This is a genomic window from Saccharopolyspora halophila, from assembly GCF_039531955.1.
Taxonomy (GTDB): Bacteria; Actinomycetota; Actinomycetes; order Mycobacteriales; family Pseudonocardiaceae; genus Saccharopolyspora; species Saccharopolyspora halophila.
The window spans coordinates 1-57,671 of sequence record NZ_BAAARA010000013.1; the positions used below are offsets into that span (position 1 = coordinate 1).

The 57,671-nt window shown below is 69.9% G+C and carries 50 protein-coding genes, 2 tRNA genes and 1 pseudogene (1 of these 53 running past the window's edge); 21 read left to right on the forward strand and 32 right to left on the reverse strand.

What is annotated here, in order from left to right:
- The 5 genes from nadD to ABD289_RS17875 all read right to left on the reverse strand — a co-directional run.
- On the reverse strand, nucleotides 1-483 hold a 483-nt coding region (gene nadD / locus ABD289_RS17855), incomplete at its 3' end, for a nicotinate-nucleotide adenylyltransferase (protein WP_344133742.1).
- Between the two features lie 296 nt (nucleotides 484-779).
- On the reverse strand, nucleotides 780-1,001 hold the full coding sequence (locus tag ABD289_RS17860) for a ferredoxin (protein ID WP_344133745.1): 222 nt from the start codon (nucleotides 999-1,001) through the stop codon (nucleotides 780-782).
- A 59-nt stretch (nucleotides 1,002-1,060) separates the two neighbouring features.
- Complete coding sequence (locus ABD289_RS17865) at nucleotides 1,061-2,266, reverse strand: cytochrome P450 (protein ID WP_344133748.1); 1,206 nt, start codon at nucleotides 2,264-2,266, stop codon at nucleotides 1,061-1,063.
- 83 nt (nucleotides 2,267-2,349) lie between these two features.
- A complete protein-coding gene (locus ABD289_RS17870) occupies nucleotides 2,350-2,931 on the reverse strand; it encodes a TetR/AcrR family transcriptional regulator (RefSeq protein ID WP_344133751.1) in 582 nt (193 codons plus the stop codon).
- A gap of 1 nt (nucleotide 2,932) precedes the next feature.
- Nucleotides 2,933-4,243 (reverse strand): glutamate-5-semialdehyde dehydrogenase, encoded by a 1,311-nt coding sequence (locus tag ABD289_RS17875; RefSeq protein ID WP_344133754.1) that lies wholly within the window; start codon nucleotides 4,241-4,243, stop codon nucleotides 2,933-2,935.
- A 106-nt stretch (nucleotides 4,244-4,349) separates the two neighbouring features.
- Between ABD289_RS17875 and ABD289_RS17880 the strand changes: the two genes are divergently transcribed.
- Nucleotides 4,350-6,470: a RecQ family ATP-dependent DNA helicase gene (locus ABD289_RS17880; RefSeq protein WP_344133757.1), complete on the forward strand. Its 2,121-nt coding sequence runs from the start codon at nucleotides 4,350-4,352 to the stop codon at nucleotides 6,468-6,470.
- A 191-nt stretch (nucleotides 6,471-6,661) separates the two neighbouring features.
- Entirely contained in the window at nucleotides 6,662-7,939 is a 1,278-nt protein-coding gene (locus ABD289_RS17885; protein ID WP_344133760.1) for an MFS transporter, read from the forward strand.
- A 138-nt stretch (nucleotides 7,940-8,077) separates the two neighbouring features.
- Here ABD289_RS17885 and proB read toward each other — a convergent pair whose 3' ends face one another.
- The 4 genes from proB to rplU all read right to left on the reverse strand — a co-directional run bounded on the left by proB (nucleotide 8,078) and on the right by rplU (nucleotide 11,489).
- Nucleotides 8,078-9,193, reverse strand: coding sequence for a glutamate 5-kinase (gene proB, locus ABD289_RS17890; RefSeq protein ID WP_344133763.1), 1,116 nt, complete (start codon nucleotides 9,191-9,193; stop codon nucleotides 8,078-8,080).
- Nucleotides 9,190-10,701, reverse strand: coding sequence for a GTPase ObgE (gene obgE / locus ABD289_RS17895; protein ID WP_344134042.1), 1,512 nt, complete (start codon nucleotides 10,699-10,701; stop codon nucleotides 9,190-9,192). Before obgE ends, proB begins: the two co-directional genes overlap by 4 nt.
- Before the next feature lie 207 nt (nucleotides 10,702-10,908).
- A complete protein-coding gene (gene rpmA, locus ABD289_RS17900) occupies nucleotides 10,909-11,166 on the reverse strand; it encodes a 50S ribosomal protein L27 (RefSeq protein WP_344133766.1) in 258 nt (85 codons plus the stop codon).
- 14 nt (nucleotides 11,167-11,180) lie between these two features.
- Complete coding sequence (gene rplU / locus ABD289_RS17905; protein WP_344133769.1) at nucleotides 11,181-11,489, reverse strand: 50S ribosomal protein L21; 309 nt, start codon at nucleotides 11,487-11,489, stop codon at nucleotides 11,181-11,183.
- Between the two features lie 689 nt (nucleotides 11,490-12,178).
- Between rplU and ABD289_RS17910 the strand changes: the two genes are divergently transcribed.
- Together ABD289_RS17910 and ABD289_RS17915 are read left to right on the forward strand one after the other, a co-directional pair.
- Nucleotides 12,179-15,400: an arabinosyltransferase domain-containing protein gene (locus tag ABD289_RS17910; protein WP_344133772.1), complete on the forward strand. Its 3,222-nt coding sequence runs from the start codon at nucleotides 12,179-12,181 to the stop codon at nucleotides 15,398-15,400.
- A gap of 108 nt (nucleotides 15,401-15,508) precedes the next feature.
- Nucleotides 15,509-16,219, forward strand: a complete 711-nt coding sequence (locus ABD289_RS17915; RefSeq protein ID WP_344133775.1) for a helix-turn-helix domain-containing protein — start codon at nucleotides 15,509-15,511, stop codon at nucleotides 16,217-16,219.
- Here the strand turns inward: ABD289_RS17915 and ABD289_RS17920 are convergent.
- The 6 genes from ABD289_RS17920 to ABD289_RS17945 form a co-directional block, all read right to left on the reverse strand.
- Nucleotides 16,210-17,112 (reverse strand): hypothetical protein, encoded by a 903-nt coding sequence (locus ABD289_RS17920; protein ID WP_344133778.1) that lies wholly within the window; start codon nucleotides 17,110-17,112, stop codon nucleotides 16,210-16,212. The two genes, ABD289_RS17915 and ABD289_RS17920, sit on opposite strands and share 10 nt — an antisense overlap.
- Before the next feature lie 71 nt (nucleotides 17,113-17,183).
- Nucleotides 17,184-20,282 carry a translation initiation factor IF-2 N-terminal domain-containing protein gene (locus ABD289_RS17925; protein WP_344133781.1) on the reverse strand — a complete coding sequence of 1,033 codons (3,099 nt, stop codon included), beginning with the start codon at nucleotides 20,280-20,282 and terminating at the stop codon, nucleotides 17,184-17,186.
- Nucleotides 20,283-20,448: 166 nt separating this feature from the next.
- Nucleotides 20,449-21,243 carry a TIGR03936 family radical SAM-associated protein gene (locus ABD289_RS17930; RefSeq protein WP_344133784.1) on the reverse strand — a complete coding sequence of 265 codons (795 nt, stop codon included), beginning with the start codon at nucleotides 21,241-21,243 and terminating at the stop codon, nucleotides 20,449-20,451.
- Nucleotides 21,244-21,460: 217 nt separating this feature from the next.
- Nucleotides 21,461-23,425, reverse strand: coding sequence for a TIGR03960 family B12-binding radical SAM protein (locus ABD289_RS17935; RefSeq protein ID WP_344133787.1), 1,965 nt, complete (start codon nucleotides 23,423-23,425; stop codon nucleotides 21,461-21,463).
- A gap of 308 nt (nucleotides 23,426-23,733) precedes the next feature.
- A complete protein-coding gene (gene ndk / locus ABD289_RS17940) occupies nucleotides 23,734-24,144 on the reverse strand; it encodes a nucleoside-diphosphate kinase (protein ID WP_344133790.1) in 411 nt (136 codons plus the stop codon).
- Nucleotides 24,145-24,276: 132 nt separating this feature from the next.
- The gene (locus ABD289_RS17945; protein WP_344133793.1) at nucleotides 24,277-25,812 is read right to left on the reverse strand and encodes an alkaline phosphatase D family protein; all 1,536 of its coding nucleotides are present in this window, start codon (nucleotides 25,810-25,812) and stop codon (nucleotides 24,277-24,279) included.
- A 144-nt stretch (nucleotides 25,813-25,956) separates the two neighbouring features.
- On the opposite strand from ABD289_RS17945, the gene ABD289_RS17950 reads away from it, so the two are divergent.
- Entirely contained in the window at nucleotides 25,957-27,057 is a 1,101-nt protein-coding gene (locus tag ABD289_RS17950; protein ID WP_344133796.1) for a zinc-binding dehydrogenase, read from the forward strand.
- 109 nt (nucleotides 27,058-27,166) lie between these two features.
- On the opposite strand, the gene ABD289_RS17955 is transcribed toward ABD289_RS17950, so the two are convergent.
- The 3 genes from ABD289_RS17955 to ABD289_RS17965 all read right to left on the reverse strand — a co-directional run bounded on the left by ABD289_RS17955 (nucleotide 27,167) and on the right by ABD289_RS17965 (nucleotide 31,868).
- Nucleotides 27,167-27,631, reverse strand: coding sequence for a DUF4233 domain-containing protein (locus tag ABD289_RS17955; protein ID WP_344133799.1), 465 nt, complete (start codon nucleotides 27,629-27,631; stop codon nucleotides 27,167-27,169).
- Nucleotides 27,628-28,986 carry a bifunctional tetrahydrofolate synthase/dihydrofolate synthase gene (folC, locus tag ABD289_RS17960; RefSeq protein ID WP_344134045.1) on the reverse strand — a complete coding sequence of 453 codons (1,359 nt, stop codon included), beginning with the start codon at nucleotides 28,984-28,986 and terminating at the stop codon, nucleotides 27,628-27,630. The genes ABD289_RS17955 and folC overlap by 4 nt, the downstream gene beginning before the upstream one ends.
- Before the next feature lie 230 nt (nucleotides 28,987-29,216).
- Nucleotides 29,217-31,868, reverse strand: coding sequence for a valine--tRNA ligase (locus ABD289_RS17965; protein ID WP_344133802.1), 2,652 nt, complete (start codon nucleotides 31,866-31,868; stop codon nucleotides 29,217-29,219).
- 125 nt (nucleotides 31,869-31,993) lie between these two features.
- Between ABD289_RS17965 and ABD289_RS17970 the strand changes: the two genes are divergently transcribed.
- A complete protein-coding gene (locus tag ABD289_RS17970) occupies nucleotides 31,994-34,285 on the forward strand; it encodes an FdhF/YdeP family oxidoreductase (protein WP_344133805.1) in 2,292 nt (763 codons plus the stop codon).
- A 47-nt stretch (nucleotides 34,286-34,332) separates the two neighbouring features.
- Here the strand turns inward: ABD289_RS17970 and ABD289_RS25375 are convergent, their stop codons facing one another.
- Together ABD289_RS25375 and ABD289_RS17975 are read right to left on the reverse strand one after the other, a co-directional pair.
- Entirely contained in the window at nucleotides 34,333-34,449 is a 117-nt protein-coding gene (locus ABD289_RS25375; protein ID WP_425564719.1) for an MFS transporter small subunit, read from the reverse strand.
- Nucleotides 34,446-35,786 carry an L-lactate MFS transporter gene (locus ABD289_RS17975; RefSeq protein ID WP_344133808.1) on the reverse strand — a complete coding sequence of 447 codons (1,341 nt, stop codon included), beginning with the start codon at nucleotides 35,784-35,786 and terminating at the stop codon, nucleotides 34,446-34,448. Before ABD289_RS17975 ends, ABD289_RS25375 begins: the two co-directional genes overlap by 4 nt.
- Nucleotides 35,787-35,893: 107 nt before the next feature.
- On the opposite strand from ABD289_RS17975, the gene fdhD reads away from it, so the two are divergent.
- Together fdhD and ABD289_RS17985 are read left to right on the forward strand one after the other, a co-directional pair.
- Nucleotides 35,894-36,730: a formate dehydrogenase accessory sulfurtransferase FdhD gene (gene fdhD / locus ABD289_RS17980; protein ID WP_344133811.1), complete on the forward strand. Its 837-nt coding sequence runs from the start codon at nucleotides 35,894-35,896 to the stop codon at nucleotides 36,728-36,730.
- 60 nt (nucleotides 36,731-36,790) lie between these two features.
- Nucleotides 36,791-37,645, forward strand: a complete 855-nt coding sequence (locus ABD289_RS17985) for an alpha/beta hydrolase (RefSeq protein ID WP_344133814.1) — start codon at nucleotides 36,791-36,793, stop codon at nucleotides 37,643-37,645.
- 6 nt (nucleotides 37,646-37,651) lie between these two features.
- Here ABD289_RS17985 and ABD289_RS17990 read toward each other — a convergent pair whose 3' ends face one another.
- The 5 genes from ABD289_RS17990 to tig form a co-directional block, all read right to left on the reverse strand.
- On the reverse strand, nucleotides 37,652-38,290 hold the full coding sequence (locus ABD289_RS17990) for an RBBP9/YdeN family alpha/beta hydrolase (RefSeq protein ID WP_344133817.1): 639 nt from the start codon (nucleotides 38,288-38,290) through the stop codon (nucleotides 37,652-37,654).
- A 373-nt stretch (nucleotides 38,291-38,663) separates the two neighbouring features.
- Nucleotides 38,664-39,944 (reverse strand): ATP-dependent Clp protease ATP-binding subunit ClpX, encoded by a 1,281-nt coding sequence (clpX, locus tag ABD289_RS17995; protein WP_344133820.1) that lies wholly within the window; start codon nucleotides 39,942-39,944, stop codon nucleotides 38,664-38,666.
- Between the two features lie 247 nt (nucleotides 39,945-40,191).
- On the reverse strand, nucleotides 40,192-40,824 hold the full coding sequence (locus tag ABD289_RS18000; protein ID WP_344133823.1) for an ATP-dependent Clp protease proteolytic subunit: 633 nt from the start codon (nucleotides 40,822-40,824) through the stop codon (nucleotides 40,192-40,194).
- Between the two features lie 40 nt (nucleotides 40,825-40,864).
- Nucleotides 40,865-41,443, reverse strand: a complete 579-nt coding sequence (locus tag ABD289_RS18005) for an ATP-dependent Clp protease proteolytic subunit (protein ID WP_344134048.1) — start codon at nucleotides 41,441-41,443, stop codon at nucleotides 40,865-40,867.
- A 303-nt stretch (nucleotides 41,444-41,746) separates the two neighbouring features.
- Nucleotides 41,747-43,126: a trigger factor gene (gene tig, locus ABD289_RS18010; protein WP_344133826.1), complete on the reverse strand. Its 1,380-nt coding sequence runs from the start codon at nucleotides 43,124-43,126 to the stop codon at nucleotides 41,747-41,749.
- Nucleotides 43,127-43,300: 174 nt separating this feature from the next.
- Here tig and ABD289_RS18015 point away from each other — a divergent pair, with 174 nt between their 5' ends.
- Nucleotides 43,301-44,203, forward strand: coding sequence for a ferredoxin family protein (locus ABD289_RS18015; protein WP_344133829.1), 903 nt, complete (start codon nucleotides 43,301-43,303; stop codon nucleotides 44,201-44,203).
- Here the strand turns inward: ABD289_RS18015 and ABD289_RS18020 are convergent.
- Together ABD289_RS18020 and ABD289_RS18025 are read right to left on the reverse strand one after the other, a co-directional pair.
- Nucleotides 44,190-44,381 (reverse strand): hypothetical protein, encoded by a 192-nt coding sequence (locus ABD289_RS18020; RefSeq protein WP_344133832.1) that lies wholly within the window; start codon nucleotides 44,379-44,381, stop codon nucleotides 44,190-44,192. The genes ABD289_RS18015 and ABD289_RS18020 overlap by 14 nt on opposite strands.
- 139 nt (nucleotides 44,382-44,520) lie before the next feature.
- Nucleotides 44,521-44,594 (reverse strand) — tRNA-Pro (locus ABD289_RS18025).
- Between the two features lie 126 nt (nucleotides 44,595-44,720).
- Here ABD289_RS18025 and ABD289_RS18030 point away from each other — a divergent pair.
- The 6 genes and pseudogenes from ABD289_RS18030 to ABD289_RS18055 all read left to right on the forward strand — a co-directional run bounded on the left by ABD289_RS18030 (nucleotide 44,721) and on the right by ABD289_RS18055 (nucleotide 49,946).
- A tRNA-Gly gene (locus ABD289_RS18030) sits at nucleotides 44,721-44,794 on the forward strand.
- A gap of 933 nt (nucleotides 44,795-45,727) precedes the next feature.
- On the forward strand, nucleotides 45,728-47,191 hold the full coding sequence (locus ABD289_RS18035; protein WP_344133835.1) for an MDR family MFS transporter: 1,464 nt from the start codon (nucleotides 45,728-45,730) through the stop codon (nucleotides 47,189-47,191).
- Between the two features lie 60 nt (nucleotides 47,192-47,251).
- Nucleotides 47,252-47,878, forward strand: a complete 627-nt coding sequence (locus tag ABD289_RS18040; protein ID WP_344133838.1) for a 2'-5' RNA ligase family protein — start codon at nucleotides 47,252-47,254, stop codon at nucleotides 47,876-47,878.
- A gap of 97 nt (nucleotides 47,879-47,975) precedes the next feature.
- Nucleotides 47,976-48,236 (forward strand): annotated as a pseudogene (locus ABD289_RS18045) (GNAT family N-acetyltransferase); the annotation flags it as partial.
- A gap of 310 nt (nucleotides 48,237-48,546) precedes the next feature.
- Nucleotides 48,547-49,107 (forward strand): sterol carrier protein domain-containing protein, encoded by a 561-nt coding sequence (locus ABD289_RS18050; RefSeq protein WP_344134051.1) that lies wholly within the window; start codon nucleotides 48,547-48,549, stop codon nucleotides 49,105-49,107.
- 101 nt (nucleotides 49,108-49,208) lie between these two features.
- On the forward strand, nucleotides 49,209-49,946 hold the full coding sequence (locus tag ABD289_RS18055) for a hypothetical protein (protein WP_344133841.1): 738 nt from the start codon (nucleotides 49,209-49,211) through the stop codon (nucleotides 49,944-49,946).
- A 1-nt stretch (nucleotide 49,947) separates the two neighbouring features.
- Here the strand turns inward: ABD289_RS18055 and ABD289_RS18060 are convergent, their stop codons facing one another.
- The 3 genes from ABD289_RS18060 to ABD289_RS18070 all read right to left on the reverse strand — a co-directional run bounded on the left by ABD289_RS18060 (nucleotide 49,948) and on the right by ABD289_RS18070 (nucleotide 52,597).
- Nucleotides 49,948-51,318 (reverse strand): serine hydrolase domain-containing protein, encoded by a 1,371-nt coding sequence (locus ABD289_RS18060; protein WP_344133844.1) that lies wholly within the window; start codon nucleotides 51,316-51,318, stop codon nucleotides 49,948-49,950.
- An 85-nt stretch (nucleotides 51,319-51,403) separates the two neighbouring features.
- The gene (locus ABD289_RS18065; RefSeq protein WP_344133847.1) at nucleotides 51,404-52,213 is read right to left on the reverse strand and encodes an Fpg/Nei family DNA glycosylase; all 810 of its coding nucleotides are present in this window, start codon (nucleotides 52,211-52,213) and stop codon (nucleotides 51,404-51,406) included.
- A gap of 69 nt (nucleotides 52,214-52,282) precedes the next feature.
- On the reverse strand, nucleotides 52,283-52,597 hold the full coding sequence (locus ABD289_RS18070; protein ID WP_344133850.1) for a hypothetical protein: 315 nt from the start codon (nucleotides 52,595-52,597) through the stop codon (nucleotides 52,283-52,285).
- A gap of 306 nt (nucleotides 52,598-52,903) precedes the next feature.
- Here ABD289_RS18070 and ABD289_RS18075 point away from each other — a divergent pair, with 306 nt between their 5' ends.
- The 5 genes from ABD289_RS18075 (at nucleotide 52,904) to ABD289_RS18095 (ending at nucleotide 55,032) form a co-directional block, all read left to right on the forward strand.
- The gene (locus ABD289_RS18075; RefSeq protein ID WP_344133853.1) at nucleotides 52,904-53,689 is read left to right on the forward strand and encodes an MBL fold metallo-hydrolase; all 786 of its coding nucleotides are present in this window, start codon (nucleotides 52,904-52,906) and stop codon (nucleotides 53,687-53,689) included.
- Nucleotides 53,690-53,813: 124 nt separating this feature from the next.
- Nucleotides 53,814-53,975: a hypothetical protein gene (locus ABD289_RS18080; RefSeq protein ID WP_344133856.1), complete on the forward strand. Its 162-nt coding sequence runs from the start codon at nucleotides 53,814-53,816 to the stop codon at nucleotides 53,973-53,975.
- Nucleotides 53,972-54,280: a hypothetical protein gene (locus ABD289_RS18085; RefSeq protein WP_344133859.1), complete on the forward strand. Its 309-nt coding sequence runs from the start codon at nucleotides 53,972-53,974 to the stop codon at nucleotides 54,278-54,280. Before ABD289_RS18080 ends, ABD289_RS18085 begins: the two co-directional genes overlap by 4 nt.
- 113 nt (nucleotides 54,281-54,393) lie before the next feature.
- Nucleotides 54,394-54,675, forward strand: coding sequence for a hypothetical protein (locus ABD289_RS18090; RefSeq protein ID WP_344133862.1), 282 nt, complete (start codon nucleotides 54,394-54,396; stop codon nucleotides 54,673-54,675).
- An 18-nt stretch (nucleotides 54,676-54,693) separates the two neighbouring features.
- On the forward strand, nucleotides 54,694-55,032 hold the full coding sequence (locus tag ABD289_RS18095) for a toxin-antitoxin system YwqK family antitoxin (protein ID WP_344133865.1): 339 nt from the start codon (nucleotides 54,694-54,696) through the stop codon (nucleotides 55,030-55,032).
- A gap of 223 nt (nucleotides 55,033-55,255) precedes the next feature.
- Here ABD289_RS18095 and ABD289_RS18100 read toward each other — a convergent pair whose 3' ends face one another.
- A complete protein-coding gene (locus tag ABD289_RS18100; RefSeq protein WP_344134054.1) occupies nucleotides 55,256-55,915 on the reverse strand; it encodes an endonuclease V in 660 nt (219 codons plus the stop codon).
- A 99-nt stretch (nucleotides 55,916-56,014) separates the two neighbouring features.
- Nucleotides 56,015-56,632 carry a mycothiol-dependent nitroreductase Rv2466c family protein gene (locus ABD289_RS18105; RefSeq protein ID WP_344133868.1) on the reverse strand — a complete coding sequence of 206 codons (618 nt, stop codon included), beginning with the start codon at nucleotides 56,630-56,632 and terminating at the stop codon, nucleotides 56,015-56,017.
- A 226-nt stretch (nucleotides 56,633-56,858) separates the two neighbouring features.
- Here ABD289_RS18105 and pepN point away from each other — a divergent pair, with 226 nt between their 5' ends.
- A protein-coding gene (gene pepN, locus ABD289_RS18110) for an aminopeptidase N (protein WP_344133872.1) crosses the window boundary here: on the forward strand, nucleotides 56,859-57,671 show its 5' end (the start). 1,764 nt of this gene lie beyond the right edge of the window; 813 of the gene's 2,577 nt are visible here — the first part of the coding sequence; the start codon lies at nucleotides 56,859-56,861; its stop codon lies off the right edge, out of view.

The window sequence follows — 57,671 nt, forward strand, 5'->3', positions numbered from 1 at the left end:
GGAGATCGCCATCGCCGGGATCTCCACCAGCGAGACCGAACCGTCCGGCAGGTGGTCGCTCTCCAGCGAATATCCCGGGCGGGTGACGCCGATGAAGTGCGCCTGCTCGAACATCTCGTCGATCCGGTGCCAGGAGAGGATCTGTTCCAGCGCGTCGGCGCCGGTGATGAAGTACAGCTCCGCGTCCGGGAACTCGGCGTGCAGGTCGCGGAGCGTGTCGGCGGTGTAGGTGGGGCCCTTGCGGTCCACGTCGACCCGGCTGGTCAGGAACCGCGGGTTGGATGCGGTGGCGATCACCGTCATCAGGTAGCGGTCCTCGGCGGGACTGACCACCTCGTGGCTCTTCTGCCAGGGCTGCCCGGTGGGCACGAACACGACCTGCTCCAGGCCGAATTGCGCCTGCACCTCGCTGGCTGCGACCAGGTGCCCGTGGTGAATGGGATCGAAGGTGCCACCCATGACCCCGATCCGACGGCGAGACATAGCTAGCAACCCTAGTCAAACCGGGAGATCGAGCGGGTCGGCGGGGCACCCGGAGGTGCCCGGGAACACGAGAGGTAGCGGGCCTCGACGTGAGCACCCCGCCACCTCACGTCGAGGCCCCGCGCGCCGATCTCGGGGCCGGCTCCAGCTCCCCCTCGAACCGGCCCCGAGACCCTGCGCAACCCTCCGGCGGCTGGGGGCCCACCTTCGGGTCGCGGGCGCTGCCCTGTTTCAGGCGCGCACCGGGGAGACCCGAAGGAGTGAGGCCAATGACGCGAGAAGGAGCGTGACGCCGGTCACTCTTCCGGTGCGACGACCTTCCCGGAGTCGACGTCCTTGACCAGGATCGCCTCGACCGGGCAGGACTCGGCAGCGTCGACGACGTCATCGGAAGGCTCGATGCGGCCCTTCTTCGCCACGGAGTAACCGTCGACCAGCTCGAAGTGCTCCGGCGCCACGCCCGCGCACATGCCCGATCCGATGCAGGTTTGGTCGTCGATCGCGATCGACCAGCTCATGGTGAACCTCTTTCCTTCGCTCTTGGCCGTCATCATTCTTGTATGAGCGAGATCACTTGTCACCCTTGCCACGAGAGCGACATCCGCTGCGGCCCGCGGACGAGCATCCCGGTCTTCCAGTCGACGTCGCGCTCCGGCGCGCTCGCGAAGTCCAGGCCGGGCAACCGGGTCAGCAGGGTGCGCAGCGCGACCTGCAGTTCCATCCGCGCCAGCTGGGCACCCAGGCAGTGGTGCGGGCCGTGGCCGAACCCGATCTGCGAGGCCTCCTCGCGGGCGAAGTCGAGCTGGTCCGGGTTCTCGAAGACCGACTCGTCGCGGTTCGCCGAGGCGACGCTGACCAGCACCGGCTCCCCCGCCCGCACCTGCACGCCGCCGAGCTCGACGTCCTCGGTGGCGTAGCGCGGGAACCCGGCGCCGACGCCCAGCGGAACGAACCGCATCAGCTCCTCGACCGCGCGCGGGATCAGCTCCAGGTCCGCGCGCAGCTGCGCGAGCTGCTCGGGGTGCGTCAGCAGCACGTAGGTGAAGTTCGGGATCTGGCTCGCAGTGGTCTCGTGTCCCGCGACCAGGATTCCGGCCGCCAGCTGGACCATCTCGTCCTCGGAGAGCTTGTCCTCCTCGTCGCGGGCGGCGATCAGCGCGGTGATCAGGTCATCGGCGGGCTCGCGGCGGCGCTGCTCGATCAGCCCGGCGATGTAGGCCCACATCCGCTCCATGTAGTCGGTGACCTGCTCGGGGGTGAGCTTGGTCGTGGACAGGAACGCGTCGGACCAGACCCGGAAGTCCGCGCGATCGTCGAACGGCACGCCGAGCAGCTCGCAGATCACCGTGATCGGCAACGGCAGCGCGAAATCCTCGACCAGGTCGGCGGGAGCACCCTTGGCGATCATCTCGTCGGCCAGGCCGTCGGCGATCTCCTGGGTGCGCGCGCGCAGCTTCTCAACCCGCCTGCCGGTGAACGCCTTGGCGACCAGGCGGCGCAGCCGGGTGTGATCCGGCGGGTCCATCGACAGCAGGCCGCCGCTCATCGACTTCCGGGTGCGCAGCCGGGGCTCGTCCCGGTCGACGGCCACCGCGCGGGAGAACCGCGGGTCGCCGAGCACGACCTTGGCGTCCTCGTAGCGCGTGGCCAGCCAGGCGGCCTCGCCGAAGGGAAGCTGAATTCGCGAGAGCGGTTCCTGCTTGCGCAGCTGAGCGTAGAAGGGGTCGAGATCCAGCGCCTCGGCGCTGTTGAACGGATAGGTCCGCGGCTCTGTGGTGGTCATGCGCAGCTCCCGGTGAACTCCTCATGTAAGCAGTTGCTTACATGGTCACCGTACGCCGCCGCGAAGCGCTGCGCATGCGCGTTCTACTGATCGTCCGAAAGGTCCGTTCCGGCCAGCAGCGCAGCGGTCGCCCGATTGACGTATCGGGTGATCTGCTCCGGATCCGCCTCGGCCAGCGGGCTCTTGCCGAGCACCGAGCGCACCATGCCGATGCCGAACATCCAGGCCAGCACCAGATCGGCGCGCAGCTCGGCGTCCTCGGCCTCGGAGAGCTCGGCGAGCCGCGCGGTGTAGCGGGCGCCGAGCTCGTCGCGCAGCAGGTCGGCGGCGCGCTCATCGCTCCAGGACCGCAGCATCGCCACGATCGGGTGCTCGCCGTTGCGCTCCTCGGCCGACAGCAGATCCGAGAGCAGCCTGCGCGGCAGCTCCTCGGCGGGGACTTCGGTGACCATCCGGGCGCTGTTGTGCGCCAGCACCGATGCGAACAGCTCGGACTTGGAGCCGAAGTAGCGGAACAGCAGGGCCTGGTTGACCCCGGCGCGCGTCGCGACGTCGCGCACCGTGGTCGCGCTGAAGCCGCGCTCGGAGAACAGCTCCGAGGCGGCTTGCAGCAGCGCGTCCTTGGTGGCGGCCGCATCCTTCCTGCGGCGCGGCGCCTCCGTCACGTCAACTCCCCGAGGGGCGCACGTGGCCGTCGCCGTAGGCGATCCACTTGGTGGACGTCAGCTCGGGCAGCGCCATCGGCCCGCGGGCGTGCAGCTTCTGGGTGGAGATGCCGATCTCGGCGCCCATCCCGAACTCGCCGCCGTCGGTGAAGGCGGTGCTTGCGTTGACCATGACCGCGGCCGCGTCCACCTGGGCGGTGAACTGCTGGGTGGCGCGGTAGTCGTCGCTGACGATCGCCTCGGTGTGCGCGGAGCTGTGCTCGCGGATGTGCTCGACGGCCGCGGGCAGCGAGTCGACCACCTTCGCGGCGATGTCCAGCGAGAGGTACTCGGTGTCCCAGTCCTCGGCGGTGGCGGGCACGACGTCGGCGCCGCCCACGGCCACGACGCGCTCGTCGCCGTGCACGGTCACGCCCGCCTCGGCGAGCGCGGCGAGCGCGCGCGGCAGGAACTCCTCGGCCACCTCGGCATGCACCAGGAAGGTCTCGGCCGCGTTGCACACGCTGGTGCGCCGGGCCTTGGAGTTGAGCAGGATCTCCAGCGCGGTGTCCAGATCGGCGGCGCGGTCGACGTAGACGTGGCAGTTGCCCACACCGGTCTCGATCGCGGGCACCGTCGCGTTCTCCACCACGGCCTGGATCAGCCCCGCACCGCCGCGCGGGATGACCACGTCGACCAGGCCGCGCGCGGTGATCAGGTGCTGCACCGAGGCCCGGTCCTCGCTGGGCAGCAGCTGGATCGCGTCGAGCGGTAGCTCGAACTCGCCGAGCACGTCGCGCAGGATCGCCACCTCGGCGGAGTTGGAGTGCTTCGCCGAGGAGGAACCGCGCAGCAGCGCCGAGTTGCCCGACTTCAGGGCCAGTCCGGCGGCGTCCACGGTCACGTTCGGGCGGCCCTCGTAGACCATGCCGACCACGCCGAGCGGAACTCGCACCTGGCGCAGTTGCAGCCCGTTGGGCAGGACCTGTCCGCGCAGCACTTCGCCGACCGGATCGGGCAGGCCCGCGACGGTGCGCAGCCCGTCGGCCATCGCCTCGATTCGCCCGGTGCTCAGCGAAAGCCGGTCGATGAGCGCCTCGGACAGGCCGGACTCCCGGCCCGCGGCGATGTCGCGCTCGTTCGCCGCGAGGATCTCCGGGGCGCGCCGGACGAGCGCATCGGCCATGGCGTGCAGGAGGTCGTCCTTGGCCCCGCGGTTGAGCAGCGCGAGGTCGGCGGCGGCCCGCTTGCTGCGCCGGGCCGCGTCGCGGACCTGTTCGCGCAGGTCATCACGGGTGATTTCGGGGGTGGTGAGGGTCTCGGTGGCGGTCACGCACCCCAGCGTAATCCGTTCGGCGCAATACCCCGAAGCGGATTTCCGACACGCGGGACGCGCCCCCGCCGGAACAGCGCTCAGCACGTCCGGTAGGAACGGGCGCGTGGATGAGGACGCCCTGCGGGAAATGGCCGAGGAACGACTCCGGGCGCTCGCCGGCCCGGACGCCGAGCTGCGCGAGGACCAGTGGGCGGCGATCCGCGCCCTGGTGCTGCAGCGGCGACGGGCGCTGGTCGTGCAGCGGACCGGCTGGGGCAAGTCGGCGGTGTACTTCATCGCCACCGCGCTGCTGCGCGAGCTCGGCGAGGGGCCGACCGTGATCGTTTCGCCGCTGCTGGCGCTGATGCGCAACCAGGTCGAGGCGGCCGCAGCCGCCGAGGTGCACGCCGCGACGATCAACTCGGCCAACCCCGAGGAGTGGGAGGACATCGAGGAGCGCGTGGCCGCCGGTGAGGTGGACGTGCTGCTGGTCAGCCCGGAACGGCTGAACAACCCCGACTTCCGGGACACGATCCTGCCCGAGCTCACCCAGAACGCGGGCCTGCTCGTGGTCGACGAGGCGCACTGCATCTCCGACTGGGGCCACGACTTCCGCCCCGACTACCGCAGGCTGCGCACGCTGCTCACCGAGCTCCCCGAGGGAGTTCCGGTGCTGGCCACCACGGCCACGGCCAACGACCGGGTGGTCGCCGACGTCTCCGAGCAGCTGGGCGTCGGCGGGGAGTTCACCGACCCGCAGGAGACCCTGGTGCTGCGCGGCACCCTCGATCGGGAGAGCCTGCGGCTCGGCGTGGTGCAGCTGCCCACGGCGCAGGCCCGGCTGGGCTGGCTGGCCGCGCACCTCGACGAGCTCCCCGGTTCCGGCATCATCTACACGCTGACCGTGGCCACCGCCCACGAGGTCACCTCCTACCTGCGCGAACGCGGCTACGCGGTGGCCTCCTACTCGGGCCGCACCGATCCGGCCGAACGCGAGCAGGCCGAGTCGGACCTGCTGAACAACGAGGTCAAGGCCCTGGTGGCGACCTCCGCGCTGGGCATGGGTTTCGACAAGCCGGATCTGGGCTTCGTGGTCCACCTGGGCGCGCCCTCCTCCCCGATCGCCTACTACCAGCAGATCGGCCGCGCGGGCCGCGGCGTGCGGCGGGCCGATGTCCTGCTGCTGCCCGGGCCGGAGGACCGCGACATCTGGAGCTACTTCGCCTCGCTGGCCTTCCCGCCGGAATCCACGGTGCGCTCGGTGCTCGGGGCGCTGGAGCAGCACGGCAAGCTGTCGACCGCCGCGCTCGAACCGCACGTGGAACTGGGCCGCAGCAGGCTGGACATGGTGCTCAAGGTCCTCGACGTCGACGGCGCGGTGCGGCGGGTCAAGGGCGGCTGGGAGCCGACCGGTGAACCGTGGCAGTACGACGCCGAGCGCTACCAGCGCATCGAAGCCGAGCGGAAGTCCGAGCAGCAGGCGATGCTCGACTACATCGCCACCGGCCAGTGCCGGATGGAGTTCCTGCGCCGCCAGCTCGACGACCCGTACGCCGCCGAGTGCGGGCGCTGCGACAACTGCACCGGCTCCGGCTATTCCAGCGAGGTCGACGAGCAGGCCGTGCAGGAGGCCCGGGAACGTTTGCAGCGCCCGGGCGTGGAGCTCTCGCCGCGCAAGATGTGGCCCAGCGGGATGTCCTCGCTGGGCGTCGAGGTCTCCGGCAAGCTTCCCGCCGACGAGCAGACCACCAGCGGACGGGCGATCGGCAGGCTCACCGACATCGGCTGGGGAAACCGGCTGCGCGAACTGCTGGCAGCCGGGGCGGCGGACCAGGAACTGCCGGAAGACCTGTTCCAGGCAGGGGTCAAGGTCCTGGCAGCCTGGGAGTGGGAGCAGCGCCCGGTCGGCGTGGTCGCCCTGGGCTCGCGGACCCGGCCCAAGCTGGTGCGCAGCCTCGCCGAGCGCATCGCGAGCATCGGCCGGTTGCCGCTGCTCGGCGAGGTGCTGACGAACCCGAACACCACACCGCAGCGCGCGACGAACGGCGCGCAGCGGGTCGCCTCGCTGTGGCGGCAGTTCAAGGTCGACGACGAGCTGGCGGCGAAGTTGTCCGATGTGGACGGACCGGTGCTGCTGATGGACGACTACGCCGACACCGGCTGGACGATCACCGTCGCGGGCCGCCTCCTCCGCCAAGCAGGAGCACCGGCGGTACTCCCCTTCACCCTCGCGACGACCAACTAGCGACCCACCTCATGCCGGCGAGTCGTGAGTGACAGTTTTGCCTAAAACTGTGCGGACCTTTCGGCGCGGGAAGCTCACAGTTTTAGGCAAAACTGTCGTCGCTTTCGCTTCCGGTTGCCTTGGGATCTTCCGATCCCTCGGTCGGGGGCCTACGGTGTGCGCACCCCGTTGGTGGATGTCCGGAGGTTGCGATGGTCCAGGGCCCTGAGAAGACCGACGAGCACAGACTTCCCGTTCGGACGCTGGTCGCCGCGAGCATCGGCAACGCGATCGAGTGGTACGACTGGACCATCTACACCGCGTTCAGCGTGTACTTCGCCTCGGCGTTCTTCCCCGGCGAGTTCGCGCTGATCAACACCCTGGCCACCTTCGCGCTGGCGTTCTTCTTCCGCCCGCTCGGCGGCTGGGTGCTCGGCCGGTTCGCGGATCTTCGGGGGCGCAAGACCGCGATGTTGCTGACCATCACGCTGATGGCCGGCGGGTCGATGATCATCGGGATCCTGCCGAGCTACGAGAGCATCGGCTGGTTCGCGCCGCTGCTGCTGGTGCTCGCGCGGATCGGGCAAGGGATGTCGCTGGGCGGCGAGGTTTCCAACGCCTCGGCCTACCTGGCCGAGATCGCGCCCCCGGCGCGGCGCGGCCGGTACTCCTCGTTCTTCTACATCTCCACCGGTTCGGCCGTGCTGGTCGGTTCGGTGCTGGGTTTCGTGCTGAGCTCGGCGCTCAGCGAGGAGGCGCTGAGCTCGTACGGCTGGCGGATCCCGTTCGTCATCGGCGGTCTGCTCGGGCTGCTGGGCATGTGGCTGCGCACCACGCTGGCCGAGACCGAGCAGTTCGAGGAGAACAAGACCAAGGCCGAGCAGCTGAAGAACCCGCTGTGGCTGACGCTGCGGCATCACCCGAAGGCCGTCGGGCAGCTCGTGGGATTCACGATGCTCTCGACGCTGTGCTACTACACGTTCTTCAGCGCGCTGACCCCGTTCGCCGTCGAGACCCGCGGGGCCGATGCCACCGACGTCTTCCTGGCGCTGTCGATCGCGACCGCGCTGTTCGTCGTGCTGCAGTACCCGCTCGGCGTGCTCTCGGACCGCTACGGCCGCAAGCCGCAGCTGCTGATCTGGTCGGGGGCGACCGCGATCCTGGTCGTGCCGCTGTCCACACTGGTCCGACCAGGGCTCGGCAACCTGCTGGTCGTGTTCGTCATCGGACTCGGCCTGTACACGGCGATGACCTCGATCGCCCCGGCTGTCATGTCCGAGCTGTTCCCGACCGAACTGCGCGGACTGGGCATCGGCGCCTGGTACAACCTGACGGTGGCCATCTTCGGCGGGACGGCGCCGCTGGTCATCCAGGGCTTCGCGAGACTCGACCTCGCCTCGGTCTACTTCTGGTACGTCGCGGTCGGCGCGGCGGTCGCCTTCTTCGTCATCCGCACCCTCCCGGAGACCCGCGCCACCGAGCTCCGGTGACAGTCCTGCCGGAGGGGGCGACAGTTTTGCCTAAAACTGTGAGGGCCCCGCGCCCGAAATGTCCGGACAGTTTTAGGCAAAACTGTCGTCTCCGCCGCCGACACCGCTGGGGACGGGAGGCCTTCTCCGGAGGGAGGGTTACTTGCGGGCTACTAGGTCGTCGGCGTGGACCACCTCGCGGCGTTGTTCGGGCGGGAGGTCGTGCGTGGTGCGACCGATGAGCGTGGGGAGCTCTTCGGCGTCGTAGGCGACGACGCCGCGGGCCACCACGTTGCCCTCGGGGTCGAGGAGTTCGACGACGTCCCCGCTGTCGAAAGCGCCCTCGACTGCGGTGATGCCCGCGGCCAGCAGCGAGCGGCGGCGTTTGACCACCGCCGCGACCGCGCCTTCGTCGATCCAGAGGCGGCCGTTGGCACCGGCCGCGTGGGCCAGCCAGAAGCGGCGGGCGGACAACCGGGTTCCGGTGGCGGCGAACGCCGTGCCCACGTCGGCCGGCCCGAGCGCGTGCTCGGCGTTGTCCGAGGAGGTCAGCAGCACCGGAATACCGGAGGTGCAGGCGACTTTCGCGGCCGCGACCTTGGAGGCCATGCCGCCGGTGCCCAGTCCGGATGAGCCGGTGCTGCCCGCGTCCACGCCGACCATGTCGGCGGCGCCGTTCACCTCGCTGATCAGCTTCGCTCCGCTCCGGCGCGGATCGCCGTCGTACAGCGCGTCCACATCGGACAGCAGAACCAGCGCGTCGGCACCGACCAGGTGCGAGACGAGCGCGGCGAGCCGGTCGTTGTCGCCGAAGCGGATCTCGGAGGTGGCGACCGTGTCGTTCTCGTTGACCACCGGAACCACGCCGAGCCCGAGCAACCGGTTCAAGGTGCGCTGCGCGTTGCGGTAGTTGCCGCGCCGCACCACGTCATCGGCGGTCAGCAGCACCTGCCCGACGGTGAGGTCGAAGCGCGCGAACGAGGCGGCGTAGGCGTGCGCCAGGGTCAGCTGGCCGACGCTCGCCGCGGCCTGCTGGGTCGCGAGGTCCTTGGGCTTGCGGCTCAGCCCCATCGGCGCGATGCCCGCCGCGATCGCACCCGAGGACACCAGCACCACCTGGCCGCCTGCGGCGACCCGCTTGGCCACGGTGTCCACCAGCGAGGTGAGCCGCTCGGCGTCCAAACCGCCCTTGGTGGTGGTCAGCGAGGACGAGCCGATCTTGACCACGATCCGCTGCGCGTCGGCGACCGCCTGCCGCGTAGGCGACGTCGTCACTGGTCGTCCTCCTCGTCGACCTCCTCGCCGTCGTCCCCGACGTAACGGCCGAACTCGTCCAGCGAGGTGCGCCGGGCCCGCTTGGCAGCCTTGCGCTCGTGCGCCCGGACGCGGTCGTCCTCCTCCAGGCGCCCGTCCTCGCCGCGAGTGCCGTAGAGGGCGGCCATGCCCGCCGGGGTGGACGGCTCCCAGTCGAAGGTCATGTTGCCGATGGTGACCTGACTTCCCGGCTCGGCACCGCGCTTGGCCAGCTCGTTCTCCACGCCGAGCTTGGCGAGCCGGTCGGCCAGGAAGCCCACGGCCTCGCTGTTGTTGAAGTCGGTCTGCCGCACCCACCGCTCGGGCTTCTCGCCCCGCACGACGAACGCGTCCTCGAGCTCGGGGTCCTCCTCGACGGTGAAACCGCCGCCGTCGACCGCGGTCGGGCGCACGACCACGCGCGCGGGCTCTGGCTCGGGCAGCGTCTCGCGGTAGGCCTCGACCTCGCGGGCCATCGCGAAGCTGAGCTCGCGAAGTCCCTCGTGGGATGCGGTGGAGATCTCGAACACCGGCCAGCCGCGCTCGGCCATGTCGGCGCGCACCAGCTCGGCCAGCTCCCTGGCCTCCGGCACGTCCAGCTTGTTCAGCACCACGATGCGCGGGCGATCCGCCAGGTCGGCTCCGCCCATCTCCTCGGCCAGCGCCGGGGTGTACTCGGCGAGCTCGGTCTCGAGCGCGTCCACGTCGGAGATCGGATCGCGGCCCGGTTCCAGCGTCGCGCAGTCGACCACGTGCACCAGCACGGCGCAGCGCTCGATGTGGCGCAGGAAGTCCAGGCCGAGGCCGCGGCCCTGGCTGGCGCCGGGGATCAGGCCGGGCACGTCGGCGACGGTGAACACCGTCTCGCCGGCGGTGACCACGCCCAGGTTGGGCGCCAGCGTGGTGAACGGATAATCGGCGATCTTCGGCTTGGCCGCCGAGAGCACCGAGATCAGCGAGGACTTGCCCGCCGAGGGGAAACCGAGCAGGCCGACGTCGGCGACCGACTTGAGCTCGAGCACGAGCTCGAGCTCCTCGCCCGGCTCGCCCAGCAGCGCGAAGCCCGGGGCCCTGCGCGCCTTGGAGGCCAGCGCGGCGTTGCCCAGGCCGCCGCGACCGCCCGCGGCGGCCACGAAGGTGGTGCCGGGACCGACCAGGTCGGCCAGGACCTCGCCCTCCGGCGTCAGCACGACCGTGCCGTCCGGCACCGGCAGCACCAGGTCCTCGCCCTGCGAACCGTTGCGGTGACCGCCCTCGCCGCGCTTGCCGCTCTCGGCGCGCGCGTTCGGCCGGTAGTGGAAGTCCAGCAGGGTGTGCACGCCCGGATCGACGACCAGGCGAACGTCGCCACCCCGACCGCCGTTGCCGCCGTTCGGGCCGCCCAGCGGCTTGAACTTCTCCCGGTGCACCGATGCGACCCCGTTGCCTCCGTTGCCCGCTGCAACGGAGATGGTCACGCGGTCAACGAACCGCGACACGTATGCCTCCAGGAGGATCAAGCCGAGCTCGCACCCGGCGGACATGCTGGTCTGGAACTGATTTCAACAGCGCGAACGCCACTGCGCTTACCGGTCGCGCGCACGAGGCAACACGCGTCACATCGGACCCGCGCACCCCGAAACACACGAAGCGAGGGGCGGCCGGATGAACCGGTGTCCGCCCCTCGCTTCGGGAAGAGTTCGCTGTCGAGAGCCGGATCAGGCCTCGACCGGCGACACGCTGACGGCCTTGCGGCCGCGGTAACGTCCGAACTCGACGGTACCGGCTTCCAGCGCGAAGAGAGTGTCGTCCTTGCCCCGGCCGACGTTCAGGCCCGGGTGAACCTTGGTGCCACGCTGACGGATCAGGATCTCGCCGGCATTGACAACCTGGCCGCCGAAGCGCTTCACCCCGAGGTACTTGGGGTTCGAGTCGCGGCCGTTCCGAGAGCTGGATGCGCCCTTCTTGTGTGCCATGACTACTCAGGTCCTCACTTGTTGATGCCGGTGACCTCAACGCGGGTCAGCTTCTGACGGTGACCCTGCCGCTTGTGGTATCCGGTCTTGTTCTTGAACTTGTGGATGCGGATCTTGGGGCCCTTGGTCTGCTCGACCAGCTTGCCGGTCACGGCCACCTTGCTCAGGGCGTCGGCGTCGGTCGTGACCGCGGAGCCATCGACGACCATAAGCGCCGGGAGGGTGACCTCGGTGCCCAGCTCGCCATCGAGCTTCTCGACCTCGACGACGTCTCCGACAGCCACCTTGTACTGCTTGCCGCCGGTCTTGACGATCGCGTACATGAGTCGGAAGTCTCCTGCTGCTCGGTTTCGCTACTTCACCAGGTCTACGGCGGACGTCCACCTCGTCCACGCGGACGAGATTTCCTACCACGCCGTCGGTGCAGCGTCTCGGTGGGTTCCTGCCTCATCGCGATGATCACGAGGACTACCGCACTCGAAACAGGCGTTTAGTCTCTCCGCCCGTCCGGCGGCGAGAAGTTCTCACCCATCATACAGTCCGGGTTTTCACCCTCGTCGCGGGGCGTCCACCTGCGAGAGGGACCGGAGATCGGTCCCGCGCTCGATGAGCGAGCCGGATCAGCATACGGCGCGTCGATCCCGATCATCAAACCACCCCCGCCGCCCGACCGGCGACGCGCCGGGCGGGCCGATCCGGCGAGGGGATGAATCGCCCGAACAGCAGGTGGACACGCGCACCCGAGCACCCCGCGGGCGGTATGTGCCACACTGATGATCTCGCCCGAATCGTCGGCTCGATTCCACTTCGTACCCGTGCGTCCGGAAACGGGGTGTGATGGCTTCGACCATCGGGTGAACGGCACCCACCCATCCGGACGACACTCAACGCAGTTATTGGAAACGGGCTGGTAACGGAGCCCTGACGACCGCGTTGCGCATTACCCGATCGTGTGTTGCGCGCGTCCAGGGGGCAGCCGAATACGGGCCGTCACCGCCCGTATGGTTCCCCCGTGCACCATGAGTCGGCGAAGAAACTGCGGCTGATCGCCTCCGTTCTGGGGCTGATCGGCACCGCGTTGGCGCTGTTGGTCCCGTTCCTCCCGGTCACCCACAACGTGGGGACGCTGAAGTGGCCCACCGCGGAAGGCGGGACCCGTGCGGTCTCGGCCCCGCTGGAGGCCTACTCCCCGGTGTGGCTGGACGCGAAGGTTCCGTGCGCCTCGGCGCACAGCCTGGACGCGCGCAGCGAGAGACCGGGCCTGCTGCTGAGCACCAACCCGCCCACCTCGGACTACGGCAACCTGACCGGCCTGACGCTGCAGGTCGAGAACGGTCAGGCGCAGCTGTACTCCAAGGGCCAGCAGATCAGCACCACGCAGCTGCCCGAGGGCGAATGCACCATCAAGCTGCACTCCGACGCGAGCGGCACCAGCGCGCACGTCGACGGCACCCGGTGGGCCAACGTCACCGGTGACCAGCGGCCGCAGCTGACCGGCATCTACTCCTCGCTGGACGACCAGGTCGACGACGTCGAGGGCCTCGACTTCCAGGCGCGGGTGGACAACCGGTTCAGCTCCTGGGCGACCCCGCTCAAGACCGTCGTCATCGCGCTCACCATCGCCTCCTTCATCGGCGCGATGATCTGCCTGGGCAAGCTGGACCGGCTGGCCGGGCGCAAGCCACCCCGACTGGCTCCGCTGCGCTGGTGGAAGCCCACGCTGCGCGACGTCTCGGTGTTCGCCGCGCTCGGCATCTGGTGGCTGATCGGGGCCATGACCTCCGATGACGGCTACGTGCTGAGCATGGTGCGCTCCGAGCAGAGCGCCGGTTACGTCACCAACTACTTCCGGTGGTTCGCCAACCCCGAATCACCGTTCGGCTGGTTCTACGAGATCTACTCGCTGTGGGTGCGGGTCTCCACGGCCACGCCGTGGGTGCGCCTGCCCGCCCTGATGATGGGCATGATCAGCTGGATGCTGATCAGCCGCGAGGTGCTGCCCAGATTGGGCAGGCAGGTCCGGCGCAGCAACGCCGCGGGCTGGGCGGCCGCGGGCGTGTTCCTGGCCTTCTGGCTGCCCTACAACAACGGCCTGCGCGCCGAGCCGGTCGTGGTGCTGTTCTCGCTGCTGGCGCTGTGCGCGGTCGAGCGGGCGATCGGCACCGGCCGGATGATGCCCGCCGCGCTCGGCCTGGTGGCCGCCGCGCTCTCGGTGGGCGTCAACCCGCACGGCCTGGTCGCGGTGGTGCCCTACATCGCCGGTCTCAAACCGCTGTACCGGATGCTGCGCAAGCGAGCGCGCGACTTCGGCTGGCTCCCGGTGCTGGCTCCGTTCTCGGTGTCCGGTTTCGTGATCCTGACCCTGGTCTTCTACGACCAGACCTGGCAATCGGTCATGGACGCGATGGAGCTCAAGACGACCTTCGGCCCCAACGGCCACTGGTACGAGGAGCTCAGCCGCTACAGCCTGCTGTTCAGCCAGAGCGCGGACGGTTCGATGACCCGCCGGTTCCCGGTGCTGCTGGTGATCCTGTGCCTGGCCACCTGCCTGGTCGTGCTGCTGCGGCGCAACCGCATCCGCGGCGCGAGCCTCGGGCCGAGCAGGCGCCTGCTGGCCGTGTGCGCTGGCTGCTTCGTGGTGCTGGCGCTGACGCCGACCAAGCACACCCACCACTTCGGCATCTTCGCCGCCTTCGGCGGGTCGCTGGCGGCGCTGACCGCGCTGGCCACCAGCAGCACGGTGCTGCGCTCCCGGCGCAATCGGTTGATCTTCGTGACCGGACTGCTGATCATCCTGGCGCTGGCCGCGACCGGGCCGAACGCCTGGTGGTACGTCTCCGGCTGGGGCGTGCCGTGGTTCGACAAGCCGCCGTCGATCAAGGGGTACCAGGCCAGCAGTCTGCTGCTGGCCTGCGCCGGGATCACGGCAGTGCTGGCGATGATCGAGCACCTGCGGATCGACGAGGACAACCCGAAGGTCGTCGACGAGCGCTTCGACCGCAACGAGCAGGGCGTCCGCGCGCTGCGGCTGGGCACCGCCCCGCTGTCGGTGCTGTGCGCGCTGCTGGTGCTCGGCGAGCTCGCCGCGTTCGGCAAGGCGATCGTGGAGCAGGGCGACGGCTACACGCTGGCCTCCTCCAACTTCAAGCAGATCACCCAGAGCAGCTGCGGCCTGTCGGATCACGTCGGCGTCGAGACCGACCCGCGCCAGGGCGTGCTGCCGGTCTCGGCGGCGCAACCGGCCACGGCCACGCCGAGCAGCGAGCCGCCGAAGCGGCTGGAGGGCAAGGAGGACGCCAACCAGTACCTGCAGCCCAAGCAGGAGGGCTTCACCGACCCCGGTGTGCCGCCCACCGACGAATCCGACCCGGAGGCGATCAGCTACCGCCCGCCGAACCAGTTCGGCGGCCCGGAAGCGCCGGTCTGGGGCAGCTTCGACAAGGCCGGGATGAACACCGGCGAGGTGCGCACTCCGTGGTACGACATCCCGAAGGCCGCGCTGGAGCACAAGTCCCCGCTGGCGCTGAGCCTGGCCGGCCAGGAGACCGGGGCGAACTCGTTGATGTACGAGTTCGGCAAGGACACCCCGCGCGGGTTCGAGATCACCGGTCGGGCACCCCTGGTCCAGGGACCACCGCCCGGTTGGCGGGAGAGCCGCTACATGCTCGGGCAGGAAGCCGAGGGCGCGACCAAGGTCCGCCTCGTCATCGTCGACCAGGCGCTCGGGCAGGAGGGCTGGCTGGCGGTCACCGCTCCGCGCGTGCCGAAGCTGACCCAGATGACCGAGTTCATCGGCGACGAGCCGACGTTCGTGGAGTGGCCCGCCGGCCTGGTGCACCCGTGCCTGAAGATCTCCGGCATCTACGACGGCATCGCCGAGCTGCCGAAGTTCCGGGTCTCGGGCGGTGAGGAGGTCCGCGACACCGGTCAGAGCTGGTCCGCGCCGGACGCGGGCGGGCCGTTCGGCTGGCTGAGCGTGGCCACCAGCGCCCAGCTGCTGCCGACGTACCTGAAGAACGATCCGCAGAAGGACTGGGGCTCGTTGTACGTCCTGCACCGCTACAGCCCGGAGGCACTGCCCGCGGAGACGGCGTTGCACGAACACCGGGCAACCCACTGGGGCCTGTGGTCCCCGGGCAAGCTCCCCGAAGCGGTCACCCTGCCGGGCGATATGCCCTCGTCGGACGACCGCACGGACATCCCGCAGTTCGACGACAAGGAGGACCAGAACTAGGTCCGCGCAGCGAAAAGGGCCGGCACCCCACCTGGGGCGCCGGCCCTTTTCGCGGTCTCGGGAGGCCGGCGGTTGGGACCGGAACCGTCCCCGCGCGAGAATCCTGGTGTGACCGGGTATCGGGAGTGGGCTCCGGAGGCCGCGCTGCGCGCGTTCGTCTCGTGCGTGTGGACGCACGGGGCCGGTGCGGCCGGCGGGAATCAGCTCGTGGTCCCCGACGGATGCGCGGACCTGATCTGGCGCGATGGGCGGTTCGAGATCGCCGGACCGGACACCGGTCCTTGGACGAGCGCGCTGGAGCCCGGCCGAAACCTGTTCGGGATCCGCGTGCGCCCGGGAGCGGCTCCGCTGCTGCTCGGGGTCCCCGCAGCTGAGGCCCGGAACCTGCACCTCGACGGAACCGAGCTCTGGGGCGACCGGCTGCGCGCGCTGGCCGAGCGGATCGGAGCCGAACCCGATCGCGCGGGCGCGCTGCTCGAGGGGTTCGCGCGCCAGCGGCTGACCGAGCGGGAACCGGATCGAGCGGTCGGCATCGCGGTGACCGCGCTGGACCGGCCGCGACCGCCGTCGGTGGCCGGGCTCGCCGCCCGGCTCGGGCTCTCCGAACGCCAGTTGCGCAGGCGGATCGTGGACGCCGTCGGGTACGGGCCGAGCACGCTCGTCGGCGTGCTGCGGTTCCAGCGCGCCATCCGGCTCGGTCGGCGCGCCCCGCTCGCCCGGGCGGCCGCCGAGGCGGGCTACGCCGACCAGGCGCACCTCGGCCGCGAGTTCCGCCGCCTCTCCGGAGTGACGCCGCGCCGGTACTTCGGTCAGTCGTAGGCGTGCAGCGTCCGGAGAGCGTCGAGAGTGACCTTGGGACGGCCTTCCAGCGCGGTTCCCGGCGCCCACTCCAGCCAGGAGATCGGCCAGCCGCCGTCGTCCTGCTGCTGCGCGGCCAGGTCATCGAGCCCTCGGGCCATCTCCTCGTCGGAGAACCAGGCACGCGCCAGGCTGGTCGGTTCCGGCGCGTACTCGCAGGGCCCCGGGACCTCGCCCGAGGCGTACCCGGGCGCGACGTTGGCCCGCTCCGGGTGGTCCGGGTCGAGCAGCACGTACCCGGCCTCCCGGATCATCTCGCCGAAGCGCTCCGCCGCCGCAGCGGCCCGTTCCCGCTGCGGCACCCGGTCCAGGAAGGCTACCGCCGCCCGCGCCTCGTAGGGGTGCGTCTCGGTGCGGGAGTCGATCACCGACCAGCAGAACTCGTCGGCGCCCGCCAACCAGGGGTGCTCGATCCGGTTCTGGTGCAGCACCCCGGCCAGCAGCGCGGTGCTGAGCAGGCTCCCCTCGGGTTCCTCGGCCGCGGGCATCCACGGCGCGTGCGGGTAGCCCGCCAGCCGGACGTCGCCCGCAGGCACGCCGCCGTCCGGGCGGGTGATCCCGGCCAGGTAGTCGCAGATCTCGTGAGCGGCCGCGCCGGTGCACTGACCGATCTCGTCGAGGATCATCAGCGCGGTCCACGCCTGCAGCGGCTGGCTGACCGGTCCCCGGGCGTCGGGTTCGAGACCGTAGCCGAAGCCCCCGTCCGCGCAGCGGTACGCCTCCAGCGCGGTGCGCACGGCCGCTGCGCTCCCGTCGGCGTGCAGGTGTTCGAAGCGGCGCTGTTCCAGGACCCGGGCGGTGAGCCAGATGAACCGCTCGGCGGCGGCCAGGCGTTCGGTGGTGCAACGAGTCATGTCCCGAACGCTAAACGGGGATGGCCGATCCGCTCTTGAACGAATCGGCCATCCCCGGGTGCGTCGCGGGGTCAGTGCCCGGTCGGGCGGGAGACCTTCCGGCGGGTCCGGCGCACCGGCGCGGCCGGTGCGACCTCCGGCATGCCGCTGTCCTCGGACTGGGTGGGCTCGGCGGGCTTGGCGACGACCATCGGAGCCGCCGAGGAACCGGTGTTGACCGTGCTCCTGGTGACCTTGCGGCGGCGGCGCGCGCCGTTGCCCTGGTCACCGGCCGTCTCGGCCGAAGCATCCCCGGCGGGTTCCGCGGGCGCGGCCTGCTTGGACGCTTCCGCGGGCTCGGCCTTGGCGACGGGTTCCGACTTCGCGGCGGGCTCCGACTTCGGAGCGGGCTCCGACTTCGCGGCGGGCTCAGGCTTCGCAGCGGGCTCGGGCTGGGCGACCGGTTCAGCCTTGGGCTCCGCAGCGGGCTCCGGCTTCTGCTCCGACTTGGCTTTCGCCTCGGCCTTCCGCTCGGCCTTGCGCTCCGCCCTCGACGTGTCCTTCGACTTCGACTGCTCGGCCTTCGGCGCGTCCTTCGGCTGGTCGGCCTTCGCCTCGGTCTTCGCCTCGGACTTCGCCTCGGTCTTCGCCTCGGACTTCGAATCGGACTTGTCCGACTTCGGCGTCTCCTGCGGCTCCTGGTCCTGCTGCTTGCCGCGGTTGCGGTTGCGCCGACCGCCACCGCCGTTGCCGCCCGAGGAGGAACCGTTGCCGCCACCACCGTTGCCGTGCTGGTGGTTGATCGGCTCGGTGGAGACCATCAGGCCACGACCGCGGCAGTGCTCGCAGCTGCTGCTGTATGCCTCCAGCAGACCGGTGCCGACCCGCTTGCGGGTCATCTGCACCAGACCCAGCGAGGTCACCTCGGCGACCTGGTGGCGGGTGCGGTCCCGGCCCAGGCACTCGGTGAGCCTGCGCAGCACCAGGTCGCGGTTGGACTCCAGGACCATGTCGATGAAGTCGATGACGATGATGCCGCCGATGTCGCGCAGCCGGAGCTGGCGAACGATCTCCTCGGCCGCCTCCAGGTTGTTGCGGGTGACCGTCTCCTCCAGGTTGCCCCCGGAGCCGGTGAACTTGCCGGTGTTGACGTCGATCACCGTCATCGCCTCGGTGCGGTCGATGACCAGGTAACCACCGGAGGGCAGCCAGACCTTGCGGTCCAGCGCCTTGGCGATCTGCTCGTTGATCCGCTTCTCGGTGAACACGTCGTTCTTGCCGACGTGCTTGTCCAGCCGCGGCGCGAGGTCGGGAGCGACGTGCTGCACGTAGGACTCGATGGTCTGCCAGGCGTCGTCGCCCTGGACCGTCATCGACGAGAAGTCCTCGGTGAACAGGTCGCGGACGACCTTGATCAGCAGGTCCGGCTCCTCGTAGAGCAGCTGCGGGGCCTGCGCGTTGGGGACCTCGCCCTTCTCCTTGATGACCTCCCACTGCGCCTGCAGCCGCCGCACGTCGCGGTCGAGGGCTTCCTCGCTGGTCCCCTCGGAGGCGGTGCGGATGATCACACCGGCGTTCTCCGGCACGATCCGCTTGAGGATCTCCTTGAGCCGCTTGCGCTCGTTATCCGGCAGCTTGCGGCTGATGCCGGTGGCTCCACCGCCCGGCACGTAGACCAGGAAGCGGCCCGGCAGGCTCACCTGGGTGGTCAACCGGGCGCCCTTGTGCCCGACCGGGTCCTTGGTGACCTGGACCAGCACGCTGTCGCCGGTCTGCAGCGCCTGCTCGATGCGGCGCGCCTTGCCCGCCAGCCCGGCGGCGTCCCAGTCGACCTCACCGGCGTAGAGGACCGCGTTGCGGCCCCGGCCGATGTCGACGAAGGCGGCCTCCATGCTGGGCAGCACGTTCTGCACGCGACCCAGGTAGACGTTTCCGACCAGCGAGCCGGAGCCCGACGAGGTCACGAAGTTCTCGACGAGGACGTTGTCCTCGAGCACCGCGATCTGGGTCTGCTCGCCGCTCTGCCGGACCACCATCTTGCGGTCCACCGACTCGCGGCGGGCCAGGAACTCCGACTCGGAGAGCACCGGCGCGCGACGACGACCGGCCTCGCGGCCGTCCCGGCGGCGCTGCCGCTTGGCCTCCAGGCGGGTCGAGCCCTTGATCGCGCGGACCTCGTCGTCGCTGCTGGAGTCCTTGTTGTTGCCCTCGGGCTGCGACTCGCGGACGTGCACCACCGTGTTCGGCGGGTCGTCCTCGCGCGTGTTGGCGTTGCTCTCCTCGTCGGAGGTGCCCTTGCGGCGCCTGCGACGACGGCGCCTGCGGCTGCCCTCGCCCTGGCCCTCGGACTCGCCGCCCGAGGTCTCCTCGGACTTGTCCGCGGAGACCTCCTGGGCCTCCTCCGCCTTGGTCTCGTCGGACGACGTCTCGGCGGCCTCCTCGCCACCGGACTCGCCGTCCTCGCCACCCCGGCCGCGGCCGCGACCGCGGCGCCCGCGGCGACGACGGCGACGGCTAGCGCTCTCGCTGCTGTCGTCCTCGGAGTCGCCGCCCTCGGTCGCAGCCGTCTGCTCGGTCTCGGCCTGCTCTTCGGCCTCCGGCTCGGCCTCGGTGGCGGGCTGTTCCGGTGCGGCCTCCGGCTCAGCGGCCGGCTTGACCGGGTCGGCCTGCGTCGGGGCCAGGAACATCGCCTCCGGCGCCGCGAACACCGGCGAGAGCCCGGCCGCGGGCTCCGCGTCGGCCGACGGCGCGGGCGTGAAGTCGGCGGCGGGCACCCCGGTCGACTCGTCGGCCTGCTCGGGCTCGGCGCTCCCGGCATGCGGCTGCTCGGGCTGCGGCTGCTCGGGCTGCTGCGCGGCGGAGGACTGCTCGGCGGCCTCCGGGACCGTCGCGGCGGTACCCGAGGCCTCGTCCGTCGCAGCGGCCTCGGCCGCGGACTCGTCCACCAGTTCCGGGCTCATCGCCTGCACGACCTGCACGGCGACCTCCCGGTTGATGTTCGACTGGGCGCTGCGAACCGGTTGGCCGATCTCCTCCAGAGTTTTGATGATCTCGCGGCTGCTGGCGCCCAGCAGCTTGGCGAGAGCGTGGACCCGGAGCTTCGCGGGCAACTCAATAGAGTCGTGCGACCCCTGGGTAGGTGCGGGCGACTGCCCGCTGGTGTTTCCAGCGGGCGTATCCATGTTCAACATCCGGCTCCTCCGCCCCCGGGCGCGTCCGGGTGGACGCGGCCGCACAGAGGCATGTGCGATCTTTTAGTTTCCGCCACCCTCGGGTGACGGCAATTCTTCGTGGGTCCCTCCGCCCCGGGCCCGTCGGCCTGGGAAGTCGAACGGCGGGTCGACGACGCGGCATCCGTCACCCGGCCGCGGGCTCTCCCGCCGGAGTCCGGTCGCCGCCTGAGTCCTGGGCCAACGGGTCGGCAATGCCTCCCCCGTCGTCGAGCCGACCCTGCTCCAGCCGGGTCGCGCTCACGGCGGCCGACGGTGCCAGATCGGCGACGACACGCAGGGCGCTCAGTACGTCGTCGGGTCGTACGACCGGTGTTGTCTGCCGCACGACCGTTACGAGTATCCCATACGGTGTGGACGCTCCGGGCCAATCGTCCACCCGGGCGGTGGTGGATCGTTTTTGATCACGCTCCGCGATCGGCCGCGGACCCTCCAGCACCTCGGCCGAGAGCAGCGCGGCGCGAGCGTCGATGGTCCGGCGACCGTCCTTGGTCGCGCGCTCCACCAGGGCTTCCTCGGCGGCCATCAGCTTCTCGGCCGCCGCGCTCAGCTCCGCCACATCGGTGTCGGGCAGGTCGATGCGCCACCGGCTGACCTCCAACCTGTCCGCCAGCGCGCCGGGGCTGGCCGGGGTCGCGGTGAGCACGTCGACCCCGTCCGGCAGCGCCGCGTCCAGCTCGGCGCGGAGGACCTCGGGGTCGACCACCTCGACTAACTGCAGCTCGAGGTATTCGGCCTCGCTCGACACTCCGGTGGGTACCGCACCGGCCCAGGAGACCTTCGGGTGCGGGCTGAAGCCCTGGGAATACGCCATCGGAACCCCCGCGCGGCGCAGCGCGCGCTCGAAGGTGCGCGCAACGTCGCGGTGCGAGGTGAAGCGCAGCCTGCCCCGCTTGGCGTAGCGCAGCCGCAGCTTCTGCACCGGCGGCGCCGAAGGATTGGGGTGATCTCGCCGACTCAGAATGCCCTCCCCGACCATGGATCGTGCTCAGCGGCCGCCGGACCGCTTCGATCCCGATGCTTGCTTGCTCAACCGTGGTGTGACAACACCCACGGGATGTTCTCGTTCGAAACCGTACCGCGAACGCGCTCGCTCGCGCGCCCGCGCGTGGCCGGGAGGACACGCGCGAACGCGCAGGTCAGCCCTCGGAGAAGGCCGAGTTCCGAACCGGCGATCCCTGGCCGACCGGTGAAATCGGCAGCAGTTTTCGCCCGGTCGGGCCGACCTCGATGTCGGTGCCCATCGTCGGGCACACGCCGCAGTCGAAGCACGGCGTCCACCGGCAGTCGTCCTGCTCGCGCGCCTCCAGGGCGTCCTGCCAGTCGGTCCACAGCCATTCCTTCTCCAGCCCGGAGTCCAGGTGGTCCCAGGGCAGGATCTCGCCCTCGACCCGCTCGCGGGTGGTGAACCAGGCCAGGTCGACGCCGAACGGCTCGAGGGCCTCGGCGGCGGAGTCGACCCAGCGCTCGTAGGAGAAGTACTCGTTCCAGCCGTCGAACCGGCCGCCGTTGCGCCACACCTGCTCGACGACCCGGCCGATCCGCCGGTCACCGCGGGAGAGCAGGCCTTCGATCATCGAGGGCTTGCCGTCGTGGTAGCGCATGCCGATGTTGCGGCCCAGGGAGCGGTCGGAGTTGATCGCCTCGCGCAGCTTACGCAGCCGGTCGTCCACCGTCTCCGGGTCGGTCTGCGCCGCCCACTGGAACGGCGTGTGCGGCTTCGGCACGAACCCGCCGATCGAGATCGTGCACCGGATGTCCTTGCGGCCGGAGGCCTGGCGCCCCGCCCGGATGACCTCCTTGGCCATCTCGGCGATCTGCAGGACGTCGGAGTCCTCCTCGGTGGGCAACCCGCACATGAAGTAGAGCTTGACCTGGCGCCAGCCGTTGGCGAAGGCCGCCGAGACGGTGCGGATCAGGTCTTCCTCGGAGACCATCTTGTTGATGACCCGCCGGATCCGCTCGCTGCCGCCCTCGGGCGCGAACGTCAGGCCGGAACGGCGACCGTTGCGGGAGAGCTCGTTGGCCAGGTCGATGTTGAACGCGTCGACGCGGGTCGACGGCAGCGACAGACCGGTGTTGGTGCCCTCGTAGCGGTCCGCCAGGCCCTTGGTGACCTCGGCGATCTCGGAATGGTCGGCCGAGGACAGCGACAGCAGGCCGACCTCCTCGAAACCGGTGTTCTCCAGCCCGCGCTGCACCATGTCGCCGATGCCCTCGATGGAGCGCTCGCGCACCGGACGGGTGATCATGCCCGCCTGGCAGAAGCGGCAGCCGCGGGTGCAACCGCGGAAGATCTCCACGCTCATCCGCTCGTGCACGCTCTCGGCCATCGGCACCAGCGGCTGCTTCGGGTACGGCCACTCGTCCAGGTCCATCGTGGTGCGCTTGAAGACCCGGTAGGGCACGCGCTCCCGGTTCGGCACGACCTCGGCGATGGCCCCGTCGTCGCCGTAGCCGACGTCGTAGAACTTCGGGACGTAGACGCCGCCGGACTCGGCCAGGCGCAGCAGCACCTCGTCGCGGCCGCCGGGCCGCCCCTCGGCCTTCCAGCGGCGGATGACGTCGGTGATCTCCAGGACGGCTTCCTCGCCGTCACCGAGCACCGCGGCGTCCACGAAGTCGGCGATCGGCTCGGGGTTGAACGCGGCGTGCCCGCCCGCCAGCACGATCGGCGCGTCGTCCTCGCGGTCCACCGCGTGCAGCGGGACGCCCGCCAGGTCCAGCGCGCTGAGCAGGTTCGTGTAGCCGAGCTCGGTCGCGAAGCTCACGCCCAGCACGTCGAACTCGCCGACCGGCCGGTGCGCGTCGACGGTGAACTGCGGGATGCCGTTCTCCCGCATCAGCTCCTCGAGGTCCGGCCACACCGAATAGGTGCGTTCGGCCAGCACGTCGTCCTGCTCGTTGAGGATCTCGTAGAGGATCTGGATGCCCTGGTTGGGCAGGCCGACCTCGTAGGCGTCCGGATACATCAGCGCCCACCGGACGGCGACGTCGTCCCACTCCTTGACCGTCGCGTTGAGCTCGCCACCCACGTACTGCACGGGCTTGGAGACCCGAGGCAGCAACGGTTCCAACCTGTCGAAAACGGACTGCACACCCACGCGACCAGGGTAGAGGTCAAGCAGCGAACAGCCGACCCGGGGCGACCCAGCACAAAACGGGCACGGCAAGGACCACCTCACCGCACCCGCCTGAGAAGCTCACCGCTCCGCACGCGCAGTTGATCAAGGCGCACGCGCGAAGCGCGAGCCGAAACCCCACCCGAGCAACCGGCACCGCCGCGGGTTCTGAGCGGCTTTCTGGGTGAGGACGCCCCGACGCCGCGTATTGGCCCCATACACAAGGAGGGGACCGCAGCCCAGAAAGCCGCTCAGGTTCCGCTACCGGCGACCAGCAGTAGGAACAAACATCAGAGGTTAGGGAACCAGAGCTTGAGTTCGCGGGTGGCGGACTCCTCCGAGTCCGAGCCGTGAACCAGGTTGTACTGGACCTCGAGGCCGTAGTCGCCGCGGATGCTGCCCGGGGCGGCCTTCTCGACCGGGTCGGTACCGCCGGCCAGCTGGCGGAAGGCCGAGATGGCCTTCGGGCCCTCCACGCAGGCGGCGATGACCGGGCCGCCGGTGATGAACTCGATGAGGCTCTCGAAGAACGGCTTGCCGTCGTGCTCGGCGTAGTGCTGCTCGGCGAGCTCGCGGTCGACGTTCTTGAGCTCCAGCGCGACCAGCTTCAGGCCCTTGTTCTCGATGCGGCTGATGACCTCACCGACCAGCCCGCGCTCGACACCGTCGGGCTTGACCAGGACCAGAGTGCGCTCGCTCACGTTTTCTCTCCTTCACAGGCGTACGAGCAGGCGCGACGACTCCGCGCGCCCGAATTGACCGCCAGCGTATCGACGCAGGTGACCGCCCCGGCCCCGGGGCCTCGTCGGACCCGGAGCCGGGGTGGGTCGCGCTCAGCGCCGCGGGTCGAGCTCCTTGGTGTAGAGGGACCGGCCGCGCTGGTCGCGCAGGTCGACGGTCAGCCTGCCGGTCCCAGAGTCGATGTTCACCTCGCCGAAGTGCTGGTAGCCCTCCATCGGGGAGGCGCCCTGCCGCTCGGGGGCGTGCGCGAAGTCGACCGCCGGGCCGAAGGTCGGATCCATCTCGCTCGGCCCGTACGCGCCCGCGTGCAGCGGGCCGGAGACGAACTCCCAGAACTCGTCGAACCCCTCGAACGCCGCGCGCTGCGGCGCGTAGTTGATCGCCGCCGAGTAGTGCACGTCCGCGGTCAGCCAGACGACGTTGCGCACCCGGCGACGGCTGATTTCCTGCAGCACCCGCGCCAGCTCCGCCTCCCGGCCGTTCGGCGCGCCGGGCAGGCCGTTGGCCACGGCCTCCGCGGTGTCGCCGTCCGGGACGATGATGCCCAGCGGCATGTCCGAGGCGATCACCTTCCAGGTCGCCTTCGACTCGGACAGCTCGTCGACCAGCCAGCGGGCCTGCTTCTCCCCCAGGATCCGCTCCGGGGTGGTTCCCGCCGAGTTCGGATCCCGGTAGCTGCGCATGTCCAGCACGAACACGTCCAGCATCGGACCGTGCGAGACCTTGCGGTAGATCCGCCCGTCCACGGCGTCGACGCGGCGCACCGGCTGCCACTCGTGGAAGGCCCGGAAGGCGCGGTCGGCCAGCACGTCCACGCGCTTCTCGGTGTAGGCGTCGTCGTCGAGGATCTCGCCCGGATACCAGTTGTTGGTGACCTCGTGGTCGTCCCACTGGATCAACTGCGGAACGTTGGCCACGAACTCGCGCATGTTGGCGTCGAGCAGGTTGTAGGCGAACTGGCCGCGGTACTCGTCGAGCGTTTCGGCGACCTTGGACTTCTCCGGAGTCACGATGTTGCGCCACACCCGACCGTCGGGCAGCGCCACGGACTCCTCCAGCGGCCCGTCCGAGTAGACGGTATCCCCGCTGTGCAGGAAGAAGTCCGGGTCGCGCGCGGCCATCGCCCGGTAGATGGTCATCCCGCCGATCTCCGGGTTGATTCCCCAGCCCTGGCCGACGACATCGCCCGACCACAGGAACCGCACGTCCCGGCGGCCGCTGGGGACGGTGCGGAAAGTTCCCGTCACGCCTTCGCTGGTCGTCCGGCCGTCGAGGTCCTCGGCGGTGACGCGGTAGTGCACCTCGTGCCCCGGGGGCAAGCCGTCCAGCCGCAGCTCGCCGGTGCCGTCGGTCTCGGGCGTGAGCACCGGCCCGGGAACGCGTTCGGAGTCGCGGAAGTCGGCGTGCCGGGAGACCTCGACGAACATGCGCGCCGGGCGGTCCGCGCGGGTCCACACCACGGCGCCGTCCGGACGTGGGTCGCCGAGTTGCGCACCGTGGGTGAGCACCGGACGTCCGGAGCGAGCGAAGGCGGTTGCGGGCAGCAGCATCCCGGCGGCGACCAGACCGGCCCCGGTCGCGCCGCGCCGCAGCAGGTCTCGGCGATTCAGGTGATTTTCGGGGTTCATACGGGTTTTCTAGCCCCGCTGGACGCGCGGCGATCAACCTTCGGGGGACGGCCGGGTGAAGGTTTGGTGCCACCCGTTCACCTCTGGTGCGGGTGTGACCGACGCGATAGTTTCCGGCCGAATCGCCTGTGACGAGGAGGTCCCATGCGCGCCGCCGTGCACACAGCCGCCCACGAACCGATGCGGATCGAGCAGCTGGCCGACCCGGCGCCCCGGGCGGGCGAGGTCGCCATCGACGTACGCAGCTGCGGCGCCTGCCACAGCGATCTGCACGTCCTCAAGGGCGAACTCCCGTTCCCGACGCCGAGCGTGCTGGGACACGAGGTCGCCGGGGTGGTCGCCGAGATCGGCCCCGGGGTCCGCGACCTGGCGGTCGGCGACCGGGTGGTCACCAGCTTCATCATGCCCTGCGGTCAGTGCGGGCAGTGCTCGCGCGGCATGGAGGAGATCTGCGAGCGGTTCTTCCGGTTCAACCGCGGGCAGGGCAAGCTCTACGACGACGACACCCGGCTGCACCGAACCGACGGCGAACCGGTGTGGATGTACTCGCAGGGCGGGCTTGCCGAGCGGTGCGTGACGCCGGTGACCTCGGTCTACCGGGTTCCGGACAACCTGGACCTGGCCGACGTGGCCTCGATGGGCTGCTCGACGATGACCGCCTACGGCGCGCTGCGGCACGCGGCCGACGTCAAGGTCGGCGACACCGTGGCCGTGGTGGCAGCGGGCGGTGTCGGCTCGGGGCTGATCCAGCTGGCCGCGGTGTTCGGGGCCTCCACGATCATCGCGGTGGACATCAGCGACGACAAGCTCGACGGCGCGCGCAAACTCGGCGCCACCCACGTGGTCAACTCCGCCGAGGTGGACGCATCGGCCGTGATCCGGGAACTCACCGGCGGGCGCGGGGTCGACGTGGCCTTCGAAGCGCGCGGCGCGGTCCCCACCTTCAACATCGCCCGGGACTCGGTGGTCGAAGGCGGCCAGGTGGTGGTCGTGGGCATCGCGGCTCGCGGCACCACGGGCGAGTTCGACCTGGCCACGATCGCCCGGCGCAAGCTCCAGATCAAGGGCTCCTACGGCGCCAAGCCCCGTCGCGACATGCCGGTGCTGCTCGACCTGGCGGCCCGGGGCCACCTGCGCCCGCAGGACGCGATCAGCCGGCACTACTCCTTCGACCAGGTCCAAGAGGCCTACGACGCCCTCAACCGGGCCGAGATCCAAGGCCGAGCGATCATCGACATCACCTGACCGGAGCGGCGCGGTGACAGTTTTGCCTAAAACTGCGCGGACATTTCGGGCGCCGAGTCCTCACAGTTTTAGGCAAAACTGTCACCACCGCGAACCGACCATCCCGCGCTTAGCTGGGGTCCGTGCCTTCCGGGTGGCCCGGTGGGTGGCCGAGCTGGTCGTAGAGCCTGCCCTCGCGCATCCGGCGCGCGAGGTCGTTGCGCAGGTAGAGGATGTAACCCCAGATCAACGCGAAGATCAGGCCCATGACGCCCACCGCCGGGTGGACGAAGAAGCACAGGATCATCGCGGCCTGCAAGGCCAGCGCGAAGCCGAGGCCCCAGGAACGGCGCTGCACGAACGCGGCGACCAGCATCAGGACCGACAGCGTGGCCACGATCGCGAACCCGGCGCTGGAGACTCCCCCGCCGAGCTGCCAGACGACCGGCAGTGCCAGCAGGAAGGTGAGGAACTCCAGCGACAGCGTGGCCGCCATGATGCCGCGCAGACCCTTCCACGGGTCGCGCACGCCTTCCGGCGCCTCCGGCAGGCCCTTCTCCGAGTCTTCGGCCACGACCGCTCCCGTCTCGCTCACGCCGGTTCCCTGCCGAACAGCGCCCGCGCCTCGCCCGCCGTGACCACCGAACCGGTGATCACCACGCCGCCACCGGAGACCGCCTCGGTCGGGTCCTCGGTCTCCTCGGCCAGCTGGATGGCGTGCTCGACCGCGTTGTCCAGCTGCGGCTCGACCATGATCCGCTCCTGACCGAAGATCTCCAGCGCGATCCCGGCGAGCTCGTCGGGATCCAGCGAGCGCGGCGAGGAGTTGCGGGTGAGCACCAGCTCCTCCACGACCGGCTCCAGCTCGGCCAGAATGCCCCGCGCGTCCTTGTCGCCGAGCACCCCGACCACCGCGACGAGCTTGCGGAAGGAGAACTCGGAGCTCAGCGCGTCGGCCAAGGCGCGGGTTCCGTGCGGGTTGTGCGCCGCGTCGACCAGCACCGACGGCGCAGCACGGACCCGCTCCAGCCGGCCGGGCACGAGCACGCTGGCGAAGCCGTCCCGGATCCGCTCGACGTCGAGCTGGTGAGTGGCACCCGCGCCGAAGAACGACTCCACCGTGGCCAGCGCGATCGCGGCGTTGCGCGCCTGGTGCTCGCCGTGCAGCGGCAGGAAGATCTCCTCGTAGACGCCGCCGAGGCCCTGCAGCTTGAGCACCTGGCCGCCGACGGCGACGGTGCGCTCCAGGACGCCGAACTCCTGGCCCTCCCGGGCCACGGTCGCGTCGACCTCGGCGACCTTCTTCATGATCTCCTGCTGCGCCTCCGCCTGCTGCGCGGCCATGATCACGATGGAGTCCTGCTTGATGATCCCGGCCTTCTCCCGGGCGATGCCCGCGATATCGGTACCGAGGTACTCGGCGTGATCCAGGGCGACCGGGCAGATCACCGCGATCTTGGCGTTGGCGACGTTGGTGGCGTCCCAGCTACCGCCGAGACCGACCTCGACGACCGCGGCGTCCACCGGTGCGTCGGCGAAGGCCGCGTAAGCCATGGCGGTGAGCACCTCGAACTTGCTCATCGCCACATCGCTCTGGCCGTCCACGATCGAGACGTACGGTGCGACGTCCCGGTAGGCCTCGATGTAGCCCTCGGGGCTGATCGGCTTGCCGTCGATGCCGATGCGCTCGGTGGCCAGCTGCAGGTGCGGGCTGGTGTAGCGGCCGGTGCGCAGCTCCAGGCCGGTCAGCAGCGCGTCGACGATCCGCGTGGTCGAGGACTTGCCGTTGGTGCCCGCGATCTGCACGACCGGGTAACCGTTCTGCGGCTCGGCGAGCAGGTCGGTCAGCGCTCGGATCCGGTCCAGCGACGGTTCGATCTTCGTCTCCGGCCAGCGTTCGTTGAGCGCGGCCTCCACGACGCGCAGGTCCTGCAACGCCCCCGGGTCCATGCCGGTCAAGTCCACACTCCCCATACGAACGACGTAAATGCCGGAGTCGGAGTCTACGGTTCGGCGACCGCTCCCCCGCTCAAGCCCTACCCGAAACGCCACCCGCGCGCGCCGGGGCGCACAGTTCTGCCTAAAACTGTGCATGATCAATGTCCGTTTTGTCCGCACAGTTTTAGGCAAAACTGTCACGCGCCCGAAAGGGGCCCCTCCTGGTGGAGGGGCCCCTGGGGTCAGGACTCCGGGAGGGTTTGCAGGCGGGTCTTGATCCGGGCGATGTCGGCTTCCGCGGTCTCGCGGCGGGCCTTGATCTTGTCGACCACGTCCGCCGGGGCCTTGGCCAGGAAGGACTCGTTGCCGAGCTTCTTGTCGGCGCCGGAGAGCTCCTTCTCGGCCGCCGCGAGGTCCTTGGTCAGGCGCTTGCGCTCCGCCTCGACGTCGATGGCCCCGGAGAGGTCGAGCTCGACGGTGGTCGTGCCACCGGTGAGGCCCACCTCCAGGGACGCCGACGAGGTGAAGCCGTCCGCGGGCTCGGTGACCTTGGCCAGCGAGCGCACGGCGGGCACGTGCTCGTCGAGGCCCAGCTCGGCGACACCGGTGAGCCGCGCCGCGACTTTCTGCCCCGGCTTGAGCCCCTGGTCGGAGCGGAACCGGCGGATCTCGGTGATCAGCTTCTGGGTCGCCGCGATCCGGTCCGCCGCACCGCCGTCGGCCTCCGCGCCGGAAGCCGCCGGCCAGTCCGCGATGACCACGGACTCCCGCCCGGTCAGCGCGGTCCACAGCGTCTCGGTCAGGAACGGGATCGTCGGGTGCAGCAGCCGCAGCAGCGTGTCGAGCACCTGGCCCAGCACCTGCCTGGTCAGCTCGGCGCGCTCCTCCGAGGCGTCGATCTGGACCTTGGACAGCTCCACGTACCAGTCGCAGAACTCGTCCCAGGTGAAGTGGTAGAGCGCCTCGGTGGCCTTGGCGAACTGGAAGTCCTCCAGCATCTCGTCCACGAAGGACACCAGACCGTCCGCCCGGTCCAGGATCCAGCGATCCGCGTCGGTGAGCCGCGCGCGATCCAGCGGCGCGTCCGGCACCCGGGCGCCGTTGATCATCGCGAACTTGGTCGCGTTGAACAGCTTCGTGCCGAAGCTGCGCGACGCGGAGACCCACTCCTCGCTGATCGGCGCGTCGGTGCCCGGGTTCGCCCCGCGCGCCAGGGTGAACCGCAGCGCGTCGGCGCCGTAGGTGTCCATCCACTCGATGGGATCGACGGTGTTGCCCGCGGACTTCGACATCTTCTTGCCGTGCGGATCGCGGACCATGCCGTGCAGCGCGATGGTTTGGAACGGGATGGCCTCGGCCGGGTCCTCGTCCCGCATCGCGTACAGGCCCATCATCATCATCCGCACGACCCAGAAGAACAGGATGTCGTAGCCGGTGACCAGCACGGACGTCGGGTAGAACTTCTTCAGGTCGGCCGTGTCGTCGGGCCAGCCCATGGTCGAGAAGGGCCACAGGCCGGAGGAGAACCAGGTGTCGAGGACGTCCTCGTCCTGGCGCCAGCCCTCGCCGGAGGGCGGCTCCTCGTCCGGGCCGACGCAGACGACCTCGCCGTTCGGGCCGTACCAGATCGGGATCCGGTGGCCCCACCACAGCTGCCGCGAGATGGCCCAGTCGTGCAGGTTGTCGACCCAGTCGAAGTAGCGCTTGGACATCTCCGGCGGGTGCACCGCCACGCGCCCGTCCCGGACCGCGTCGCCCGCGGCCTTGGCCAGCGGCTCGACCTTGACGAACCACTGCAGCGACAGCCGCGGCTCGATCGGTTCCTTGGAGCGCGAGCTGTGCCCGACGCTGTGCACGTACGGACGCTTCTCGGCGACGATCCGGTCCTGCTCGCGCAGCGCCTCGCGCACCGCGACGCGGGCCTCGAAGCGGTCCATGCCGTCGAAGCGGGTGCCGGTGTTGGCGATGCGGCCCTGCTCGTCCATGATCGTCGGCATCGGCAGGTCGTGCCGCTTGCCGATCTCGAAGTCGTTCGGGTCGTGCGCCGGGGTCACCTTGACCGCGCCGGTGCCGAACTCGGGGTCGACGTGCTCGTCGGCCACGATCGAGATCTTGCGGCCGGTCAGCGGCAGTTCGATGTCGGTGCCGACCAGGTGCCCGTAGCGCTCGTCGTCCGGGTGCACCGCGATCGCGGTGTCACCGAGCATGGTCTCCACCCGGGTGGTGGCCACGACGATCGAGTCCTCGCCGTCGCCGTAGCGCATGGAGACGAGCTCGCCCTCGACCTCCTTGTGCTCCACCTCGATGTCCGAGATCGCGGTGCGCATCTCCGGCGACCAGTTGACCAGCTGCTCGGCGCGGTAGATCAGGCCCTCGTCGTAGAGCCGCTTGAAGATCGTCTGAACCGCGCGGGACAGCCCCTCGTCCATGGTGAAGCGCTGGCGGGACCAGTCCACGCTGTCGCCGAGGCGACTCATCTGGGACAGGATCGCCCCGCCGTGCTCCTCCTTCCACTGCCAGACGCGCTCCAGGAACTTCTCGCGGCCCAGCTCGCGGTGGTCGATGCCCTCCTCGCGGAGCTGCTTCTCCACCAGCGCCTGCACGGCGATGCTCGCGTGGTCCATGCCCGGCAGCCACAGGGCCTCGTAGCCCTGCATCCGGCGGCGGCGGGTGAGGATGTCCATCAGCGTGTGCTCGAAGGCGTGGCCGATGTGCAGGCTGCCGGTGACGTTCGGCGGCGGGATGACGATCGAGAACGGTGGCTTGTCGCTGTTCGCGTCGGCGGTGAAGTACTCGGCGGCTACCCAGCGCTGGTACAGCTCGGCCTCTACGTCGGCCGGGTTCCAGGTCGACGGAAGTTCACGGGGCGCTGCAGCTGCATGGGTCTGTGTCACACGCCGAATTCTACGAGTGCCCGCGCGGCCGATTTGCCGGGCATACCGCGACCGCTCGGCGACGCTCTTGTGATCCCCGACACGCCTGCGTGCCGACGCCTCTGCCGAGGGGGACCCTGTCAGCCATGCGGAAAGCTCCCCAGCAGGACATCGACGAGAACGACCTGCGCATCGAGGCCCCGGGAAAGGCGGCGGCCGGCATCAAGGGCGTCGCCGTGTCGCTGCAACGCAGCTTCGAGCAGATGGGGGTGACCCGCACCGCCCGCCTGCTTCCCCTTCTCAACCAGCGATCCGGGTTCGACTGCCCGGGCTGCGCCTGGCCGGATCCGCGCGCGGAGGAAGGCGGTAACCGCAAGCTCGCCGAGTTCTGCGAGAACGGCGCGAAGGCGGTCGCCGAAGAGGCCACCACCCGCCGGATCACCCGCGAGTTCTTCGCCGAGAACTCGGTGGCCGAACTGGCCGAGCGCACCGACCACTGGCTGGGCCAGCAGGGCAGGCTCACCGAACCGATGGTGCTGCGCGAGGGCGACACGCACTACCGGCCGATCGACTGGACCGAGGCGTTCCGGGTCATCGCCGAGGGCTTGCGCGGCCTGGAGTCCCCCGACCAAGCGGCCTTCTACACCTCGGGCCGCACCAGCAACGAGGCCGCGTTCGCCTACCAGCTGCTGGTGCGCGCGTTCGGCACGAACAACCTGCCGGACTGCTCGAACATGTGCCACGAGTCCTCCGGCACGGCCCTGACCGAGACCATCGGCGTCGGCAAGGGGTCGGTGTCGCTGGCCGATCTGGAGAACGCCGACCTGGTTCTGGTGATCGGGCAGAACCCCGGCACCAACCATCCCCGGATGCTGGGCTCGCTGGAGGAGGTCAAGCAGCGCGGCGGGAAGATCGTGGCGATCAACCCGCTGCCGGAGACCGGACTGATGCGGTTCAAGAACCCGCAGAACTTCCGGGGTGTGGCGGGCGACGGCACGGCGCTGGCCGACGAGTTCGCCCAGATCCGCATCGGCGGCGACCTGGCCCTGTTCAAGGCGATCAACGCGCTGGCGCTGAAGGCGGGCGCGGTCGACTCGGAGTTCGTCGACGCCCACACGCACGGTTTCGCCGAGTTCGCCGCGGAATCGGGCAACATCGACTGGGAAGCCACCGTCGAGGCCACCGGGCTGGACCGGGAACAGATCGAGCGCATCGCCGAGCTGGTCGTCTCCTCGGAGCGCACCGTTGCCTGCTGGGCGATGGGCTTGACGCAGCAGAAGCAGGGCGTGGACACGATTCGCGAGGTGGTCAACACGCTGCTGCTGCGCGGCATGATCGGCAAGCCGGGCGCGGGCGTGTGCCCGGTGCGCGGGCACTCCAACGTGCAGGGCGACCGCACGATGGGCATCTGGGAGCAGATGCCGGAGGAGTTCCTGTCCGCATTGGACGCGGAGTTCGGCATCTCTTCGCCGCGCGAGCACGGTCTGGACACGGTGGACACCATCCGCGCCATGACCGAGGGCCGGGTGCGGGCTTTCATCGGCATGGGCGGCAACTTCGTCTCCGCCACACCGGACACCGAGGCGACGACGGCCGCGCTGCGCAGCTGCGAACTGACCGTGCAGATCTCGACGAAGCTCAACCGCTCGCACGTGGTTCCGGGCCGGACAGCGCTGATCCTGCCCACGCTCGGCCGCACCGAGCGCGACCGGCACGACGGCGAGGACCGGTTCGTGACCGTCGAGGACTCCATGTCGGTGGTGCACCGGTCCCGCGGCAGGCTCGCGCCCGCCTCCGGCGAGCTGCTCTCGGAGGTGATGATCGTCTCCCGCCTGGCCCGCGAACTCCTCGGCGCCGAGCACCCGGTGGATTGGGAATCGTTCGCCGACTACGACGTCATCCGCGAGCACATCGCCCGGGTCGTGCCGGACTGCGCGGACTACAACCGGCGGGTCCGCGAGCCGGACGGCTTCGTGCTCCCGCATCCGCCCCGGGACACCCGCACGTTCCCGACCGCGACCGGCAAGGCGAACTTCACGATCAACACGCCGGAACCGATCCGGGTGCCGCCCGGCAGGCTGCTGCTGCAGACCATGCGAAGCCACGACCAGTACAACACCACGATCTACGGCCTCTCGGACCGCTACCGGGGGATCGAGAACGCGCGCCGGGTGGTGCTGGTCAACGAAACCGACCTCGCCGCACTCGGTTTCGAATCCGGCGAGCTGGTCGACGTGGTCTCGGAGTGGACCGCCGCCGACGGTTCGGTCGAGGAGCGCCGAGCCGATGCCTTCCGGCTGGTCGGCTACCCGACGGCTCCCGGCTGCGCGGCGGCCTACTACCCGGAGGCCAATCCGCTGGTGGCGCTCGACGCGGTGGCCGACAGGTCCAACACGCCGGTGTCGAAGGCAGTGGTCATCCGGCTACAACGGGCCTGACACCCGGAGGTGCTGGATCCCGGGCTGGATCCAGCACCTCCGGGTGCTCACCCGGTGAACAGCTGGCTGACCTTCTGCACGAGCGCGGCGAGGCCGTAGAGGAACGGGAGTGTCACCCAGAGCCAGGCCACGACCAGCAGGGCTTTCCGGTTGGCGGTGTTCACCGGGAACCTCCCGAGGTCGGTTCGTGGAACTTCGGATCGACCGGGCGGATGAGCTCGTTGGCGATGAATCCGACCACCAGCAGCCCGATCATGATGTACAGCGAGGCCGAGTAGAGATCCGGGCCGGTGGCTCCCGCGGCCTCCTGCGCGTCGGCGACCGCGTTGACGATCAGCGGGCCGAAGATGCCCGCGGCCGACCAGGCGGTGAGCAGCCTGCCGTGGATGGCGCCGACCTGCATGGTGCCGAAGAGATCCTTGAGGTAGGCCGGGACCGTGGCGAAACCGCCGCCGTAGAACGACAGGATCAGCATCGCGCACAGCACGAATACCGGCACCCCGGTGGCGCCGAACAGCAGGATCCCGAGGTAGAGCAGCGCACCGCCGCCCAGGTAGAGCCGGTAGATGTTCTTGCGCCCGACCAGGTCCGAGGTCGACGACCAGACGAACCGGCCCGCCATGTTGGTCAGCGACAGCAGCGCCACGAAGCCGGCCGCGGCACCGGCGGCGACCGGAGTGCTGGTGCCGGAGAAGAACCCGGTGATCATCGGCGAGGCCTTCTCCAGGATGCCGATCCCGGCGGTGACGTTCAGGCACAGCACGATCCAGAGCAACCAGAACTGCGGTGTGCGCAGCGCGTTGTTCGCCGTCACGTCCGCCGCTGTGACCATCGATTTCGAAATCTTCTGCGCCGGCGGCGAACTCGGCGCCCACCCCGGCGGCGGCACCCGCACCAGCAGTGCGCCCAGCGACATGAACACCGCGTAGACCAGCCCGTGCACCAGGAACGCCTGCGCGATTCCCGAGCGGTCGGTGCCGAACGCCTGCAGCATGGACGAGGACCACGGCGAGGCGATCAGCGCGCCGCCGCCGAAACCCATGATGGCGATGCCGGTGGCCATGCCCGGCCGGTCCGGGAACCACTTCATCAGCGTCGACACCGGGGAGATGTAGCCGATGCCCAGACCGATGCCGCCGACCAGGCCGTAACCGACCACCACCAGCCAGTACTGGCCGATGGCCGCGCCCAGCGCGGAAATCAGGAAACCCGCGGAGAAGCAGGTCGCCGACATGGTCATCGCCCAGCGCGGGCCGCGCTTCTCGACCATCGTGCCCAGCAGCGCCGCCGAGAGCCCGAGCACCACGATGCTCAGCTGGAACGGCAGCGCGCTCAGCGTTCCGGTCAGCCCGAGAGAGCTCTCCAGGGGCGGCTTGAACACGCTCCAGGCGTAAACCTGCCCGATCGACAGGTGGACCGCGAGCGCGGCCGGCGGGACGAGCCAGCGGCTCCAGTCCGGCGGAGCGACGATCCGGTCGGGCGAAAGCAGGCCTTGCACCATGGGGTCTCCCGCTCTGCGGCGTTGCTTGGCGCGGTGAGCATACTGTCCAGAACCGGGTTGAACGAGGTAGTAGTTCAATTCGAAACATTCACCTCGAGGAGGGCCACATGGGACGCGTGACGGTACGCCGACCGGTCCTGAGGATCACCGCCAACGGCACCACCTCCCGGCCGGACACCATGGCCGCCGAGGAGCCGCTGGAGATCCGGGTAAACGGCAAACCGCTGTCGGTGACCATGCGCACGCCCGGGCACGACGTCGAGCTCGCGCACGGCTTCCTGCTCACCGAGAGCGTCATCGGCGAGGCCGGGGAACTCGCCAGCGCGCGGTACTGCGACAGCCCCGGACCGGACGGCCGCAACACCTACAACGTGCTCGACATCGCGCTGGCCCCCGGGGTCGCGCCGCCGGACGCCTCGGTGGAGCGCAACTTCTACACCACGTCCTCCTGCGGCGTGTGCGGCAAGGCCGCGCTGGACTCGGTCAAGCTCCGCACCCGCCACTCCCCCGCCGACGACCCGCTGTCGATCGCGTCGGACACCGTCATCGCGCTGCCGGACAAGCTGCGCGCCGCCCAGCGGGTGTTCGACTCCACCGGCGGCCTGCACGCCGCTGGGCTGTTCGACTCCGATGGCGAGCTGCTGGTGGTGCGCGAGGACGTGGGCAGGCACAACGCGGTGGACAAGGCACTCGGCTGGGCGCTGCTGCAGGGGCGCGTGCCGCTGTCCGGCTGCGTGCTAATGGTCTCCGGCCGAGCGTCCTTCGAACTGGTCCAGAAGGCCGCGATGGCCGGGGTCCCGATGCTCACCGCGGTGTCCGCACCGTCCTCGCTGGCCGTCGATCTGGCCGAGGAGCAGGGCATGACGCTGGTGGGATTCCTGCGCGGGAGTTCCATGAACGTCTACACCCGAGCCGAACGTGTGTCCGTGGGCAAGATCGCGTGACGATCACGGCCCGGTGTTGAGATGCTTGCGGCAAGTGTTCGAACCAGTCCGGAGGACCGCTTGTCGCATCGGGAACCGATCGGCCGCGCGATGTCGCGGCGCTTCGTACTCTCCTCCGGAATCGCCGGGCTCGGAGCGCTCGGGCTCGGTCTGAGCACCGACACCGGCACGCCGGTCAACCAGGCGATGCCGCTGACCGGCAACGTCTCGGTGGAGCAGATCCGATCGCGCTCGCGCGGCCGCCCGGTGGACATGGTCGTCATGCACCCCCGAGGCGTGGACCCGCAGGGACTGCCGGTCTGCCTGATGCTGCACGGCCGGTACGGAGACGCGCTGGATCTCGTCGCGGGCGTTCCCACGTGGCTATCGGACTCCTTCGAGCAGCAGCGCATCCCGCCGTACACCGTCCTCGCCGTCGACGGCGGGCGCACGTCCTACTGGCACGACGACCCGATGACCATGCTGCTCGACGAGGTGCCCGGCTGGCTGGCCGAGCGCGGTCTCGGCGGTCCCGAGGGGCGCATCGCGGCCGTATCCGGCATCTCGATGGGCGGTTTCGGCGCGCTGCTCTACGCGCGGCGCCGCGCCGAGATGGGTGATCCGGTGCGCGCGGCGGGCGTGATCTCGCCCGCCCTGTTCACCACCTGGCGCCGGATGCGCACCCGGGACGCGTTCCGCAACGAGTCCGAGTGGGCCTCGCTGGACCCGCTCCGACACGTCGACGCCCTCGGCGACCTCCCGCTAGGCGTCTGGTGCGGCAACGCCGATCGCTTCATCAAGGGCACGCGCCGGTTCATCCGGCGAGCGCAGCCGGAGTACGCCTCGACGACGCCGGGACGGCACAACCGGGCCTACTTCCGGCGGGCGCTGCCCGAGCTCGTGGACTTCGTCGGCGGGCACCTGCACGACGCTTGACGGGGCTCAGGCCAGGCGGAGCCGCGGTTGGGCGTGGTTCGCCGTGTAGGGATCGGTGTCGTACCGGTCGTTGAGCGGAACCGTGCCGTAGAGCGTCCACTGCAGGACCGACGGCCACGGGCCGTAGCCCGCGCGGGTGTTGAGGTGCTCCCCGTCGAGGATCACGTCCATCTCGACCTGCAGCGCCTCGGCCAGCGCGTGCGCGCGGTGCATCGGCAGGAAGTCGTCCCCGGTGCCCACTACGAGCCTGGTGCTGCCCGCGGCCCGGCGCAGCGCGGCCGCGTCGGCCGGGTACGGAGTGATCCCCCGGGCGTGCTCGTGGTGCCAGTCGTTGTCCGGCGGGGCCACCACGAGCACCCGGTCGGCGCGCCGGACACCCGGCTCCATGGTGGCGGTGTGGTGCAGCCACAGGGCCGATCCGCACGAGTGGGTGGCCACCACCAGCTCGGCTTCCGGCGGAACCGCGGCCAGGCGCTCGCGCAGCACCGGCAGCCAGCGCTCCAGATCCGGGCGGTCCGGATCGGGCAGCGCGGGCAACTCCACCGGCACGTCCCGTTCGCGAAGCCGCCCGGCGAGCCACTGCTGCCAGTGCCACGGGCCGGCACCGGTCATCCCGTGAACAAGCAGGACGTGCATCTCGCTCATGAAACGTTCTCCCGGAATCGCCGTGCGGGGCCTCCCCCAATATCGACTATTCTCGCGCGGCCCGCAGGACACGGAACCGAGCGTCATGGCACTTCCCGCGAAAACCCGGCTGAGCAGCGGCGAATCACAACCCTGGCGCGAACGCGACAGCACCCCGTGCCGAATCGGTCACGGGGTGCAGTTCAGTACGCGGCGTCAGCCGCTGCTTCAGGTGTGGGACTCAGCCCGCACCGCCGCGGGTCCTCAGACGTCGTCGGGCGAGGACAGCCGCGACGCCGCGTAGGTGGCTACTCGAGGAGCGGATCCCGCAGCCCGGCGGCGCCTGAGGTTCCGCTCCCGGCACCGCCGAGCAAAACCCAACCTGAAAAGGGCCTCAGGCGGACTTCTCGCGGCGCTCGCGGCGCCCGGCCTGCCTGGCCACGATCGTCGGGTTGACGTTCTCCCGCACGGTCTGCTCGGTGATCACGACCTTGGCCACGTCCGAGCGGCCCGGGATGTCGTACATGACCGGGAGCAGGACCTCCTCCAGGATGGCGCGCAGGCCACGCGCCCCGGTGCCCCGCAGGATCGCCTGATCGGCGATGGCCTCCAGCGCGGTCTGGGTGAACTCCAGCTCGACGTTGTCCAGCTCGAAGAGGCGCTTGTACTGCTTGACCAGCGCGTTCTTCGGCTCGGTCAGGATCTGCACCAGCGCGGCCTTGTCCAGGTTCGTCACGCTGGCCTGGGTGGGCAGCCGGCCGATGAACTCCGGGATCAGCCCGTACTTGATCAGGTCCTCGGGCATCACGTCGGCGAAGTGATCGGCGGCGTCGACCTCCTGCTTGGAGCGCAGGTCCGCGCCGAAGCCCACGCTGTGCTTGCCGACCCGCTCCTCGACGATCTGGTCCAGCCCGGCGAAGGCGCCCGCCACGATGAACAGCACGTTCGTCGTGTCGATCTGGATGAACTCCTGGTGCGGGTGCTTGCGGCCGCCCTGCGGGGGCACGCTCGCGGTGGTGCCCTCCAGGATCTTCAGCAGCGCCTGCTGCACGCCCTCACCGGAGACGTCGCGGGTGATCGACGGGTTCTCGCTCTTGCGGGCGATCTTGTCGACCTCGTCGATGTAGATGATGCCGGTCTCGGCGCGCTTGACGTCGTAGTCGGCGGCCTGGATCAGCTTGAGCAGGATGTTCTCCACATCCTCGCCCACGTAGCCCGCCTCGGTCAGCGCCGTGGCGTCGGCGATCGCGAAGGGCACGTTGAGCATCTTGGCCAGGGTCTGCGCGAGGTAGGTCTTGCCGCAGCCGGTCGGGCCGAGCATCAGGATGTTCGACTTGGCCAGTTCGACGGCCTCTTCGCCGCGCGCTTCCTTCTTCTCCCCGGCCTGGATGCGCTTGTAGTGGTTGTAGACCGCAACCGAGAGATTGCGCTTCGCCGGATCCTGCCCGATGACGTACTGGTCGAGGAATTCGTGGATCTCGTTGGGCTTGGGCAGCTCGTCGAGCTTGACCTCGCCCGCCTCCGCGAGCTCCTCCTCGATGATCTCGTTGCAGAGATCGATGCACTCATCGCAGATGTACACGCCGGGGCCGGCGATGAGTTTCTTCACCTGCTTCTGGCTCTTCCCGCAGAAGGAGCACTTCAGCAGGTCGCCGCCGTCACCGATACGTGCCATGACCGCTGACCCCGTCCCCTCCGGCACGCCCTCCGATAGCGCGCCTGACCGTTATGTTCCTTCGACGGTACCTGGCATTCCCCGCGTTCGGGGAGACTCACAGTGTCCGCCACCGCCGTGCGCGCCGTGACCAGCGTCGCCATCGGCGTGTCGCGGCGCGGAGCCGGGCGTGGCGCACGCCCGACCCCAGCCTACGACCGGAAGCGTCCCCGCCCACTTCGTGGGAAGCGGGCGGGGACGCCGCACATCAGGACTTCTGCTGCGAGAGCTTCCGGTACGGCACGACCTCGTCGAGGATGCCGTACTCGACGGCCTGCTCGGCGGTGAGGATCTTGTCGCGGTCGACGTCCTCGCGCACCTGCTCGGCCGAGCGGTTGGTGTGCTTGCCCAGCGTCGACTCCATCAGCTCGCGCATCCGCTGCACCTCGGCGGCCTGGATCTCCAGGTCGGAGACCTGACCGTAGATGCCCTCCACGGACGGCTGGTGGATCAGCACGCGGGAGTTCGGCAGCGCCTGGCGCTTGCCCTTGGTGCCGCCCGCCAGCAGCACCGCCGCGGCCGAGGCCGCCTGGCCCAGGCAGATGGTGCGCACGTCGGGACGCACGTACTGCATCGTGTCGTAGATGGCCATCATCGCGGTGAACGAGCCGCCCGGGGAGTTGATGTACATCTGGATCTCGCGATCCGGGTCATCGGACTCCAGGAACAGCAGCTGCGCCATCACGTCGTTCGCGGACGCGTCGTCGACCTGGACACCCAGGAACACGATCCGTTCCTCGAACAACTTGTTGTACGGGTTGGACTCCTTGACCCCGTACGCGGTGCGCTCGACGAACGACGGCAGCACGTACCGGGACTGCAAAGACTGGTAAGGGTTCACGTCTGGTGACTCCTCGTTACTAGGTCCGGTCGGGGCGACGTCAGGCGCTCGGCAGGTTCGCCGCGCTGGCCACGTGGTCCACGAAGCCGTAGTCCCTGGCCTCCTGAGGGTTGAACCAGCGGTCGCGGTCCGAGTCGGCGATGATCTTCTCGACCGTCTGACCGGTCTGTTCGGCGATCAGCTCGGCCATCTCCCGCTTGTGCTTGGAGAACATCTCCGCCTGGATCGCGATGTCCGAGGCCGTACCGCCCAGCCCGGCGGAGGGCTGGTGCATCATGATCCGCGCGTGCGGCAGCGCGAAGCGCTTGCCCTTGGCACCCGCGGACAGCAGGAACTGCCCCATCGAGGCCGCCATGCCCATGGCCACCGTCGTCACGTCGGGCTTGATCAGCTGCATGGTGTCGTAGATCGCCATGCCAGCCGTCACCGAACCGCCCGGCGAGTTGATGTAGAGCGAGATGTCGCGGTCCTGGTCTTCAGCTGCCAGCAGCAACAGCTGCGAGCAGATCTGGTTGGAGATCGAGTCCTCGACCTGGGAGCCGAGGACGATGATCCGCTCCCGCAGCAGTCGCTCGTAAACCGAGTCGTTGAGCGAGAGTCCGTTATTGCCGCTCCGCATGGACGGCGACTGCGCGTCGGACGCCGGAACAGTCAGGTGCTGCGTCACGTCTCCCTGCCTTCTCCCACAATTGGGCCCTTTGTCCACCCTGGTCACTCCGGTCGCCTCGGGTCCGCCGGCTCCGCTTCCACAGTGGACCCGAACGAACCAGCCGGGTGTCGTCCATGACCGCAGGTGATGTGTTGCTTCCCTACTCGGGTGATCCGCTACAACCGACCCTAACGAACGTGGGCGGCACCAGCTTCCCAGTACCGCCCACGTTCGCTCAGAGCTTGCGTATTGAGTTGTCCCGCGTAAGCCGGGTCACTCGGCCTTGGTCGTCTCCGAGTCCTCCGAGGTCTCCTCGGCGGACTCCTCGGAACCGCCCTCGCCGAACAGCTCCTCCATGTCCAGGGAGTTGCCCGAGGCGTCCTGGACGGTGGCCTGACGGACCACCGAGAACAGCGCCTTGCTCCGGCGGACGTCGGCGTACATGGCGCCGATCTGGCCGGCCTCCTGGGCCTGCTGGACGAACTGGTCCGGGCTCATGCCGTACTGCTGGGCCTGGTAGATGATCCGCTGGGTCAGCTCCTCGTCCGAGACCTGCACGTCCTCGGCGTCGGCGATGGTGTCCAGCACCAGCTGGGTGCGGACCGCCTTCTCCGCCTCTTCGCGGGCCTCGGCGTCGAACTGCTCGCGGTTCTTGCCCTGCGTCTCAAGCCACTCTTCGAAGCGCTTCTCGTCGTGGTCGAACGGGTGAATCGCGTCGTGCTGGCGCGCCTCGACCTCCTGCTCGACGACCTTCTCCGGGAGCGGCACCTCGACGGTCTCGAGCAGAGCCTCCAGGACCTTGTCCCGGGCCTGCATGCCCTGCTCCATCTTCTTGACCCGGCTCACGCGATCGCGCAGGTCGGCCATGAGTTCCTCGGCCGTGTCGAACTCGCTGGCCATCTGCGCGAACTCGTCGTCGGCCTCCGGCAGCTGGCGCTCCTTGACCGACTGCAGGGTGACCTCGACCTCCGCGTCCTTACCGGCGTACTCGCCGGCAAGGAGCTTCGTGGTGAAGGTCGTGGTCTCGCCCTCGCTCGTGCCGATCAGCGCGTCGTCGATGCCGTCGATGAGCTGGCCGGAACCGATCTCGTAGGACAGGCCGGAGGTCTGAGCGTCCTCGACCTCCTCGCCGTCCACCGTCGCGGACAGGTCGATGCTGACGAAGTCGCCGTGCTGCGCCGGACGCTCCACCCCGGTCAGGGTGCCGAAGCGAGCGCGCAGGTTGTTGAGCTCCTCGTTCACCGCGTCCTCGTCGACCTCGAGGTCGTCGACGCTGACCGACAGCTCGCCGAAGGCGGGGACGGTGATCTCCGGGCGGACGTCCACCTCGGCGGTGAACGCGACCGCGTCACCGTCCTCGATCTTGGTCACCTCGATGTCCGGGCGCCCGAGGGTGCTCACCTCGTTGGAGTTGACGGCCTCCATGTACTTCGCCGGGACCGCGTCGTTGATGACCTGGTCGAGCACGGGCGCGCGACCAATGCGGCTCTCCAGCACGCGGGACGGGACCTTTCCCGGACGGAAGCCGGGGATGCGGACCTGCTGGGCCAGTTCCTTGTACGCGCGGTCGAAGTTCGGCTTGAGCTCGTCGAACGGCACCTCGACGTTGATCCGGACGCGCGTCGGGCTCAGGTGCTCGACGGTGCTCTTCACGTGGTCTCCTAGTGCGAACGTGCTTGTTCCCCGGCGTACCTGAGGGCGCGGTGCGACAACACCGCGACCGATGCCGGGCTGACCTCTGAGTCTATTGCTTTCCAACCGGACACACGGCCCGGGGTTGGGCAAGCCCGTCAGGAGAAGCGCGTCCCGGCGTGTTTGAGTGGGGTCGTGCGCTCCACCACCGCCGATACCACCTGCGCGGCTCTGTCCCAAGCGCTGACCGAGCCGCTGCCAGGCACGGCCGCGGTCGCGTCCGCCTGGCTGTGCCTGGAGCAACGGGGACCGTGGGGGCACAACGCGCTGCTGGAAAGCCACCTCGACCCCGGCATCGGCGCCGAGCTCGACCGGCGCGCGAGCGCGCACGGCGTGCGGGTGCAGCTCATCCGGCATCCCGGCCCGCACCCCGACACCTCCGGACCGCGGCAGGTGCTGATCGGGCACGCCGAACCCGGCGGCTGGCTGCGCGAGAAGACCATCGACGACCCGGCCGAACTGCTCGACCTCGACTTCCAGCGCATCGCCGCAGGGCGGCACGACGGCTGGGGCGAGCAGGCGAGCCCGGTGCTGCTGGTCTGCACCAACGGGCGGCGGGACCGGTGCTGCGCGCTGCTCGGACGCGAGCTCATCGCCGAGATCAGCGAGCACCACCGGGACGCGATCTGGGAGACCTCGCACACCGGCGGGCACCGCTTCGCCCCCGCCGCGGTGCTGCTGCCCAGCGGCTACACCTACGGCCGCCTGACCACGCACCAGGTCGACTCGGCGCTGGCCGCCGCGGCCGCGGGCAAGGTCTCGCTGGACGGCCTGCGCGGACGTTCCGCGTGGAGCAGGTCCGGGCAGGCCGCCGAGCTGGCCGTGCGCCACGAGCTCGGCGAGAGCCTCCAGGACGCGCTCGAGGTCGACGAGACGGAGGAGACCGCGGAGAGCACCGTGGTGCGAGTCCGGCACCGGGACGGACGGGACTGGCGAGTCGCCGTCCGCCCGCGCGAGCTCGACCCGCCCCGCCCCAACAGCTGCGGCAAGGAGGCCGTGCGGCCCGTCTCGCTCGAGGCCCGGATCATTCGGCCATAGCCGACCCCATCTCCGTCGGGGTGACCGCGGTCTGAATGCCTCCGGCCGGGTCCGAGGACGCGGGAGCCACCGGCGGGCCCGGGACCCACAGCGACACCACGATCAGGCCGGCCACGACGGCGCACAGCACCACGCACACCACAAGGACCGACCGTCCGCTGCCCAGACCTGGCGCCATCGCTTCATGCACGGTCGGGAAATCGGCGCGGGTCAGCGTGCCGTTACCCGAAACCGGGCACGAGTGCGGCACAGGTCACCGCGACCGGGCCGGAAAGACGAAACCGGCCGCCCGCCTCAGCGAGCAGCCGGTCACCACGTCGGGGTGGCGGGATTTGAACCCACGACCCCTCGCACCCAAAGCGAGTGCGCTACCAAACTGCGCCACACCCCGTCCGACGTGCGACACACCCGGAAAACCCGGGTGCGTTGCAAAGAGCCTATCGCGACCCGTTAGAGTGGGACACGCAAGGTCGCCAACGCCCGCGGAGAGCCCCGCGGGAACAGGCGGAACCAGCACGCGGGCGTAGCTCAATGGTAGAGCCCCAGTCTTCCAAACTGGCTACGCGGGTTCGATTCCCGTCGCCCGCTCCAGGGCGTGGGCGGAGTGCGCTTGCCACCCTCTTCGAGGGGATGGCGGCGCCTCCGCCCTTTCGCATTTCATTGCGGGGGCCGAGCCCCCGCAGGCCCCCACGGTGCGGCAGACCCCCACCGGACAGCTCCCTACGCCGGACCCCGTTCCCGGCCTGGGTTCACACCAGCACGCTCACAGCGCTGCTCACACGAGCTCGCATACCACCCTTGAAGCGCGGGCGAAGCGTGCCTTGCCACCCTCCCCGAGGGAACGGCGGCACCTCCGCCCCTTTCGCATCTCATTGCGGGGACTCCGGAGGGGGCCTTTCAGAATGCGGCGGAGCCGCATTCGGTGCGGGACTCAGCCGGCGCCGCTGCGGGTTCTCAGACGCCGTCGGGCGAGGACAGCCGCGACGCCGCGTAGGCCGCTACTCAAGGAGCGGATCCCGCAGCACGGGGGCGTCTGAGGTTCCGCTCCCGGCACCGCCACGCAAACCCCAAACCGAGATGCCTCCTAAGCCCCGGCCTGGGTTCTCACCGGCACGCTCGCGGGGTTCGGTGGCGCGCTTGGGGTGCCTTCGGTTGGGGTGGGTTTTGTTGTGACCTGCTTTTCGGCCGCTTTTGAGTTGGGCTCCTAGCTCGCTTTTGGGTTGGGTTCTCGATTTCGGATCGACTTGTGGTTGGGGGGTTTGGGGTCAGACTCGGTGCGGGTGGGGTCGTTTGGTGCGCCCGGGTTGCGGTGGGTTTGTGACCACTGTCACTACTTGGCTTTGTGACCTGGGCGTTCGCCTCTGGTTGATTTTGTCGGGGAATAAAAATGAGTTGGGCGTCGTCAGCGGGGTGCGCGAGACTGGGGTTGTCGCTCTCGGCTCGCCGTCCCGGCGCCGGGGCTTGACGTGCGCGCCCGGAGCCGTGGGCGCCGCTGTTCTTATCGGTTCTTCCCGTGGGGGTTTTGTGCGGCGACTTGAGTACAAGTGGCTGGTCGGCATCACGTTCGTGCTGGCTCTGATCATGCAGATCCTGGACGTCACCATCCTGAACGTGGCGCTGGCCACGCTCGGGCGGGAGTTCGGGGTCAGCGCGGGACAGCTGCAGTGGGTGCTGACCTCCTACATGATCAGTCTCGCCGTCTTCATCCCCGCGTCCGGCTGGATCGCCGATCGCTTCGGCAGCAAGCGGACCTTCCAGCTGGCGGTGATCACTTTCACCGCCGCCTCCATGCTGTGCGGGCTGTCCACCGAGATGTGGATGCTGGTCGGCGCCCGCTTCCTGCAGGGCGTCGGCGGCGGCATGCTGGTGCCCGTCGGTCAGGCGATGATGTTCCGCGCCTTCCCCGCCAACGAGCGGGCCAAGGCGGGTGCGGTGCTGTCCATCCCGATCACCATCGCTCCGATGCTCGGACCGCTGCTCGGCGGCTTCCTCGTCGAGTACGCGAGCTGGCGCTGGATCTTCTTCATCAACCTTCCCGTCGGCGCGCTGGCCCTGCTGTTCACCATCCTGTTCCTCCAGGAGGAGGCCACCCGCGACCCCGGCCGCTTCGACGTCCCCGGGTTCGTGTTCGCCGGCGCCGGCCTCGCCTCCCTGCTCTACGGCCTCGACCTCGGCTCCCAGGACGGCTGGACCGAGGTGCCGGTGTGGATCGCGCTGGGCTCGGCAGTGCTGCTCATCGGCGCTCTGGTGTGGCGCGAGCTGCGGGTGCGCAAGCCGATGCTGGACCTGCGACTGCTCAGCGACCGCATGTTCAGCACCGGCAACGTACTGCTGATCTGCATGACCGGCGCGATGTTCGGCGTGCTGTTCCTCATCCCGCTCTACCTGCAGAACCTGCGCGGTTTCTCACCGCTGGAGGCGGGCCTGGTGCTGATGCCGCAGGCCGTCGTCATGCTGCTCACCACCCAGGTGGTCAGCCGGGTGTACGGCCGGATCGGTCCGAAGCGGCTGATCCTGGTCGGCTTCGCGATGCAGATCTGCACCGGTGCGCTCCTGCAGCTGCAGGGCCTGCACACCTCGGTGTGGCTGCTCGTCGGGCTGCTGGGCACCCAGGGCCTGGCGATGGGCCTGCTGATGACCCCGGTGCAGACCGCGACCTTCGCCAGGATCTCCGGGCCGTCGATGGGCATGGCCAGCTCCATGTTCAACGTCAGCAGGCAGGTGGCCACCGCGTTGGGCACCGCGGTCGTCGCGACCGTGCTCACCGTCCTGACCACCCGCGGAATGGCCACTGTGGACCAGGCCGCGCCTGCGCAGATGGCCCAGGTCCAGATGAGCGCGTTCCACGGCGCGTTCCTGGTCTCGGTGGTCTTCGCGGCGCTGGGTATGGTGCTGACATTGCGGGTGCGCGACGCCGATGCCGCGGCCACTCTCGACCGCCGGAACGCCGCCGCACGCAAGGGTGAACCCGAGCCGTCGAAACCGTGAGATAGGTCAAGCGCGCCCCACTTCCGGACTCGTCCGGGCACTATGTGAGGGGTGACCGACATGCCGCATGCCGATCAGGTTCGAAACCACGCCCGCTGGCGCCCCGGCTGGCACGCCGGGCGCACCAGCTATGCCTGGGTGCTCCCGCTGGCGGAGCAACCGGGGCTGCGCAAGCTGGTCAACGACTACCAGTACGCGCTGCGCGACCTACCCGGCTTCGACCTGGTCCCGCTGGAATGGATGCACATTCTGGTGCAGGAGGTCGGCTTCACCGACGAGATCGACGAGTCGCGGATCCAGTCGCTGCTGGACGCCACGCGCCCCCGTCTGACCGAGGTGCTGCCGCTGACCCTGGCCTTCCACCACGCCGTGGTGCTGCCGGAGTCGCTCGCCCTGCCAGCCGAGCCGCAGTCCTCCGTGCTGGAGCTGCGATCGGCGGTCCGCGAAGCGACCGCGGAAGTGCTCGGCGAGGACGCCGTGCCCGCGGAACCGGAGGACATCGACAAGCACGTGAGCCTGGCGCACTCGACCACCGACGGCCCGGCGATCTTCGCCATCGCGACGCTGTCGGCCACGCAGGTCGAGTCGGCCACCGCCAAGATCCCCGCGTTGTCGCTGGTCAAGCTCAACCGCGATCACTCCAGCACGGAGTGGGAGACCATCGCCGAGGTCCCGCTCGGCGGGTGACTCGGTAGCCGCCGTCGGCGGTGCGCGTTAGGAAGGCCACGTGGCCGATCTCCGCACGCGCACCCTGACCGACGCCGAGTCGGACGAGTTCCTCGCCGTGTTCGGCGCGGCATTCCTCCGGGATCTGGCCGTCTTCCGCCCCCTGTTCGAGCACATCCGGCCGATCGGGGCCTTCGACGGCGCCGAGCTGATCGGCGTGGCTGGCCACTTCGACCAGACGACGACCGTGCCCGGCGGCCTCGGCTGCCCGCTCGCCGCCGTGACCACGGTGGGTGTCAAACCCGATCACCGGCGGCGCGGTGCTGCCAACGCCCTGATGCGTCACCAGCTCGACGATCAGCGCGCAGCAGGCGTCCCGCTCGCGGCGCTGCACGCCTCCGAGGGCGCCATCTACGGCCGCTACGGGTACGGCGTGGCCAGCGCGTCCAACCACCTCGAGGTGCCCGGCCGGGCGGCGTTCCGGCCCGGCGTCGAGGTCGACGAGCGACCGGTCCGCGAGGTCACCCGGGAGCAGGCGCTGCCCGCGCTGCACGAGCAGTACGCGCGCATCGCCGCGCATCGGACCGGCTGGCTCGCCCGCGACGCGGGCTGGGAGGCGCGAACTGATCCAGGAACGGCGCGGCGACGAGGACGCGCACCGGTTCGCGCTGCACCCGGAGGGCCACCTGATCTACCGGGCGCAGCCCAAGTGGAACGACCGCGGCCCGGACTACCGGCTGGAGATCGTGACGCTGGGCGCCGAGACTCCGCAGGCCTACGCCGCGCCGTGGCGGTACCTGCTGGACCTCGACCTGGCCGCCGAGGTGGTGTGGCCCAAGGCCGCGGCCGATGAACCGATCGGGCGCCTGCTGGCCGATCCGCGCGCCGCCCGGCAGCAGCACTCCGACGGGCTGTGGTTGCGGTTGATCGACCTGGAATCCGCGCTACCCGCTCGCCGCTACGGCGCCGGAGCGGACGTCGTCCTGGAGATCACCGACGGGTTCCGCCCGTGGAACGCGGGACGCTGGCGGCTGCGCACATCGTTGTCGGACGCGTCGGTCTCGCGCACCCAGGAGCCCGCGCAGCTGGCCCTCGACACCGCCGATCTGGCCGCGGCCTACCTCGGTGGCACCACGCTGACCTCGCTGGCCGCCGCCGGCCGGGTGCGTGAGCTCGTCCCCGGCGCGCTGAGCACCGCATCCCGCGCCTTCGCCACCGACCGGCCGCCGAGCTGCCCGGACGCCTTCTGAGCACTCGCGGCCCCGGCCAGCGCGTTCCGCGCGAGGAGCGCAGGCATGGGCGGTCAGCGGGTACCGTCGGATAACAACGGCTCTGCCCGCAGGAGGCAGCGATGACCGCACTGGTAGTTCTGCTCGTCGCGCTCGTGGTGGTCGTCGGCGCGATCTGGTGGTCCCGGCAGAAATCCCTCGAACGGCAGCGCAAGCAGCTCGAGGACGACAAGGCCGAGGCCCGGCGCTGGACGGAACGGCTCGGCGGGCAGGTGCTCAACCTCATCGGCACCAACGAGCCGGCCAAGCAGGCGATGGCCGACGCCGCCGAGCGGCACGGCGCCGCGGTCAGCCAGCTCGACCAGGTCACCACCGCCAATCAAGCCCGGTTGACCACCGAGTCCGCCCTGGAAGGTCTGCACTACGTGCGCGCCGCTCGATTGGCCATGGACATGGACCCCGGACCCGAGCTGCCCGCCCTGACCGGACAGATCCACGCGGGCTCGGTCAGCGAGTTCCGCGAGGTCGAGGTCGACGGCAAGCAGCAGGTCGCCTCCCCCGAGCCGACCGAGCGCACCCCGCACTACTACCCCGGCGGCACGGTCGCGGGCCGTCCGGTACCGCAGGGCTGGTACAGCGATCCCTGGTGGAAACCGGCGATGGCGGCCGGCATGTGGGGCGCGGGGTCCTACATGCTGATGGGTGCGCTGTTCGCGGGCATGGCCACCGTGCCCGCCGAGGCCGCCGCTGCCGACGGCATGTCCGGCGACCCGGGCATGGACGGCGGAGCGGAAGGCCTCGACGGGTTCAACGACGGCGGCGGCGTGGACGGCTTCGACTTCGGCGGCTTCGGGTTCTGACTCACGGCACCGAGCCGAGGATCGCGCGAGCGATCGCTTCACCGTTCTGCGCGAGTCCGTTCGTCGGGACGGTTCCGTCGCACACCACGAGGTTGCACTCGCTGTTGGGCGCGAGGTCGCGCAACAGCACGGCCGGGTCGGCGTAGTTGCGCGGGTCGAAGTCGAACTCCGCCGGAGGCGCCGTGTAGGGACCGGGGTCGGGAACGTCCTGGTCCTGCACGCCCTTCATCAGGATCCGGAAGAAGTTGTGGTACAGATCCGAGGCGGCGAGGTTGCCGCTGAGCGCTCCGCCCGGATTCGTCGTCGTGTCGCCGAACGCTCCGGTCCAGGACACCGTCATGTTCAGGCTCGGGATGATGAAGTTGTTCTGCTGCAACGCGCCGACCATGGCGTAGAGATCGCGCGGCGCGCTCGGGATCATCTCGTGCTGCACGGCTTGCGAACTCGGCAGGTTGGTGCTGATGCAGGGCTCGCCGCGGTTGGTCCAGAACAGCATGCCGTAGCAACCGTTGGTGCTCGTGGGCTCGCCGACCCGGCGCACGTAGTCCGCGGGCACGACCTGCTGACCGTTCCACTCGCCGTCGTTCTGCATCAGCAGGCCGAGCTTGGCGTACTGCTCCGGCGGGATGAACAGGTGCGCGTAGCCGTAGGTCTGGCCGGAGCGGTCGCGCAGCCAGAAGTAGCTCGAGCGCGGAATGTCGAGCGGGTCGAACAGGTGGCGCTGCGCGTAGTCCTGCAGGTCCGTGCCCACCGCGCGCTGCACCGCGCAGGCCAGCAGGTCGGGCGTGCGCTGGCTGTACTCGAAGTGCGTGCCGGGCTGGTGGGTCAGCGGCTGGGCCAGTGCCTCCTGGCAGATGTCCGGGTCGAGGCCGGTGGTGGCGCCTTCGGACAGGATCGCCTCGTCGAGGCCCGAGGTCTGGGTGAGCAGCTGGCGCAGCGTGATCGCCCGGTGCGCCGCATCGCCCCGGCCGGCGGGAAAGTACTTGCCCACCGGGTCGTCGAGCGCCAGTTTCCCCTGGCCCTCCGCGATGCCGGTGAGCATGGAGAGCACCGACTTGGTGGAGCTCCACACGTTGTAGGGCAGACCGCCGGTCACCGGGTCCAGCGCGCCCGCGCCGACCCGGCAGTTGTTCCGGAAGATCTGCACCGAGGTCCGCATGTGGGTGTTCGCGTAGGCCAGCGCCTCCCGGACCGCAGCCGGGTCCAGGTCGACCTCCTCGGGCGCGGCGGATTCGAAGCCGCCCTCGGCGGGCAGGGCGCAGTCCCGCTGGTCCGCGGGTTGCGGTTCGGCGACGGCCGCCGCCGGGTTGGCACCGGCCGCCAGCAGGACCACCAGAGCTGTGATCAGCGATCGAACGGGACTCCGACGCACACCGGGCTCCTCTCTGCAGGAAAAGCGACGTTGCTCGACCTAGCGGTAAAAGATCTAGCACGTGGCTACTGCCGCGTAAACAAGTTCAGCCCGGTTGGCAGGTGGGACACCAGTAGAGCTTGCGGCCGGCCAGGTCGTTCATCCGGACCTCGGTTCCGCAGACGAGGCAGGGCATCCCGGCTCGGCGGTAGACGTAGACCTCACCACCGTGCCGGTCCTGGCGCGGGGCCCGGCCGGTGACCTCGGGCAGGTGCTCGTCGCGAACGGTGTCGATGCGCCCGGCCCGGACGCCGTCGGCCATCAGCTCGACGAGATCGGCCCAGATCAGCTCCCAGTTCTCGCGGCCGAGCGAACGACCGGGAGTCATCGGCTCGACGCCGTGGCGGAACAGGACCTCGGCGCGGTAGACGTTGCCCACTCCGGCCAGCAGTTTCTGGTCCATCAGCAGCGCGGCGATCGAGCTCTTCGACCGGGAGATCCGCTGCCAGGCACGTTCCGGGTCGGCGTCGGCGCGCAGCGGGTCCGGCCCCAGCCTCGCCCGCACCACGTCGGCCTCCTCCGGCGTGAGCAGCTCGCAGCTGATCGGGCCGCGCAGGTCGGTCCAGTGCGTGGGGCCCACGACGCGCATCCGAACCTGTCCGCGCGGTTCGAGGACCGGTAGCTCGGCTTCGGTGAACGTCCCGTACAGCCCCAGGTGGACGTGCACGACACGGTCGTCGGCGTAGTGGTGGAACAGGTGCTTGCCGTGCGCCTCGGCCCGCTCGAACACGACTCCGTCCAACACCTTGGCGTTCGCGGCGAAGCGGCCCTGCGGGCTGCTCACCTCGACCTCGTGCCCGGCGAACAGCTCACCGTGCACCCCGGCCAACCGGTGCAGTGTGTGCCCCTCCGGCAACGTTTCCCCTCCCGCGTCATCAACCGCCGGAAGAGTCAACCACACGCCGGACGAGCACCGCGGCAGGCGTCAGATCAGGATCCAGACCACGATCGACTCGATCAGGTAGGCCCCCGCGCAGCACAGCGCGACCAGCAGACCGCGGCGCACCGCCCGTTCGGAGCCGAGCACCAGCCCCGCGACGAGTGCGGCCAGGATCGCCACGACCGCACCCGCGATCAGCCACAGGCCCGCCCCGAGCGCGCAGTCCGGCTGCGGGCAGGTGGATCCGGGCCCGCCGAGCAGAGCGGGCGCCAGGGCTCGGTTGACGACGAACAGCACGGCCACGAGCACCGCCGTGCCCACCACCGCCACCAGCGAGGTACGCAAACGCGCCTTGATCACCCCACCAGTCTGGCAAACCCGCCGCCCGAGAGCACCCCGGTCCAAAACCGTTCAGGAGCACAGCAACCACCGTTTCAGGGGCTGTGACAGTTTTGCCTAAAACTGCGAGGACATCTCGGGCGCCGAGCCCTACAGTTTTAGGCAAAACTGTCACAACCGCCGCGCGAGCTCCGCTTCCCGCACCGTCGCGGCCCGGACGGCGCCTAGGGTGATCACCGTGTTCGGCGTGCTCGCTCATGTCGTCTTGTTGGCGGGTGAGGTGGGTGCCAGCGGGGTCGTTCCCGTGTTGCGGGGAGGTGTGTTGGCGTGACTTGGGTCGAGGTGGGGGATCGGGTTTTCGCGCGGCGGTACGGCGAGCTGGATCTGACCGTCGGGTTGGTGCTGGGCGCGGAGTCCGCGCTGGTCATCGATACCCGGGGTGATCACCGGCAGGGCGCGGAGCTGGCCGGGGCCGTGCGGGCGATGACCGCGCTGCCGTGGCAGGTGGTGCTCACGCACGGGCACTTCGACCACTGCTTCGGGACCTCGGCGTTCCTGCCCGCGCCGGTGTGGGCGCACGCGCGCTGCCCCGCGCACCTGGCAGCGACCGCGGGGGCGCAGCGGAAGCGCTGGGTCGAGCACTACCGCACCACCGGTCCCGAGACCGCCCGCGCGCTCGCCGATTCGGCACCCAGCACGCCGGATCACCTGGTCGACGACCCCGTCGAACTTGACCTGGGCGGCCGCGCGGTCCGCCTGTCGCATCCCGGGCCCGGACATACCGACCACGACCTGGTCGTCGAAATCCCGGACACCGCAACCATCTTCGCCGGCGACCTGGTCGAGCAGGGCGGCCCTCCGGACTTCGAGGACGCCCACCCGCTGCACTGGCCGGCCGCGCTGGACGCCGTGCTCGCCCGCGATCCGCGCACCATCGTCCCGGGCCACGGCGACCCGGTCGGCCCCGAATTCACCCGCGCCCAACGCGACGAGATCGCCCGGCTGGCCGAGCTCTGCGCCGAGCACCTCGCCGGTACCCGCACCCACGAGGAAGTCCTCCACGCCTCGCCGTTCCCGGCCGAGACCACCTCGGCGGCCCTGTCCCGAACCTGACCGGAACTGCTCCTTCCGGAGCATCCGAGCGGCGCATTCCGACCATTTCGACAACGGATCGCAACCGCGCACCTCCCGGACGCGTCACACTGATCCGAACGAGATCGGGACTGGGGAGGCCGCGATGCCGGAGGACTTCGGCACGGACATCCGCGCCACGGAACAGCTGGTCCGGCAATGGCAGGAACGCGCCGCTGAGAAGGCCGAGCGCTACGGCCGGATGCAGGAGAGCGCATCGAGCAGGTCTCGGCCACCGAGAGGTCCGGCGACGGCGCCGTGCAGGTGACCGTCGACTCGAACGGCACGCTGCGGAACCTGGAGCTCTCGGAATCCGCCGGGAACCGGCCCATGTCGCAGCTGGCCGCGGAGATCATGCGTATCGCGCAGGCCGCCCGGGCGAAGGTCCCAGACCTGATGCAGGACGCGATCGCCGACACCGTGGGAGTGGAAGACACTGCGGCACAGCACATCCTGTCCGAAGCGCGGCGAACCTTCCCGCAGCCCGAGGACGAGCAACCGGAGCAGCAGTCCGCGCCCGAGCGGGGCGACTTCGAGGACGACGACTTCAGCGGCGGATCGTTCCTGCGCTGACCGACCGAGAAGGAGATCCGGATGCCCGACGAGATGCAGGTCGTGGTCGACAACCTGCGCGTCCACGCGTCCAACGTGGACGGAGTGGTGTCCGAGCTGACCACCGCGCAGTCGTGACCACCCTGACCGGGGAACTCGTTCCGTGGACGGTGCCGGATCAGGTGCTCGCGCACTTCCGCGAGCTCCGCCGGGAAATGGTTCGGCCGGACACCGGCGCATGGCTGAGCGCGAAGTGCGAGATCGGCTACCCGGACAAGTCCCAGATCCAGTTCAACACGTCCGAGGAACCGAGCTGGACCACGCCGCCCGCCGACCAGGACTACGAGCTCGAGCTGTCCCGCCACCCCAGACAGCCGGACAAGATCCCCGACTGGTTTCGGACCGGTTCGGGTTGAGCGCAGCAGTTGATCCGCGTGAACGAGGACGAGCTCGAAAGTGAGCCCCACGGTCCGGTGCTGCACAACGGCGTTCGGTTCACCGGAGTGGCCGAAGATCGACTGCCGGACGGAACGCCGGTCTCGTTGACCACCTATGTCGACGGACTGGAGGACGGACCGGACGAGGAGTGGTGCAACGACGGAACCCGCCGCTCGGAGGGGCAGTTCCAGCGAGGCGTTCCGGTCGGGATTCATCGCACCTGGGGTCCGGAGGGAAACCTCTCCCGCGAGGTCGAGTTCAGCGACGCCGGGCGAATCCTGCGCCGTCGCGGCTTCGACGAGGCGGGCGAGGTCACGTGGGAGGACGCCGGCTAGGAGTGCTCGCGTGGCGGTGCCGGTTGCGGAACCTCGGCGGCCGGTCAGCTCCGTGATCCGCTACTGATGTGTGGCCGCAAACCCACCGATGAGCGGCGCCGCGGCTGCTTCGCCACCCCTGCGGCAGAGCCGACCGGTGCTCGTCGGATGCGAGCGGTCGGCGGGCCCGGAGCCGAGCGGGGTCGGGCCACCATCGCCTCGTCACCCGGTGCAGCGCACCAGCTCACCGCGTCGTGCGGACCAGGTGGTCGGCGGTGCGGGTGGTCTCCGGGAGCCGGTACCTGGGTGCCAGTTCGAGGACCAGGCCGCAAGCCGCGTCGAGCGTGCAGCGGTGGCCGACCGAGACAAGGACCGGTTTGACCCCGTGCTGGGTTCGCAGGGCGCTGCCCACCTCTTCCCCGTCCATTCGGATCGGCGACCGGTCCCCTCTCCGCTGTCCGGGTGGGTCGAACCGGCCCATGGGGGTCTTGCCGACCCCGATGGCCGGGAGGTCGGTCAACACGCCGAGGTGGCAGGCGAGGCCGAAGCGGCGCGGGTGGGCCAGGCCCTGGCCGTCGCAGACCAGCACGTCCGGCACGACCGAGAGCTGCCGCAGCGCCGCCAGCAGCGGCGGGGCCTCGCGGAAGGCGAAAAGACCCGGGGCGTAGGGGAACTCGGCGCGCCCGCGGACGGTGGCGCTGTCCACGACGGACAGCGCGGGCACGTCGAGGACCGCGACCGCGGCCACCAGCTCGTCGGAGGACTCGTCGTAGGCGACGTCCAGCCCGGCCGCGGTGCGGACCTCGGCCGGTTGGCCGTCGAAGCGCACCAGCGGGCGGAGGCGCTGCTGGACGGCCACCGCTTCCGCCCGCGTGGACGGCCACTCGTGCTCGCGCACCTCGATCACGCACCGAGCCCAACCGTGCGCGCGACCGCGGTTCACGCGCACGGCAGGCCCGCTCGGGAAAGCCGGGAAGAACCGTGACCTTCCCGTCATGCCCGGTCACCAGTCCATCTGCGGGCGTTCCGTGCGGCTGCGCTTGAGCTCGAAGAAGTACGGGTAGCTGGCCATCGCCACCGTGCCGTCGAAGATCTTGGCCGCTTCCTCCGGCTCGGGCACCCGGGTGATCACCGGACCGAAGAACGCCACGCCGTCGACGTGCAGGGTCGGGGTCCCGACCTCGTCACCGACCGGGTCCATGCCCTGGTGGTGGCTGGCGCGCAGCTCCTCGTCGTACTCGGCGCTGCTCGCGGCCTCGGCCAGCGTGGCGGGCAGCCCGACCTCGGCCAGCGAGTCGGCGATGACCTGCTCGTAGTCCTTGTTCTCCTTGTTGTGCAGGCGGTATCCCATCGCCGTGTACAGCGGCTCCAGGACCTCCTCGCCGTGGTGCTTGGCGGCGGCGATGCACACGCGGACCGGCCCCCAGGCCTTGTTCATCAGATCGACGTATTCCTCCGGCAAGTCGCGTCCGTCGTTGAGCACCGACAGGCTCATCACCCGAAAGTGCAGGTCGATGTCGCGGACCTTCGCCACCTGGAGGATCCAGCGCGAGGACACCCACGCGAACGGGCACACCGGGTCGAAGTAGAAGTCCACGCGCGGGCGGGCAGCGGCGGTCATCCGGGCCTCCATGCAAGAGATCGCTTCCCAGGCGTTCGCGCAGTTCGCACAACGCCCCGTCGTGAGGTACCAACCGGCGGGAGCCCGTTTGTCTTCCCGGAAGGGCGCGACACGTCGAGAATCACGTCGCGTGTGCCCCGCAGCGAAGAACTACACCGGCGTGATTTGATGCCTGCACGGTCACGCGACCGGCGTGGAATTGTCCCTACTAACGACGAGGTGATCCGTGGCACCGCCGAACCTCACCCGCGAACAGGCCGAGCAGCGCGCGGCACTGCTCGAGGTCCAGTCCTATGTGATCGAACTGGACCTGTCCGCCGGAGCGGGCGGTCCTGAGGTGGAGACCTTCGGTTCGACCACCACGGTTCGCTTCCGCAGCAACCGGGCCGGGGCCGACACCTGGATCGACCTGCTGGCGCCAAAGGTGCACAGCGCCGTGCTCAACGGGGTCGAGCTGGATCTGTCCGACTACGACGAGTCCACCGGCATCGAGCTGCCCGGCCTGGCGGAGGACAACGAACTCGTGGTGCGGGCGGACTGCGCCTACACCAACACCGGAGAGGGGCTGCACCGCTTCATCGACCCGGTCGACGGCGCTGTCTACCTCTACAGCCAGTTCGAGACCGCCGACGCGAAGCGGATGTTCACCTGCTTCGACCAGCCGGACCTCAAGGCGACCTACCAGATCACGGTGGACGCCCCGGAGTCCTGGAAGGTCATCTCCAACGCCGCCGCCGAGGTCGCCGAGCACGGCACCGGCGTCCGGCGCCACACCTTCGAGACCACGCAGCCGATGTCGACCTACCTGGTCGCGCTGGTCGCCGGTCCGTACGCCGAGTGGCGCGACACGTTCCCCGGTGGCGAGGGCCAGGACGAGATCCCGCTGGGCATCTACTGCCGCGCCTCGCTGGCCGAGCACCTCGACGCCGAGCGGCTGTTCACCGAGACCAAGCAGGGCTTCGGCTTCTTCCACAAGGCCTTCGGCGTGCCCTACCCGTTCGGCAAGTACGACCAGTGCTTCGTTCCCGAGTTCAACGCG

Bases quoted from the DNA above. Each gene is read 5' to 3' on its own strand.
- ABD289_RS17885 (WP_344133760.1), top strand. From the start codon at position 6,662: ATGGTCCAGGGCCCTGAGAAGACCGACGAGCACAGACTTCCCGTTCGG.
- ABD289_RS17920 (WP_344133778.1), bottom strand. From the start codon at position 17,112: ATGACTCGTTGCACCACCGAACGCCTGGCCGCCGCCGAGCGGTTCATC.
- ABD289_RS17950 (WP_344133796.1), top strand. From the start codon at position 25,957: ATGCGCGCCGCCGTGCACACAGCCGCCCACGAACCGATGCGGATCGAG.
- fdhD (WP_344133811.1), top strand. From the start codon at position 35,894: ATGGGACGCGTGACGGTACGCCGACCGGTCCTGAGGATCACCGCCAAC.
- ABD289_RS18055 (WP_344133841.1), top strand. From the start codon at position 49,209: ATGACCGCACTGGTAGTTCTGCTCGTCGCGCTCGTGGTGGTCGTCGGC.
- rpmA (WP_344133766.1), bottom strand. From the start codon at position 11,166: ATGGCACACAAGAAGGGCGCATCCAGCTCTCGGAACGGCCGCGACTCG.
- ABD289_RS17970 (WP_344133805.1), top strand. From the start codon at position 31,994: ATGCGGAAAGCTCCCCAGCAGGACATCGACGAGAACGACCTGCGCATC.
- ABD289_RS18005 (WP_344134048.1), bottom strand. From the start codon at position 41,443: ATGCGGAGCGGCAATAACGGACTCTCGCTCAACGACTCGGTTTACGAG.
- ABD289_RS18040 (WP_344133838.1), top strand. From the start codon at position 47,252: ATGCCGCATGCCGATCAGGTTCGAAACCACGCCCGCTGGCGCCCCGGC.
- rplU (WP_344133769.1), bottom strand. From the start codon at position 11,489: ATGTACGCGATCGTCAAGACCGGCGGCAAGCAGTACAAGGTGGCTGTC.
- ABD289_RS18105 (WP_344133868.1), bottom strand. From the start codon at position 56,632: ATGACCGCCGCTGCCCGCCCGCGCGTGGACTTCTACTTCGACCCGGTG.
- ABD289_RS17990 (WP_344133817.1), bottom strand. From the start codon at position 38,290: ATGAGCGAGATGCACGTCCTGCTTGTTCACGGGATGACCGGTGCCGGC.
- ABD289_RS18020 (WP_344133832.1), bottom strand. From the start codon at position 44,381: ATGGCGCCAGGTCTGGGCAGCGGACGGTCGGTCCTTGTGGTGTGCGTG.
- ABD289_RS17925 (WP_344133781.1), bottom strand. From the start codon at position 20,282: ATGTTGAACATGGATACGCCCGCTGGAAACACCAGCGGGCAGTCGCCC.
- ABD289_RS17945 (WP_344133793.1), bottom strand. From the start codon at position 25,812: ATGAACCCCGAAAATCACCTGAATCGCCGAGACCTGCTGCGGCGCGGC.
- ABD289_RS17860 (WP_344133745.1), bottom strand. From the start codon at position 1,001: ATGAGCTGGTCGATCGCGATCGACGACCAAACCTGCATCGGATCGGGC.
- ABD289_RS17865 (WP_344133748.1), bottom strand. From the start codon at position 2,266: ATGACCACCACAGAGCCGCGGACCTATCCGTTCAACAGCGCCGAGGCG.
- clpX (WP_344133820.1), bottom strand. From the start codon at position 39,944: ATGGCACGTATCGGTGACGGCGGCGACCTGCTGAAGTGCTCCTTCTGC.
- folC (WP_344134045.1), bottom strand. From the start codon at position 28,986: ATGGACCCGGGGGCGTTGCAGGACCTGCGCGTCGTGGAGGCCGCGCTC.
- ABD289_RS17975 (WP_344133808.1), bottom strand. From the start codon at position 35,786: ATGGTGCAAGGCCTGCTTTCGCCCGACCGGATCGTCGCTCCGCCGGAC.
- ABD289_RS18080 (WP_344133856.1), top strand. From the start codon at position 53,814: ATGCCGGAGGACTTCGGCACGGACATCCGCGCCACGGAACAGCTGGTC.